Origin of the sequence: Wolbachia endosymbiont of Leptopilina clavipes, assembly GCF_006334525.1 — a bacterium.
In the GTDB taxonomy this organism is placed as follows: domain Bacteria; phylum Pseudomonadota; class Alphaproteobacteria; order Rickettsiales; family Anaplasmataceae; genus Wolbachia.
Genome location: NZ_QJHA01000044.1, coordinates 1 through 57,010 on the forward strand (window position 1 = coordinate 1; position 57,010 = coordinate 57,010).

Annotated in this window: 62 protein-coding genes, 1 tRNA gene and 6 pseudogenes (1 of these 69 cut by a window edge); 49 read left to right on the top strand and 20 right to left on the bottom strand. The window is 33.8% G+C overall.

Annotated features, from left to right (window positions below):
* Positions 1–970: IS481 family transposase (locus tag OUY_RS05215; protein WP_139686882.1), on the top strand; the 970-nt coding region annotated here is incomplete at its 5' end.
* Positions 971–1,351: 381 nt separating this feature from the next.
* On the opposite strand, the gene OUY_RS05220 is transcribed toward OUY_RS05215, so the two are convergent.
* Positions 1,352–2,122: a response regulator transcription factor gene (locus tag OUY_RS05220; protein ID WP_139686883.1), complete on the bottom strand. Its 771-nt coding sequence runs from the start codon at positions 2,120–2,122 to the stop codon at positions 1,352–1,354.
* Positions 2,123–2,444: 322 nt separating this feature from the next.
* Between OUY_RS05220 and OUY_RS05225 the strand changes: the two genes are divergently transcribed.
* From OUY_RS05225 to OUY_RS05240, 4 genes and pseudogenes are all read left to right on the top strand, one after another.
* Positions 2,445–3,422 (top strand): NAD(P)H-dependent glycerol-3-phosphate dehydrogenase, encoded by a 978-nt coding sequence (locus OUY_RS05225; protein WP_139686884.1) that lies wholly within the window; start codon positions 2,445–2,447, stop codon positions 3,420–3,422.
* 19 nt (positions 3,423–3,441) lie between these two features.
* Positions 3,442–3,923, top strand: a pseudogene (locus tag OUY_RS05230) (phosphatidylglycerophosphatase A family protein).
* Positions 3,913–4,704 carry a GNAT family N-acetyltransferase gene (locus OUY_RS05235; RefSeq protein ID WP_139686885.1) on the top strand — a complete coding sequence of 264 codons (792 nt, stop codon included), beginning with the start codon at positions 3,913–3,915 and terminating at the stop codon, positions 4,702–4,704. The pseudogene OUY_RS05230 and the gene OUY_RS05235 overlap by 11 nt, the downstream one beginning before the upstream one ends.
* Positions 4,705–4,739: 35 nt before the next feature.
* Positions 4,740–5,876, top strand: a complete 1,137-nt coding sequence (locus OUY_RS05240; protein ID WP_139686886.1) for a hypothetical protein — start codon at positions 4,740–4,742, stop codon at positions 5,874–5,876.
* Between the two features lie 3 nt (positions 5,877–5,879).
* Here OUY_RS05240 and OUY_RS05245 read toward each other — a convergent pair whose 3' ends face one another.
* The 6 genes and pseudogenes from OUY_RS05245 to OUY_RS05275 all read right to left on the bottom strand — a co-directional run bounded on the left by OUY_RS05245 (position 5,880) and on the right by OUY_RS05275 (position 11,451).
* Positions 5,880–6,668: a succinate dehydrogenase iron-sulfur subunit gene (locus OUY_RS05245; protein ID WP_139686887.1), complete on the bottom strand. Its 789-nt coding sequence runs from the start codon at positions 6,666–6,668 to the stop codon at positions 5,880–5,882.
* 54 nt (positions 6,669–6,722) lie between these two features.
* A complete protein-coding gene (ybeY, locus tag OUY_RS05250; protein ID WP_010406869.1) occupies positions 6,723–7,181 on the bottom strand; it encodes an rRNA maturation RNase YbeY in 459 nt (152 codons plus the stop codon).
* Between the two features lie 339 nt (positions 7,182–7,520).
* A complete protein-coding gene (locus OUY_RS05260; RefSeq protein WP_010406865.1) occupies positions 7,521–7,919 on the bottom strand; it encodes an EVE domain-containing protein in 399 nt (132 codons plus the stop codon).
* The gene (ftsZ, locus tag OUY_RS05265; protein ID WP_010406864.1) at positions 7,919–9,103 is read right to left on the bottom strand and encodes a cell division protein FtsZ; all 1,185 of its coding nucleotides are present in this window, start codon (positions 9,101–9,103) and stop codon (positions 7,919–7,921) included. The genes OUY_RS05260 and ftsZ overlap by 1 nt, the downstream gene beginning before the upstream one ends.
* 234 nt (positions 9,104–9,337) lie before the next feature.
* Positions 9,338–9,859 (bottom strand): hypothetical protein, encoded by a 522-nt coding sequence (locus OUY_RS05270; protein WP_139686889.1) that lies wholly within the window; start codon positions 9,857–9,859, stop codon positions 9,338–9,340.
* Between the two features lie 78 nt (positions 9,860–9,937).
* Positions 9,938–11,451, bottom strand: a pseudogene (locus OUY_RS05275) (YifB family Mg chelatase-like AAA ATPase).
* A 120-nt stretch (positions 11,452–11,571) separates the two neighbouring features.
* On the opposite strand from OUY_RS05275, the pseudogene OUY_RS05280 reads away from it, so the two are divergent.
* Positions 11,572–12,398: pseudogene (locus OUY_RS05280) on the top strand (polysaccharide deacetylase family protein).
* Positions 12,353–13,909 (top strand): penicillin-binding transpeptidase domain-containing protein, encoded by a 1,557-nt coding sequence (locus OUY_RS05285; RefSeq protein WP_139686890.1) that lies wholly within the window; start codon positions 12,353–12,355, stop codon positions 13,907–13,909. Before OUY_RS05280 ends, OUY_RS05285 begins: the two are co-directional and overlap by 46 nt.
* A 99-nt stretch (positions 13,910–14,008) precedes the next feature.
* Here the strand turns inward: OUY_RS05285 and lon are convergent, their stop codons facing one another.
* The 5 genes from lon to OUY_RS05310 all read right to left on the bottom strand — a co-directional run bounded on the left by lon (position 14,009) and on the right by OUY_RS05310 (position 19,976).
* Complete coding sequence (lon, locus tag OUY_RS05290) at positions 14,009–16,465, bottom strand: endopeptidase La (protein WP_139686891.1); 2,457 nt, start codon at positions 16,463–16,465, stop codon at positions 14,009–14,011.
* A gap of 15 nt (positions 16,466–16,480) precedes the next feature.
* Positions 16,481–17,758, bottom strand: a complete 1,278-nt coding sequence (gene clpX / locus OUY_RS05295) for an ATP-dependent Clp protease ATP-binding subunit ClpX (RefSeq protein ID WP_139686892.1) — start codon at positions 17,756–17,758, stop codon at positions 16,481–16,483.
* Positions 17,758–18,384, bottom strand: coding sequence for an ATP-dependent Clp endopeptidase proteolytic subunit ClpP (gene clpP, locus OUY_RS05300; protein ID WP_139686893.1), 627 nt, complete (start codon positions 18,382–18,384; stop codon positions 17,758–17,760). The genes clpX and clpP overlap by 1 nt, the downstream gene beginning before the upstream one ends.
* Positions 18,385–18,395: 11 nt before the next feature.
* On the bottom strand, positions 18,396–19,739 hold the full coding sequence (gene tig / locus OUY_RS05305) for a trigger factor (protein ID WP_139686894.1): 1,344 nt from the start codon (positions 19,737–19,739) through the stop codon (positions 18,396–18,398).
* Between the two features lie 155 nt (positions 19,740–19,894).
* Positions 19,895–19,976 (bottom strand) — tRNA-Leu (locus tag OUY_RS05310).
* Between the two features lie 256 nt (positions 19,977–20,232).
* Between OUY_RS05310 and OUY_RS05315 the strand changes: the two genes are divergently transcribed.
* Complete coding sequence (locus tag OUY_RS05315; protein WP_139686895.1) at positions 20,233–20,832, top strand: BON domain-containing protein; 600 nt, start codon at positions 20,233–20,235, stop codon at positions 20,830–20,832.
* A gap of 211 nt (positions 20,833–21,043) precedes the next feature.
* On the opposite strand, the pseudogene OUY_RS06820 reads toward OUY_RS05315, so the two are convergent.
* Positions 21,044–21,467: pseudogene (locus OUY_RS06820) on the bottom strand (transposase); the annotation flags it as partial.
* Positions 21,468–21,548: 81 nt separating this feature from the next.
* A complete protein-coding gene (gene prmC, locus OUY_RS05330) occupies positions 21,549–22,400 on the bottom strand; it encodes a peptide chain release factor N(5)-glutamine methyltransferase (protein ID WP_139686898.1) in 852 nt (283 codons plus the stop codon).
* 433 nt (positions 22,401–22,833) lie between these two features.
* Here prmC and rpsL point away from each other — a divergent pair, with 433 nt between their 5' ends.
* The 36 genes from rpsL (at position 22,834) to OUY_RS05510 (ending at position 45,188) form a co-directional block, all read left to right on the top strand.
* Entirely contained in the window at positions 22,834–23,208 is a 375-nt protein-coding gene (gene rpsL, locus OUY_RS05335) for a 30S ribosomal protein S12 (RefSeq protein WP_010406837.1), read from the top strand.
* 5 nt (positions 23,209–23,213) lie between these two features.
* On the top strand, positions 23,214–23,690 hold the full coding sequence (gene rpsG, locus OUY_RS05340; protein WP_139686899.1) for a 30S ribosomal protein S7: 477 nt from the start codon (positions 23,214–23,216) through the stop codon (positions 23,688–23,690).
* Positions 23,691–23,711: 21 nt separating this feature from the next.
* A complete protein-coding gene (fusA, locus tag OUY_RS05345) occupies positions 23,712–25,787 on the top strand; it encodes an elongation factor G (RefSeq protein ID WP_139686900.1) in 2,076 nt (691 codons plus the stop codon).
* A gap of 12 nt (positions 25,788–25,799) precedes the next feature.
* Entirely contained in the window at positions 25,800–26,972 is a 1,173-nt protein-coding gene (gene tuf / locus OUY_RS05350; RefSeq protein WP_010406834.1) for an elongation factor Tu, read from the top strand.
* 14 nt (positions 26,973–26,986) lie between these two features.
* Positions 26,987–27,307 carry a 30S ribosomal protein S10 gene (rpsJ, locus tag OUY_RS05355; protein ID WP_139686915.1) on the top strand — a complete coding sequence of 107 codons (321 nt, stop codon included), beginning with the start codon at positions 26,987–26,989 and terminating at the stop codon, positions 27,305–27,307.
* Between the two features lie 9 nt (positions 27,308–27,316).
* Positions 27,317–28,039 carry a 50S ribosomal protein L3 gene (rplC, locus tag OUY_RS05360; RefSeq protein WP_029237662.1) on the top strand — a complete coding sequence of 241 codons (723 nt, stop codon included), beginning with the start codon at positions 27,317–27,319 and terminating at the stop codon, positions 28,037–28,039.
* Between the two features lie 2 nt (positions 28,040–28,041).
* Positions 28,042–28,656: a 50S ribosomal protein L4 gene (gene rplD / locus OUY_RS05365; RefSeq protein ID WP_006012216.1), complete on the top strand. Its 615-nt coding sequence runs from the start codon at positions 28,042–28,044 to the stop codon at positions 28,654–28,656.
* Positions 28,653–28,940 (top strand): 50S ribosomal protein L23, encoded by a 288-nt coding sequence (locus tag OUY_RS05370; RefSeq protein ID WP_010404680.1) that lies wholly within the window; start codon positions 28,653–28,655, stop codon positions 28,938–28,940. Before rplD ends, OUY_RS05370 begins: the two co-directional genes overlap by 4 nt.
* Before the next feature lies 1 nt (position 28,941).
* Positions 28,942–29,766, top strand: coding sequence for a 50S ribosomal protein L2 (gene rplB / locus OUY_RS05375; RefSeq protein WP_139686901.1), 825 nt, complete (start codon positions 28,942–28,944; stop codon positions 29,764–29,766).
* Between the two features lie 3 nt (positions 29,767–29,769).
* On the top strand, positions 29,770–30,054 hold the full coding sequence (gene rpsS / locus OUY_RS05380; protein WP_010404687.1) for a 30S ribosomal protein S19: 285 nt from the start codon (positions 29,770–29,772) through the stop codon (positions 30,052–30,054).
* A gap of 9 nt (positions 30,055–30,063) precedes the next feature.
* A complete protein-coding gene (rplV, locus tag OUY_RS05385) occupies positions 30,064–30,414 on the top strand; it encodes a 50S ribosomal protein L22 (RefSeq protein ID WP_139686902.1) in 351 nt (116 codons plus the stop codon).
* A gap of 39 nt (positions 30,415–30,453) precedes the next feature.
* Positions 30,454–31,074 (top strand): 30S ribosomal protein S3, encoded by a 621-nt coding sequence (gene rpsC, locus OUY_RS05390; protein WP_007302538.1) that lies wholly within the window; start codon positions 30,454–30,456, stop codon positions 31,072–31,074.
* An 11-nt stretch (positions 31,075–31,085) separates the two neighbouring features.
* A complete protein-coding gene (rplP, locus tag OUY_RS05395) occupies positions 31,086–31,499 on the top strand; it encodes a 50S ribosomal protein L16 (protein ID WP_006012233.1) in 414 nt (137 codons plus the stop codon).
* A gap of 11 nt (positions 31,500–31,510) precedes the next feature.
* A complete protein-coding gene (rpmC, locus tag OUY_RS05400; protein ID WP_007302540.1) occupies positions 31,511–31,714 on the top strand; it encodes a 50S ribosomal protein L29 in 204 nt (67 codons plus the stop codon).
* Positions 31,707–31,937: a 30S ribosomal protein S17 gene (gene rpsQ / locus OUY_RS05405; protein ID WP_010404696.1), complete on the top strand. Its 231-nt coding sequence runs from the start codon at positions 31,707–31,709 to the stop codon at positions 31,935–31,937. Before rpmC ends, rpsQ begins: the two co-directional genes overlap by 8 nt.
* Before the next feature lie 18 nt (positions 31,938–31,955).
* The gene (rplN, locus tag OUY_RS05410; RefSeq protein ID WP_007302542.1) at positions 31,956–32,315 is read left to right on the top strand and encodes a 50S ribosomal protein L14; all 360 of its coding nucleotides are present in this window, start codon (positions 31,956–31,958) and stop codon (positions 32,313–32,315) included.
* Positions 32,315–32,632, top strand: coding sequence for a 50S ribosomal protein L24 (gene rplX, locus OUY_RS05415; protein ID WP_015588352.1), 318 nt, complete (start codon positions 32,315–32,317; stop codon positions 32,630–32,632). The genes rplN and rplX overlap by 1 nt, the downstream gene beginning before the upstream one ends.
* A gap of 6 nt (positions 32,633–32,638) precedes the next feature.
* Positions 32,639–33,175, top strand: coding sequence for a 50S ribosomal protein L5 (gene rplE / locus OUY_RS05420; RefSeq protein WP_010404703.1), 537 nt, complete (start codon positions 32,639–32,641; stop codon positions 33,173–33,175).
* 12 nt (positions 33,176–33,187) lie between these two features.
* On the top strand, positions 33,188–33,496 hold the full coding sequence (gene rpsN / locus OUY_RS05425; protein WP_007302545.1) for a 30S ribosomal protein S14: 309 nt from the start codon (positions 33,188–33,190) through the stop codon (positions 33,494–33,496).
* A gap of 22 nt (positions 33,497–33,518) precedes the next feature.
* Positions 33,519–33,914, top strand: a complete 396-nt coding sequence (gene rpsH, locus OUY_RS05430; protein ID WP_007302546.1) for a 30S ribosomal protein S8 — start codon at positions 33,519–33,521, stop codon at positions 33,912–33,914.
* A gap of 16 nt (positions 33,915–33,930) precedes the next feature.
* The gene (gene rplF / locus OUY_RS05435) at positions 33,931–34,476 is read left to right on the top strand and encodes a 50S ribosomal protein L6 (protein WP_010404706.1); all 546 of its coding nucleotides are present in this window, start codon (positions 33,931–33,933) and stop codon (positions 34,474–34,476) included.
* Between the two features lie 5 nt (positions 34,477–34,481).
* Positions 34,482–34,853, top strand: a complete 372-nt coding sequence (gene rplR, locus OUY_RS05440) for a 50S ribosomal protein L18 (protein WP_029237663.1) — start codon at positions 34,482–34,484, stop codon at positions 34,851–34,853.
* 12 nt (positions 34,854–34,865) lie between these two features.
* Complete coding sequence (gene rpsE, locus OUY_RS05445; protein ID WP_010404712.1) at positions 34,866–35,378, top strand: 30S ribosomal protein S5; 513 nt, start codon at positions 34,866–34,868, stop codon at positions 35,376–35,378.
* A 3-nt stretch (positions 35,379–35,381) separates the two neighbouring features.
* Entirely contained in the window at positions 35,382–35,852 is a 471-nt protein-coding gene (gene rplO / locus OUY_RS05450; protein ID WP_006012263.1) for a 50S ribosomal protein L15, read from the top strand.
* A gap of 3 nt (positions 35,853–35,855) precedes the next feature.
* Positions 35,856–37,184 carry a preprotein translocase subunit SecY gene (gene secY, locus OUY_RS05455; RefSeq protein ID WP_139686903.1) on the top strand — a complete coding sequence of 443 codons (1,329 nt, stop codon included), beginning with the start codon at positions 35,856–35,858 and terminating at the stop codon, positions 37,182–37,184.
* Complete coding sequence (locus OUY_RS05460; RefSeq protein ID WP_052265056.1) at positions 37,181–37,822, top strand: adenylate kinase family protein; 642 nt, start codon at positions 37,181–37,183, stop codon at positions 37,820–37,822. The genes secY and OUY_RS05460 overlap by 4 nt, the downstream gene beginning before the upstream one ends.
* Positions 37,823–37,881: 59 nt before the next feature.
* Complete coding sequence (gene rpsM, locus OUY_RS05465) at positions 37,882–38,250, top strand: 30S ribosomal protein S13 (RefSeq protein ID WP_010404723.1); 369 nt, start codon at positions 37,882–37,884, stop codon at positions 38,248–38,250.
* 24 nt (positions 38,251–38,274) lie between these two features.
* Positions 38,275–38,661, top strand: a complete 387-nt coding sequence (rpsK, locus tag OUY_RS05470; protein WP_139686904.1) for a 30S ribosomal protein S11 — start codon at positions 38,275–38,277, stop codon at positions 38,659–38,661.
* Between the two features lie 20 nt (positions 38,662–38,681).
* On the top strand, positions 38,682–39,749 hold the full coding sequence (locus tag OUY_RS05475; RefSeq protein ID WP_139686905.1) for a DNA-directed RNA polymerase subunit alpha: 1,068 nt from the start codon (positions 38,682–38,684) through the stop codon (positions 39,747–39,749).
* Positions 39,750–39,756: 7 nt separating this feature from the next.
* Positions 39,757–40,185 (top strand): 50S ribosomal protein L17, encoded by a 429-nt coding sequence (gene rplQ, locus OUY_RS05480; RefSeq protein WP_010404731.1) that lies wholly within the window; start codon positions 39,757–39,759, stop codon positions 40,183–40,185.
* A gap of 11 nt (positions 40,186–40,196) precedes the next feature.
* Complete coding sequence (locus tag OUY_RS05485; RefSeq protein WP_010404733.1) at positions 40,197–40,550, top strand: YraN family protein; 354 nt, start codon at positions 40,197–40,199, stop codon at positions 40,548–40,550.
* A 38-nt stretch (positions 40,551–40,588) separates the two neighbouring features.
* Positions 40,589–41,137: an ATP synthase F1 subunit delta gene (atpH, locus tag OUY_RS05490; protein WP_007302557.1), complete on the top strand. Its 549-nt coding sequence runs from the start codon at positions 40,589–40,591 to the stop codon at positions 41,135–41,137.
* Positions 41,134–42,675 (top strand): F0F1 ATP synthase subunit alpha, encoded by a 1,542-nt coding sequence (gene atpA, locus OUY_RS05495; RefSeq protein WP_139686906.1) that lies wholly within the window; start codon positions 41,134–41,136, stop codon positions 42,673–42,675. The genes atpH and atpA overlap by 4 nt, the downstream gene beginning before the upstream one ends.
* Positions 42,676–42,684: 9 nt before the next feature.
* Complete coding sequence (gene greA / locus OUY_RS05500) at positions 42,685–43,179, top strand: transcription elongation factor GreA (protein WP_007302559.1); 495 nt, start codon at positions 42,685–42,687, stop codon at positions 43,177–43,179.
* A 3-nt stretch (positions 43,180–43,182) separates the two neighbouring features.
* Positions 43,183–43,827, top strand: a complete 645-nt coding sequence (gene ribB / locus OUY_RS05505) for a 3,4-dihydroxy-2-butanone-4-phosphate synthase (RefSeq protein WP_139686907.1) — start codon at positions 43,183–43,185, stop codon at positions 43,825–43,827.
* A 71-nt stretch (positions 43,828–43,898) separates the two neighbouring features.
* Positions 43,899–45,188, top strand: a complete 1,290-nt coding sequence (locus OUY_RS05510; RefSeq protein ID WP_139686908.1) for a M48 family metalloprotease — start codon at positions 43,899–43,901, stop codon at positions 45,186–45,188.
* 1 nt (position 45,189) lies between these two features.
* Here the strand turns inward: OUY_RS05510 and OUY_RS05515 are convergent, their stop codons facing one another.
* Positions 45,190–45,525, bottom strand: coding sequence for a TrbC/VirB2 family protein (locus tag OUY_RS05515; RefSeq protein ID WP_007302562.1), 336 nt, complete (start codon positions 45,523–45,525; stop codon positions 45,190–45,192).
* Between the two features lie 95 nt (positions 45,526–45,620).
* Entirely contained in the window at positions 45,621–46,355 is a 735-nt protein-coding gene (fabG, locus tag OUY_RS05520; protein ID WP_010404744.1) for a 3-oxoacyl-[acyl-carrier-protein] reductase, read from the bottom strand.
* Between the two features lie 548 nt (positions 46,356–46,903).
* Between fabG and ppdK the strand changes: the two genes are divergently transcribed.
* The 3 genes from ppdK (at position 46,904) to OUY_RS05535 (ending at position 52,406) form a co-directional block, all read left to right on the top strand.
* On the top strand, positions 46,904–49,558 hold the full coding sequence (gene ppdK, locus OUY_RS05525) for a pyruvate, phosphate dikinase (RefSeq protein ID WP_139686909.1): 2,655 nt from the start codon (positions 46,904–46,906) through the stop codon (positions 49,556–49,558).
* A 185-nt stretch (positions 49,559–49,743) separates the two neighbouring features.
* Positions 49,744–51,114 (top strand): hypothetical protein, encoded by a 1,371-nt coding sequence (locus OUY_RS05530; RefSeq protein WP_139686910.1) that lies wholly within the window; start codon positions 49,744–49,746, stop codon positions 51,112–51,114.
* 257 nt (positions 51,115–51,371) lie between these two features.
* Positions 51,372–52,406, top strand: a complete 1,035-nt coding sequence (locus OUY_RS05535; protein WP_246038758.1) for an efflux RND transporter periplasmic adaptor subunit — start codon at positions 51,372–51,374, stop codon at positions 52,404–52,406.
* 217 nt (positions 52,407–52,623) lie between these two features.
* Here the strand turns inward: OUY_RS05535 and OUY_RS05540 are convergent.
* A pseudogene (locus OUY_RS05540) lies at positions 52,624–53,749 on the bottom strand (IS256 family transposase).
* Positions 53,750–53,828: 79 nt separating this feature from the next.
* Entirely contained in the window at positions 53,829–54,206 is a 378-nt protein-coding gene (locus tag OUY_RS05545) for a TraR/DksA family transcriptional regulator (protein WP_007302671.1), read from the bottom strand.
* A gap of 108 nt (positions 54,207–54,314) precedes the next feature.
* Between OUY_RS05545 and OUY_RS05550 the strand changes: the two genes are divergently transcribed.
* Positions 54,315–54,962, top strand: coding sequence for a heme exporter protein CcmB (locus OUY_RS05550; protein ID WP_007302672.1), 648 nt, complete (start codon positions 54,315–54,317; stop codon positions 54,960–54,962).
* A gap of 176 nt (positions 54,963–55,138) precedes the next feature.
* Here OUY_RS05550 and OUY_RS05555 read toward each other — a convergent pair whose 3' ends face one another.
* On the bottom strand, positions 55,139–55,849 hold the full coding sequence (locus OUY_RS05555) for a class II aldolase/adducin family protein (RefSeq protein ID WP_139686912.1): 711 nt from the start codon (positions 55,847–55,849) through the stop codon (positions 55,139–55,141).
* A 234-nt stretch (positions 55,850–56,083) separates the two neighbouring features.
* Here OUY_RS05555 and OUY_RS05560 point away from each other — a divergent pair.
* Positions 56,084–56,667, top strand: a pseudogene (locus tag OUY_RS05560) (adenylate kinase family protein).
* Here OUY_RS05560 and tsaB read toward each other — a convergent pair.
* A protein-coding gene (gene tsaB / locus OUY_RS05565) for a tRNA (adenosine(37)-N6)-threonylcarbamoyltransferase complex dimerization subunit type 1 TsaB (protein WP_007302675.1) crosses the window boundary here: on the bottom strand, positions 56,637–57,010 show its 3' portion. 232 nt of this gene lie beyond the right edge of the window; the window shows 374 of its 606 coding nt (coding positions 233–606); its start codon lies beyond the right edge, outside the window; its stop codon occupies positions 56,637–56,639. The pseudogene OUY_RS05560 and the gene tsaB sit on opposite strands and share 31 nt — an antisense overlap.

The following is a 57,010-nucleotide window of genomic DNA, read 5'->3' on the forward strand; positions in this document are numbered from 1 at the left end:
CCGCTTCAAAGAACTGTATGAAACAGGAGGAGAAGAGGCTTTACACGAGATAAGCAAAAGCAAGCCATTGTATGCAAATAGAGTGTCGGAGGATATAGAAAAAGCAGTAGTTGAAATAGCAATAGAGTTTCCAGCATACGGACAAGAAAGAGCAGCAAACGAACTGAAAAAGAGAGGAATTCTCATCTCTGCAAGTGGAATAAGATCAGTGTGGCAAAGAAACGATCTTGAAAATTTTAAAAAGAGGTTAAAGGCATTAGAAGCAAAAGTAGCTCAGGATGGTATCATTTTAACAGAAGAACAGATAACAGCTCTAGAAAAGGCTAAGGAAGAAAAAGAGGCCCATGGAGAAATTGAAACAGAGCATCCAGGATACTTAGGTAGCCAAGACAGTTATTATGTTGGTAATATCAAAGGTATTGGACGAATTTACCAGCAAACCTTTGTTGATACCTATTCCAGAGTTGCTTTTGCTAAGCTTTACACAGAAAGGACTGCTATCACAGCTGCAGATCTTCTTAATGATAGGGTAGTACCGTTCTTTGATGAACAGAAAGTATCATTGCTACGTGTTTTGACGGATCGTGGTACAGAGTATTGTGGCAGACCTGAAAATCACGCTTACCAGCTATATTTAGGGGTAGAAAATATTGATCATTCTCGAACCAAAGCTCGTTCTCCACAGACTAATGGCATATGTGAAAGGTTCCACAGAACTATGCAAGATGAATGTTACAATATTATCTTTAGAAAGAAAATTTACACCTCTTTGGCAGAACTTCAGTTAGACGTAGACCATTGGGTGCATTCTTACAATAGATCTAGACCGCATTCAGGTAAATATTGCTATGGTAAGACTCCTATGCAAACCTTTTTTGATAGTATGCATATTGCTTATCAGAAAAATATTGATAGCATTAAACAGGATGCTGATTTTGGTTTTGACTTTGTTAATTCTTCTGTCAGTTAATTCATGCTTGTCAGATTAAGTCTAGACTATTACACCTAGGCAATACATGAATGTCAGCCGTACTATGTAAATGTATCAAACATTTCACATATCCTGTACGCTCAATTTGACCACCTATATTCCTTTTACTTCTTGGCTTATCTCTTTTTGTATTTCCTTTTGAACTTAACAAAGCTTTTCCTTTAACTCATCATCCTCTATTTCTAAAACCTTATTTTCTTACCTATAACTTTTTAGCTTAGCTTCCAACTTTTCTATTTTTTGCTGCAAGTCTTTGTAAAGTTCTAAAAGACTAACCATGTTACCTCACTTTTACGATTGGTTTTTATCTTATTTCATCTACCTATTTTGTTGCTTCAATGAATGGGTGAATAAAGCATTTCATGCGTTGTCCTTCACTTGTTCTGCTTGATAGTCACTACTGCTTTCGCTTATATTAACACTAGAGTATTCTTCATCGTCAACATACTCTTTTAGAACATATCCTCTACCCCAAACGGTTTCTATGTGGCTTATTCCATCATTTGCACTTTCAAGTTTTTTACGTAATTTACACATAAAAACATCAACTATTTTGTTGTCTGAAGGTTCGTCCAAGCCATTGTAAAGATGGTTTAAAAACATTTCTTTTGTCAACACTGCTCCTTTACGCAATGCCAGCAATTCTATCATGGAATACTCTTTGTTAGTAAGGTGAACTGTTTTGCCTTTTACCTCAACAATCCTGTGATCAAAATTGATATTCATATTACCAATCTTTATCACTGATTCGGGATGGCCTTTAGTACGTCGGACTATGGCCTTAATTCGAGCTAATAATTCGCTCTTGTGAAATGGCTTGGTTAAGTAATCGTCGGCACCATACCCAAGTCCTTTAGCTTTATGGTTGGCAGCGGAGATACACGAAAGTATTAAAACAGGAACTTTGATTTTTGCACTTCTTAATCTTAACAGTATATCATATCCATCAATATCACCAGGCAGGTGTATATCTAGAATAACTAGATCGTAACAGTCTCCACCCGAGGAAACCATATTATTGTTATAATCTTGTGCAGAAGTAACAACGTTGCAAAAATGTCCATCAGAAGTTAAGGCATTAACTACAGTCCTTGCACTTACTTGATCATCTTCAATTAATAATATACGCATATTTTACACCCCATAAATAATTTATAATTTTAGTAATATATATAACCAAGGAAAGTAACAAATCAAATTTTTATTAATGAATAATAGAAATTACACTTATTAATTAATAGTTAATGTGTCGTTCCAAAATTATACAAATAGATCTAAAATACAATAGATATACTATAATAATACTATTTTTAGTAAATATTGAATAGAAGCTATTTTTATTAAAAGAATACTTAGGTTAATAGATATTAAACTATTTTATACTTTTATGTTATATTTTTAATTTACTTATTCTACAGTTTTAAATTATAAGTAATACTTTCAGGAATATTGAGTGGTAATATCAGTTTTAGGTGCTGGCGCATGGGGTACAGCAATTGCGATTTCATTAAGTAGTAAGAAAAATGTAATTTTGTGGACTCGCAATAAGGCCATATTTGAATCAATTAAAGAGAAAAGAGAAAGTGACAAGCTACCTGATTGTCCAATTTCTGATAATGTATCAGTAAAATTAGCTATTGAAGATGCAGTTAATGCTTCAGTAATAATTCTAGCTGTTCCCACTCAGTCTCTAAGGGAGATATGTCATCAATTGAATGATTGTAACCTAAAAAAAAATGTAGCAATAATTTTGGCTTGTAAGGGAATAGAAAAATCTACATTAAAATTACCTAGTGAAGTAGTCAATGAAGTTTTACCTAATAATCCTCTTGCTGTTTTTTCTGGTCCTAGCTTTGCTATAGAAGTTGCAAGAAAATTACCATATTCGATGGTTCTTGCATGTCAAAATGAAGTATTAGGTTCAAAATTAGTATCAGAGCTACAGCAAGAAAATATTAAATTGTACCTTAGTAGCGATGTTATAGGAATACAAGTTTGTGCAGCGTTAAAGAATGTTTTTGCTATAGCATGTGGGGTTGTTCTAGGTAGGTTTGGGTTTAATGCTCATGCAGCATTAATTACGAAAAGTATGAGTGAAATTAAGGCTTTATACTCAGCAAAAGTTGGTGACGGCAATGTAGATATAAATACACTACTTGGACCAGCATGCTTAGGCGATTTGGTTGTGACATGCACATCATTAAATTCAAGAAATCTATCTTTTGGATCTAAAGTAGCTAATAGTAATGGTTCTAGTGCTCAGCAGATTTTATCAGAAGGTAAGTCGGTAATTGAAGGTTTTAACACTGCTAAGTCTGCATTTGATTTAGCAGAAAAGCTAAAGATAAAAATGCCCATATGTGAAGCGATCTATAGATTGCTATATGAAAATACTTCTATAGAAGATACTATTTCTGTTCTTGTAAATTAGTTTTATATTTCGGTATATTGTGAAATTTTTATATAAATTAATATCAACATGGTGGCTATCTGGCACGGTAAAACACATGCCAGGTACTATAGGCAGCTTGGCTGCTTACCCAATTGTTCCTATATTACTCAATGACAGAATTTTAGGTACAGCAATTTTTTTTTTTTATTCTTAGTTGGATTATGGTCTACAGGCAATTATATACAACATTACAAAGCTCCGCATGATCCAAAAGAGGTAGTAATTGATGAAGTAGTTGGTCAATTGCTGACAGTACTTCTAGTTTCAATATTATTAGAACAAGAAATGAATAGCTCTGTATTGTTGGTGTGCTTTTTCTCCTTTAGGTTTTTTGATATAATAAAAGTGTGGCCTATAAATTTGATTGATAAAAATACAAAAGGTCCTTTAGGTATTATGCTAGATGATGTTGTAGCTGCAATTTTAGCCTTTGTTTTTATAGGAGCCTTTTATTGTTTATTGTTGGTTTATGCAGAATAAAAAAATTTGTTATTCAAGCTTAATTATTCAGAACCTAAAGGATTATATACTTTATGCAACGAATTTGTCCAAGTGGGAAATACATGACGAATTTGATAATGTTATATTTACAGTAAATGGTACCAGAGAATCGTTATTTAATTTTGTGTTTTGTGAAGATCAATGTACTGAGCTTTCCATATGCAGAACTCTAGATTATCTCAAAGCACGAAATATAGAAGCAACATGGATAATAAGTCCAAGTATAAAAATAGGGGGTATTTTAGAAAAATGCGAAATAAAACACGTTAGCACACCAAAAAAAGTTTTACTCAATATAAAAGATTATTTTTTGCCTGATGATGCTGTTCCAAATTTGAAGTTCAATGTTGTAAATAGTAGTGAGCTCTTAGAGCAATTAGATTTACACACTTCTAAAATTTTTTATCATAGAATTAGTATTGTTAACACATTTTTTCGCCAATTATCGAATTATGATGATAAGAGCTCAAGGTTAAGATTTTTTCTTGTAATGCTAAATAACGAAATTGTTGGAACATGCGGTCTTTATATTCAAGACAGCATAGCTGGTTTTTATAGCGATGGAGTTTTACCAATTTACAGGGGTCGTGGAATAGGAACTCAAATGGTTCTAGAAAGAATAAAGATAGCTAGGCAATTTGAGTGCAAATACATAGTAGCACATTGCATGAAACCTTCTGTAAACCTTTATAAGAGATTAGGCTTTAGGGTATTGGGCAATCTTCACTTATATACCTCTTCAGTACAATCTCTTTGCTGAGAGGTTACAAATTTTTATATTTGTTTTAGAATGCTATGTTTTTTTTGTATGAAATAGTTTTACTACTAATTCTAGTATTCTTCTTTTTCTCATATTCTAAATTAAAAATTAGTAATAAAATTAAGGACTTACAACATCAAAATGTTATCATAAATAATTTAATAGATACTGTGAATGATGGATTTTATATTTGGGACGCAAAAAAACGTATAGAAAAATTTTCTCCCAATTTACTAATTTTGCTTAATACTGTTTTTTATTCATTTAATGAATTTGTAAATTTTTTTGAGCAATCAGAAAGCTTAATTAAAAGTTTTGCTGAGGCAAAGGAAATAAATAAATCTTTTACTCTAGATTTAAAGTCAAAAGACAGTGAGGTTTATTGCACATGTTATGGTAAAAGCATAATAGATTATTCTAATAATGTGATTGGTGTGTTGTTATGGATAAGGAATATCTCCGATTATAAGATAAAAGCTAATGAACTTGAGTTAGAAAATAGTAAGCTTATGCGAGAATTGGAGAACTATAAAAAAATTTTTGACTCTTTACCATTTCCAATACTGAAGTACAATAAGAATAAAAAAGTAAGGTTTTATAACTTATTTTATGATAAATATATAGGCAGCTCTAAAAAATTTACTGTTGCAAGTGGCTCCTATAACGTAAAACCAGGAGAGTGTGTAATAACTTACAAGAACGAACCTAAGGTTTTTAATTTTGTTGAAGTTCCAGTGCAAAATTCTAATAGCATAGTAATGTATGGAAAAGATATTAGTGATGAAAAAAAATTACATACTGAGCTAAGCAATTGTTTAGCTGCACAAGAAAGTTTGCTTGAGAAGCTATCGATTGCTGTAGCGATATATAGTAAGAATCAAAAGCTAAAATTTTATAATAATGCTTTTATAAAAACTTTTCAGTTTGATCCAAAATTTTTGGAGTCTTATCCAACTTATCACGAGATTATGCTTCACCTATTTGAATCTAAAAAGCTTTTAGGAAAAAAGGATTTTCAAACTATTAATAATCAAAGACATGAGTTGTTTAAAAGATTACTGGAATCATATGGTGAAACAATACATTTCATGAATGGAAGAACGTTTAGAGTATTAACAATACCCTGTGCTTCAGAGGGTCTACTATTTTCTTACGAAGAGTGCCAGAAATAACACTCAAATTCCTTCTCTCTCTACCATAAGCTGTTTTACTTTCGCTATCGCTTTTGCTGGGTTAAGCCCTTTCGGGCAGGTTTTTGTACAATTCATTATTGTATGACAATGATACAACTTAAATGGGTCGTTTAAAGAAGCAAGTCTTTCTTCTTTCTTATTATCACGACTGTCAGCAATCCATCTATAAGCTTGCAGTAATACCGCTGGCCCTAAAAATTTATCACCATTCCACCAATAGCTTGGGCAACCAGTCGAACAGCAAGCACATAGTATACAATCAGACAGACCATCCAATTTTTTTCTATCTTCAGGAGATTGAAAGTATTCTTTATTTTGTAAGGCAGATTTATCTGTTTGTAACCAAGGTTTAATCGATTTGTATTGCTCATAAAATTGGCTTAGATCTGGAACTAGATCCTTTACTATATACATATGAGGTAGTGGATATATTTTTACTTCACCTTTTATATCATGTATAGATTTAGTGCATGCAAGAGTGTTGGTACCATCAATATTCATTGCACAAGATCCGCATATTCCTTCTCTGCAAGAGCGTCTAAAAGTTAAGGTTGAATCTATTTCATCCTTTATTTTTATTAATACATCAAGTACCATAGGGCCACAATTATCCATATCGATAAAAAATGTGTCTATTCTTGGATTTTTATCATCATCAGCAGACCAACGATAAATTTGAAATCTTCTAATATTTTTTGCTCCAGTAGGAGTAGGATAAACCTTGCCCTTTTTATTAACTTTAGAATTTTTTGGTAAAGAAAACTGAACCATATTGCTTACCTTTTACAGCTAAAAACCCTTTTTTGTAAATAACATATTTTGGTATTATCTACCATACTTTTCCTTTTCAAATTCAAACAAAGCTAAAATCTTGCTCTCTAAACTTTTCATTATAATTTCTTCATCTTCTTTTTGATGATCATAGCCAAGTAAATGCAGCAATCCATGAACTAACATGTGTGCAGTGTGAGTGAGGATAGATATACAGTACTCATGAGACTCTCTTTCTATTGTATCTACTGCAATTGCTATGTCTCCTAGATCACATTCACTAGATAACTGTTCGCATGGAAATGATAGTACATTAGTTGGCTTATCTATTTCTCTAAACTTAAGATTAAGTTGATGTAGCAAGTTATCATCAGCGAGAGCTATTGATATATTTGGTTTATAATGATCTATTTTTAATTCTTTTAGAGAAGCGTTAATAATATTTAATACAAAACTCTGTGGGTCCTTCGTAATACTATGCCACCTCTTATCAAGAATATTTACTTCTAACATGAATAAAGCACCAGAAAGGACATTATCCCATCACTTGACATTGGAACCCAAAAAAGAAGAATTATAGACCATCGTATCATACACACAACTATACGAATATTGTACACTAGAAGTATGTCATCCCAGTGCTCCGACATTGGGATCCAGGAATTCTGATTAGACATTAGGTGAGTGAATATAAAAGCTATATTAAAACACAACATTTTTAATGTGGTTGCATTACAGCTGGATTCCAGTGTCAAGCACTGCTTTGTGTTTGATGAAAAATTTGCTACTTCGAAACAAACACTCATACAGCTGTATGTTGTGTGCTGAGGTAATATTGTTTGGCAACAGGTATTACACATCACTCATCCTTATTATTTCATTCCATTCAGCCTCTAAAACCGGAGAAACTGATAAACGTGATTGTTTTAATATAACCATATTTTTCAAAAGTGGGTTTTGTTTTATACTGTTTAACGTCACTTGGTTACTTAAAGGTTTCAAAAGTTTTACATTCACTAGTCCAAATTTGGAATTATAAACATGATAATACTCCTTTAATACTTCAACTATTCCAAGTATAACTCTCTCTTTACCCGTATGATAAAAAAATGCAAGATCGCCTAATTTCATAGCTCTCATGTAATTTTGAGCTTGATAATTGCATACACCATTCCACTGCGTCACCTGCTCCTTTCCCATTTTTTGCCACGAGTATTCGCTTGGCTCTGACTTGAGTAGCCAAAATTGCATTATTTTTTTCTTCTTAAATAAGCTGGTATATCATAAACATTGCTACCCCACTTAACTCTTTCGTTTGTTTGCTCAGTTGAAGCATATTCTTTTGTTTCTAATATTGGAATTTGATTATAAGGCCATTTAAAATTTTTTTCCTCTGCTGGGATCTTGTTTTGATTAACAGATGAATTGTTGTTACAGCTATCAATGCCAGTTGCAAGAACAGAAACTCTAACTCTTCCCTCCATCGCCTGATCAAAAGTGGCACCAAATATTATATTTGCATTTTCATCCACTTCTTCACGCACTCTATTGGCTGCAGCATCAACTTCAAATAGAGTCATATCTCCACCACCAGTAATATTAATCAATATTCCTTGCGCACCTTTCATTGATACATTATCAAGCAATGGATTAGATATCGCAGCCTCTGCAGCACTAATTGCCCTATCTTCTCCTTCTGCCTCTCCAGTACCAATCATTGCTTTACCCATCTCACTCATTACTGTTTCTATATCAGCAAAATCAAGATTAATCAGTCCTGGCATGATCATCAAATCAGTTACTCCTCTTATGCCAATATGCAGAACATTATCGGCGAGTTGAAATGCGTCAGCAAATGTAGTTTTCTCGTTAGCAATTCTAAATAAATTTTGATTGGGAATGACAATAAGTGTATCTACGTATTTTTGCAACTCTTCAAGTCCAAGCTCTGCAATGCGCATACGTCGCACACCTTCAAAACCGAACGGCTTAGTTACAACTCCAACAGTCAGTATCTTTTTTTCTTTTGCTCCTTTATCTTTAACTACCGCTCTTGCTTCTCTGGCTGCTTTTGCAATTACCGGTGCAGCACCTGTTCCAGTACCACCACCCATCCCTGCTGTGATAAAGAGCATATGGCTATCCTTTATATGCTCCATAATTTCATCAATTGATTCTTCTGCTGCACCTTTACCAACATCAGGTAAAGCACCAGCACCAAGACCCTTAGTTAAGTTGATACCAAGTTGAATTTTTTTATCACACAATGACTTCTCTAACGCTTGAGCATCGGTATTTGCTACGACAAAATTTACCCCTTGCAAATTGGATTGGATCATGTTGTTTACAGCATTTCCGCCAGCACCACCCACTCCCACAACGGTAATCCTTGGGTGCAATACAGGTAGCTCTGGTAAACTAAGGTCGATTGACATTTAAATTTTACTCAAATATTAGTGAATCCACTTGATAACAAGTTACTGCTTTTTTAACAATATGCAAACATTTTTCATTTTGACATACGCAAACAGTAAACAAGATTTACTTATTCTTAACATTGTTAATCAGTAGGTATAATAATTGCAGGCTTTCAAACAGCACTACTTAGAATGCAAAAAAAAATTGTGAAAAAGGGATAGAAGCCTATCCCTTTGCTTTGTCAAAGTTACTTAGAGAATGCTTTTTGCTCCCCCAACTGCTGAGACAACAGTATCAAAGAATGTTGTACGGACATTTTCATCATTACTAAATTTCAGCTCACTACCATCAAATTTATAGTTATTACTTTCTTTTTCACAAGCATTACGTATACCTTGCTTTACTTTCTCAATTTGACCCGCCTTACTACTGTTCATATATACATACACAGGTGCAGTTATTAAAGCTGCTACTGCAGCAAGAACTACCAAACTAGCAACAAGTGGATGAGCAAATGCAAATTTAGACATTGCAGTAATCGCAGGATTAACAAGTGTTTCAGCTTTTGTTCCAACTGTACCAACAAAGGTTGCATAAGCTGGACTTAAAAAATAAGCAGCTATAAGTGAAGTTACTAGTGCAATTTCTGCAAAAGTAACAGTTGTTTTATAATTTTCTTTTACAAGGTCCCGACCTTGCACAGGAACTTCTTTAGCTGCTGACAAAAGTCCTTCATCTCTATATTTATCTTTTATTGCTTCAATTTTATTCATAATTTTACTCCAAAAATATTAAAATTTCACTAATGATAGTATATGGCAAAAAAAAAGTTGTCTGTCAAGTCAATTAACTTATTTATATATTCTTATTCTGTAATTCAGCGCTTCTGCGATGTGTGCTCTTTTTATTTCCTCACTTTTCGCAAGATCTGCAATGGTTCTTGCGACTCTTAATACACGTGTATAGCCTCGATTGGAAATGTAATTTTCTTTCAGTACGTATTTTAGCAATTCTAACCCTTCCTGATCTGGTTCAGTGAATTTATTTAATGCTTCACCACTGACTTCTGCATTGCAACGAATATTAAATTTACTATAACGCTCAGTTTGAATTTTTCTCGCTGCTATCACCCTTCCTCTTATAACCTCGGTACTTTCTCCCTCCACAGAGATTTCAGGAGAAAGTATGCTAACGTTTGGCATTTCAATGCATATGTCTATTCTATCAAGCAATGGTCCTGATATTTTGTTTTTGTAATCTGTGCCACACTTTGGAGCTTTGTTGCACGATCTACTTGCATCACCTAAATAACCGCACCTGCAGAGATTCATTGCAGCTATAAGTTGAAAATTAGCTGGATAAGTAATGTGAGCATTTGCACGTGCAATAGTAACTTTTCTATCTTCAAGTGGTTGACGTAGAGAATCAAGTACAAGCCTTGGAAATTCAGGTAGCTCATCAAGAAATAACACACCATTGTGAGCCATGGTGATTTCCCCAGGCTTTGCCATTTTTCCCTCCCCCTATCATCGCTGACATCGAGCATGAGTGATGAGGTTCACGAAAGGGACGAGTTACTTTAAATGTTTCGTTACCGGCTTTTGTTATGCTAGAGATGATATTAACATCAATCATCTCTTGTTCAGTCAAATCGGGTAATAGCCCTATAAATCGCTTAGCAAGCATTGACTTTCCAGTACCAGGAGGTCCAACAAGAAGCATATTGTGTCCACCTGCTGCTGCAATTTCAGCTGCTCTTTTTGCAACAACTTGACCTTTAATATCCTTTATATCTGGAACTGAATTTTTTTCTTTGGGTGCAGCGCTATAGTTAAAAGTTACCGGCTGAATTAACTGCTCACCCTTAAAATGTCTGATAATATCGGTTAATTTCTCTATAGCTAGAATAGAAACATTCTTTACCCATGAAGCTTCTACTCCATTTCCCCTTGGGCAAATTACTCCTTTATTTGCCTGTTTTGCATTGATTGCTGTTGGAAGTACTCCTGAGATTGGTATGACTCTGCTGTCTAGTGCAAGCTCGCCCATAATTATATAAGACTGAACTTTTTCAACTGGTATCACATTCATTACAACAAGTAATCCAACAGCAATAGCTAAGTCATAATGACTACCTTCTTTAAGCAAATCCGCAGGGGGAAAGATTAACTGTGATTCTTTTTGGAGGTAACAGAAGATTGATTGAATTTAACGTTGCTCTGATACGCTCTCTGGATTCTGCAACAGTTTTATCCGGCAGTCCAACAATATTAAAAGCTGGAATACCATTTGCCATGTGAATTTGTGCATTAACATTTACTGTGCTGGTTCCCTGAAGTGCAACGGTATTTATATTTGCAATCATACTATATTATATAAAGTTATTAATATAATATATTGACAAAGTAACGAAGTAAACAGTAGCTGTTAAAGGTGGTTTAATTTAGCAAAAAAGTGTAGTACTCTAGCACTTTGCTGATTATATATGTTTATAAGAATAATCGCTTTTCTTTTGCTATATTCAAGCGCAGTTTTCTGTAGTGATTGTAACTTTAACTTACCGTATCGTGGGCTCAATTGTGATTTGGATCTATCATATAAAAATTTAAGTAATATAAAGAAATTAACGATAAGTTCGTTGCGCTTACGTTTGATGATGGTCCATCTTATAATAGATCGGGAGATATTATTAATATTCTGGAGAGCAATAAAACAAAAGCGACATTTTTTTTGCTTGGTGAACGCATAAATAAAAAAACATCTAAAATAGTAGAAAAGATCCATCAAGCAGGTCATGAATTAGGTAATCATTCTTGGTCGCATAGGAAGTTGACATCACTTTCAAGTGAGGAGCAATTGCAAGAACTGGAAAAGACAAATGTGGCAATTAAAAATGCAACAGAACAGAATGTAAAATGGTTTCGCCCACCATATGGATGTCATAACGATAATTTGATCAAAAATACTAATCGATTAAATATGTATTCCATATTATGGACAGTCGATTCTCTGGATTGGCAAGGTGATAAATCAGAGATTTTGGTTGAAAGAGTTTTAAGCAATGTACATAATGGAGCGATTATATTGTTCCATGATCGCGATAACAAATCAAATACAGTTGAAGCTTTACCTCAGATTATTGAAATACTAAAAAAATCGGGTTATGAGCTTGTTACCTTAAGTGATTGGGAAAAGAGGATTTGTGATGTGGTGAAAGCTAGAAATATGCCAATAAAAGGAGAAGGAGTGCGTTCTAAAGGAATTCTATGTGGACAAAAAACAAGGTCTTCAACCGTAGGTCATTCATATTAGGTGGTATTCAGCTTACTATTTCTGCTATTTTTAGTTATAGGTTGTATACTTTACAAGTACGAGATAGACAAAAATATGAAGTGCTATCCAATAATAATAGGATAAAAGTTGTTACTATTGTGCCTAAACGAGGCAGGATTTTGGATAGGAATAGCGTTGAACTCGCAGTAAACAAAATTTCGTATATTGTTTTGTTTGATGGGCAAAAAAACTTTACTAGGGAAGTTGACTTGCAGATGTTATCGGAAATTAAACCTGATGCGATAAAATCATCAGAAAGAAGAATAACTGCTCTTTATAAACGTTACTACCCATTTGGTTCGATATGTTCTCATATAATCGGATACACGAAAAGACAGCAAGGCATAAACGAGGCAGGGGTTAGTGGCATTGAATATACATATGATGATATATTAAAAGGCAGGACAGGCAAGTCTGAGCAGGAAATAAATTCTAAGAAGCGTATCATGAGAGAGTTGTCTAGCATACCTCAACAAGACGGACAAGATGTACAGCTGACAATTGATGTTGATTTACAGAAAAAAATCGCAGAGATATTTAAAGACCACCAAGGTTCCACAGTGGTAATTGATGTAAATAACGGAGAAATTTTAGCATTGTATAACTCACCTTCTTACGATAATAATCTTTTCACTAGCAGATTATCAAATGAAACTTGGGAAAGTTTAAATATTCCTTCGTTACCGCTTGTAAACCGTGCATTATCATATCAAATTCCACCTGGTTCAATATTTAAAATAATAGATGCGCTTGCGGGTTTAAAAGATGGAATAATAACACCAGAAGAAAAGTTCTCGTGTAGGGGCTATATGAAAATAGGTGAACGAAAATTTCGTTGCCTAAAAAGCAAAGTCCATGGATATGTATCTTTAAACGAGGCAATGGCCTTCTCATGCAACACTTACTTTTATAATATAGGAAAAAAAATAAATGTAGATTCTCTACTAGAAATGGCTAGCAAATTTGGTATAGGAAGTGGACCATTAATTGGAATGTTTAAGGAAGAAGCTCCGGGATTGTTGCCTGACATGAATTGGCGTGCACGCAAGCTATATTCAGAGTGGTATTTAGGTGATACCATTAACTTAGTTATAGGACAAGGGTATTTACTTACAACGCCATTACAGCTTGCGGTTCTTGCAGCGAGGGTTGCAACAGGAAAGGAGGTAATTCCCCACATTGAGATGAGTAAATCAGGGCAAGACTTTCTTGATATTGATGTGAATCATGAGCATCTTAGTGTGGTTCGAAAAGCTATGTTTGACGTGGTGAATTCGAACTATAGAAAAGGACTAGGCAGTATACAAATTGCTGGCAAAACCGGTACACCAGAGATAAACTCTAAAGGTGAAAGTCATAAATTGTTTATCGCTTATGGCCCCTACCATGATCCGCGCTATGCAATCTCAGTGTTTATAGAACATGGTAAAACTCCACGCCAAGATGTTGCAATTGCTAGTGAGATATTGCAATATATGCTTGAAAAATGAACTTATGAAATTGCCATATATGTTACTTGTAATTTATATATTCAAATCAGAGCTTTGAGGTTAAAAAAAAGAAACGAAAATTGCATAAACCTTTTCAATTTAGTGCTTTAATGTTTCTGATGAAGGGAAGGTATTATCCTTATTTTCTATGGAGCTAGACACACTAATTTCGTTATTATCATCAATTGAAGTAATAGGGTGCATCAAAGCAACTTTTATAACTTCATCAATATTCTCAGCAAAAATTACATTGATTTCTTCTTTTATATTTGCAGGAATCTCTTGCATATCTTTCTCATTTTCACTTGGTATAATCACAGTTTTGATTGATCCTCTTAGCGCAGCAAGCAATTTTTCTCTCAAACCCCCAATAGCCAACACTCTACCACGCAATGTTACTTCACCTGTCATAGCAACACTTTTGTTAACTGGTATATTTGTCATAAGAGAAACAATAGATGTACATACTGCACTGCCAGCAGAGGGACCATCTTTTGGCACAGCACCCTCAGGTAAATGCAAATGTATATCATTATTTTGAAATTTTTCGGGTTTTATACCGAAAAATAAACAATTTGATCGCACATAACTATACGCAGCTTTTATAGACTCTTGCATAACCTCTCCAAGCTTTCCTGTGTATTTTATTTCCCCCTTGCCCGGAATTAGGACTGACTCTATCATTAAAATATCACCACCTGTTTCAGTATAGGCGAGACCAGTTACTACCCCTACCAAACTCTCATTTTCTGCAATGCCAAAGGTATACTTACGTACCCCTAGGTAATCTTGTAAATTACCAACCTCTACGGATATTTTCTTATTTTTATCAGTTAATATTGCTTTAACTGCTTTTCTCATGAGCTTTGCAAGTTCCCTTTCCATGCTTCGCACGCCGCTCTCACGTGTATATAAACGTATCAACTCGTATAATGCTTCATTAGTTATTTTCCACTCCTTCTGATGCAAACCATGCTCTTTTTTTAATTTTGGAATAAGGTGATGCGTAGCAATACTGATCTTCTCATCTTCGCTATATCCAGATAATTGTATAATTTCCATCCTATCACGCAAAGGATGTGGCAAATTTAAGCTGTTTGCCGTAGCTACAAACATTACACTTGAAAGATCAAATTCAACTTCCAAGTAATGATCCGTAAAGTGTTTATTGTGCTCAGTATCCAAAACCTCAAGTAATGCAGATGCAGGATCACCACGCGAATCAGAACCCATCTTATCTATTTCATCAAGCAGAAAAAGCGGGTTGCATGAATTAGCTTTTTTCATGTGTTGAATGATTTTACCAGGCATTGAGCCAATATAAGTTTTTCTGTGTCCTCGTATTTCAGACTCATCACGTATACCACCAAGAGATATGCGAACAAAATCTCTTCCTACTGCTTTTGCCATAGACTTAGCTAAAGAAGTTTTACCAACACCAGGTGGTCCAACTAAGCAAAGTATAGGACCCTTTATCTCTTTTACTCTCTTTAATACTGCTAAAAATTCTATTATTCTATCTTTTACTTTCTCTATGCCATAATGATTTTCATCTAAGATTTTTTTAGCCGCATTTAAGTTAATTTTTGCATCTTTGTACTTTCCCCATGGCAAATCAAGCAACCAATGCAAGTAACTAGATATAACTGTTGCTTCAGGAGAAATGGGATTCATTTTCTTATATCTCTTTAAGTCAGTTATGGCTTTCTTTTTTGCTTCCTCAGAAAGCTTTGTTTCATTTATCTTTTTTTCAAATTCATTGAGTATATTCCCTTCATCTCCATTTTCAAACTCACCTAATTCTTTCTGTATAGCTTTTAATTGCTCATTAAGGTAGTAAACTTTTTGAGTACTTTCAACCTGTGATTTAATTGTCTTATACAAGCGGTTTTGTGCACTCAAAATACTTATTTCTCTCTCAATAAGAGCAAAAACTTTTTTTAAACGCTCTTTTGGGTTATAAACTTCAAGTATGTTTTGCTTATCTGATACCTTTATATTTAAGTGCGAAGCTATCATATCTACAATTTGATTAACCTCTTTAACTTGATCAATGGGGTCAATAATAATCTCGGGTCGACTTTTCTTGCTTAGTTTACACCAATTGTCGAATGCATCTATAACAGAACGCCTTAAAGCTTCTAAATCAATATTATCTTCATTTTCTCCATACTCATAATGACCATCTAACGCTACTCTGGCCTGTAACAAAGTGTGAGAGCTAATATATTCTATAACTCTTCCCCTTCTTACCCCATGAATCATGACTTTTACTGCATTGTCAGGCAGTTTTATTAATGGTTGTATAATGTTTGCTAACACGCCTACTTCATAAAGATTCTCTGGCTCTGGATTATCAATAGAACCATCTTTTTGTGCTATGAGAAAAATCTCGTTTTGGTGACTACTGCTACTTATTGCATACTCTAGTGCATGAACAGATTTTTCTCTACCTACGAATAAAGGCAACATTATATTTGGAAAAATTACTACATCTCTTAGAGGTAATACTGGTAATACAGTAGAATTAAAGTTTACAGCACGTCCAATACTCATAATATATGCCTCAAATTAATCATTAACCGTTATAACACTACCCTTATTATTATGATTAATCGTCGCTTTGCCTAATTCTACCATTTTCTTAGTAACCGTTATAGTGCTACCTTCAAAACCTCCGTTGCCGGATATATACATAACATCAAGCAAAAGTGACTCTAAGATAGCACGTAACATCCTTGCACCTGTTTTATAGCTTATAGCTTTTTTAGCAATAGCTGATATTGCTTCATCTGAAAACTCAAGGTTTACTTTACTAAATGCAAGCAATGCTTTATATTGTTTTACTAGCGCATTTCTTGGCTCTGTCAACACATGTATTAAATCCTCGTGATCCAGCTCATCTAGAACAGCAGTTATTGGAACCCGTCCTACAAATTCGGGTATCAAACCGAATTTGATTAAGTCCTCAGGTTGAGCATCGCGTAAAGCATTTTTTTTCTTTTGTGCTTTAGACTGACTTATATCTGCTCCAAAGCCAACTGATGTTCCCTTTTTTCTTGCCTCAATAATTTTATTTAGGCCTTCAAAAGCTCCTCCACAAATAAATAGTATGTTACTAGTGTCTACTTGTATAAACTCTTGTTGCGGGTGTTTTCGCCCTCCTTGTGGAGGAACATAAGCAACCGTACCTTCCATGATTTTTAGTAGAGCTTGTTGGACCCCTTCACCTGAAACATCACGGGTTATTGAAGCGCTTTCAGACTTTCTTGTGATCTTGTCTATTTCATCGATAAACACTATACCATGCTGTGCCTTTGCAACATCATAATTTGCAGCTTGTAATAGACGTGACAACACGCTTTCTACATCATCACCTACATAACCTGCCTCAGTCAAAGTTGTCGCATCGGCCATAGCAAATGGCACATCTGAAACTTTAGCAAGTGTTTTTGCTAGCAAAGTCTTACCAGAACCAGTAGGGCCAATAAGCATTATATTTGACTTCTCAATTTCAATATCACTTATAGAATGAAGTTGCACCATGGATTGACAATGGTTATACATAGCCACAGATAAAACGTGTTGCGCATGTTCCTGACCTACAACATGCTTACTAAGAAAATTTTTTATATCTTCAGGTTTCTTTAGCAATAGCTTCATATCAGATATATAATCTGAATTAAAAGCTCTCTCTTTCTTTTGACTTATTGCTTTATGGGATAACTCTATGCATTCATTACAAATGAACACCTTTAAACCATCTGAAGAGTTAGTAATCAATTTATCTACTTCGTTTTGTGCCTTGTTACAAAAAGAACAGTAGTGTAAATCATTATTGTTATCCATTAAACTACCTTTTGTTTAACCTTAATATTTTCAATCTTCATATCTTTACGCTCAGCTATTACTTTATCAATCAAGCCAAGTTTCATTGCTTCTATAGGATCCAAAAATTTATCTCTTTCCATCATTCCTTCAATCTTCTTGAGTGAATGCCCAGTATGTTTTTCATAAATTTGATTTAGCTTTTTCTTAATTCGCAAAATTTCCTTAGCATGTATTTCTATATCAGTTGCTTGACCTTGATAACCACCAGATGGTTGATGTATCATAATTCTTGAATGAGGTAGAGAGTGGCGCTTACCTTTCGCACCAGCTGCAAGCAACAAAGAACCCATAGATGCAGCTTGACCTATACATAAAGTTGAAACGTCTGGACTTATGTACTGCATTGTATCGTAGATTGATAAACCAGCAGTTACAACACCGCCTGGCGAATTAATATACATATGAATGTCTTTATCAGGATTTTCCGATTCTAAAAATAAAAGCTGTGCTACTATTACGCTGGCCATGTTGTCTTCAATAGGGCCAGTTACGAAAATTATTCTTTCTTTTACTAGCCTTGAATATATGTCATAAGCCCGCTCACCGCGACTAGTTTGTTCAACTACAATTGGTATAAGAGTCATACCTTTTCCTATCAAATATTATCAAATAATTCCTTTAATTCTTTCACAGAAACAATCTGTTCTTCTTTACTAGCTTTTTCTATCATATAATCTGTCACTTTATACTCAAGCGCTTGCCCTCTAACTAATTCCTGAAATTGTCCGTCTGATTTAAAATGTTTAAATACTCTGTCAAATGATACATCTTTACTGACATATTGATTTACAATAACATTCATAATATCACTTTGAGTTAATGATATTTCATGTTCTTTACTGAACTCCATAAATAGCATTGCAAGCTTTACACGTCTTTCAGCTTCTTTACAAGAATCATCTTTAGCATTCAACTCTCTTTCCACTCTCTGCTGTTCCTGTTTTACTACTTCTATAGGCAAATCAAAACTATAACTAGCATCCAAACAATCAAATAGCTCTTTCTTAATTAAGAGATCTCCCATTTCTTTACACTGATTATCAATTACTTCTTTTACATGATTTATTAGCGAAGAATGATCTTCAAAACCAATTCTCCTAGCTATTTCATTATCACTTTGCAAATCTTCGGCAATCTGAATATCATTAACTCGAACAGAAAAAGCAGCCTCCTGCCCCGCAAGGGAAATTACCTGGTAATCTTCAGGAAATCTCAACTTAAAGCTTTTTGTTTCCCCTTTTTTCATGCCAATTAATTGATCTTCAAAACCATTTATAAATGTTCCAGATCCTAAATTAACAGTAAAATTTTTGCCACTTCCACCTTGAAAGAGCTTATTTCTAATTCGCCCTTCAAAGTCAATTATCAGTTTATCCTCGTTTTTTGCTTGATAAGAAGCATCATCAACAGAGACAAAGTTAGGAAATTTTGTTTTTATAGAATCAATAAATTCTTTTATGTCTCCCTCTTTGATTTTTGCCTTAACTTTCTTCAAATTTATTTTATCAAGATCTATTACTGGCACTTTTGGCATCGATTCAAAAGATAATTTGTACAGAAAGTCGCCTTTTTCATCCTTTTTATCCAGGTTTGGTAATGACATAATATCAACCTTAGGATGGATGTGAGACTTAACTTCGATTTTTTTCATTAAATCACTTGAGCAATAGTCAATCGTATCTTTTATCACATATTCCAAAGCTTCGTTTTTATAATTTGTAACAACAAGATCGTAAGGCATCTTTCCGGATCTAAATCCAGGCAATTTTGCATCCTTCGCTATTTCTTGTAATCTAGAGTTTATCTTTTGTTCTATATAATCACTACTAACTGTGATTTCATACTCATACTTTAGTTTATCTACACTAAGTTCCTTATAGGTATATATATTACTTAATGTATCTGCTTCGACTGCATTTTGAGTTATATTACTAGACATTACAACCTGTTATCAATATTTTATTTATGTTTTAATAAAGCCATTTTACCAGAATTTAAGTTAAATACAATCCTTAAGAACAGGTTCTTATACAAACAAAAGTGTACTTAGTGATTATAAATTTTCTCTTAAAACCTGAGTTACATGACTTTAAGTGCGGATAGAGGGACTTGAACCCCCACGAGCAAGCTCACCAGGACCTAAACCTGGCACGTCTACCAATTTCGCCATATCCGCAAGAACCCTTCATTAACTTATAGATAACCACTTCTGTCATCTTATGCAATTTAAAGATTAGATTTTAGTACCACAGACTGAACTTATAATACTGGTTAACTCCACTATGAATCTAAGCCTGAATTACTTTAACTAACATTATTGAGATAAGTACTGTCTTAGAAATATTCAAGGCTTATTCAATTTATAGTATTTACACAATAAAAAAAGCTTATTAATATTCTTTAATTAAAGCTCTAAACTCTGGAAATTAATAATGAGATTAATAGCAAGCTTCTTACTCGCAATTTTTCTGATTACACAGAGTGGCTGTACGACTCTTGTGGGTGGTATAGTGGTAACAGCAACTGCAGCGGCTACAGCAATAACAATGCAAGATAAATCCTTGGGAAACATTATTGATGATACAACTATAGTAATAAGAATCAATAAGGGACTCTTAAAACACGGACTGTTCTCATCTATAAAAGTTAAAGTGAGTGAAGGAAGAGTATTACTCATTGGAAATGTTGATAATCATGAAAAGCAACTCACAGCAGAGAAAATAGCTTGGCAGCAAAAAGAGATTAAAGAAGTGATAAATGAAATAAGAGTCACACCAATTAAAATGGCTTCTATGCTAGATGTTACTGTAGATGGTATGATAACAGCAGAGATAAGCACGAGGCTTCTGGGAAAAAGAAATATTAAATCAATTAATTATAGCGTTAATACAGTTGATAGAGTCGTTTATTTGATGGGTATAGCTCAAAATAAGGCGGAATTAAAAGCTGTAATGGCAATTGCAAGAAAAGTAAAAGGAGTAAAGCAAGTTGTAAGCTATGTGAGATATAGACATAGCAAATTGCGTCATTGATGAAAATTTACTTGAGTGTTAGTACCATGTAGCTAAGCCATAAAACTCCTTTACAAATTTCGTCAGTTCACTCTTATGGTATGTATAACAATGTTACAAAAAATAATATCATAGAATTCAATAGAATAATTCCTAGAAAATCTCTACATACTAAAAAAAGTAAAATGCTATTTAACACTCCCAAGCTTAAGAATAAATAGCAAACATCTATATCTCGTGCGATATGGCGTTTTATTCCTGAGATTTTTTTACCAGCGTCATAGCCTTTTTCTTCATCAATGTCTGCGTTCTTTACACTCTGAGTGTCAATTATGCAAAAGCTGATTTTTTCTTTCCAAACATTGTTTTGTCGGACCACACTAACTATTTTTTTTAACATGCACTCCAAAATACTTTTTTTTATTTCCTTTTACTTTTTCACTCCATTTTTGAAATAATCATAACAATTGCGCCATTTTGGAAACTCTTTTGGTAGCATCCTCCACTGATAACCACTTTTTAGGGCGCACAACACTTCGCAAAATATATCATACAAATCAAGTTTTCTTGGTTTTGTTTTTTCCACAAGACTCCAGATCTGGTGAAATAATCTCAAACTTCTCTCGACTTATGTCACTTGGGTATACACTCCTCATATATCCTAATTTATACACTCTATTTCTTACTTTATGCCTTTCTTGAGATTATGAACAGGTTCTTAGAAAGCTAGCGTTCTACTAGTCATGTTCTTTATCTTGCTTTACAACAATGCATCTTTTCATTCCAGCCAAGTCGTATACGTATTCCTGAAAAGCCAGTCCATATAAGGGTATTATTTTGTCAATATTGCTTTGATCTTCGCCTATTTCCAATATCGCAAACCCATCTTTTTTAAGGCACTTTTTCAATATTGGAAAAATACTCAGGTAACAGCTCAATCCATCGATACCGCCATCAAGAGCAATTCTTGGCTCTTTTTGCACTTCAGCTTGCAGATCTTTTAACTTACTTCTTTTAATATATGGAGGATTGCTTATTATGAGATCAAATAAATCTCTGCATTCTGTCCACGAATTTGGAAATATTTTAGCTCTGTTGAGAAGATTATGTTTCTTTGTGTTCTGGCAGGTAATTTTGTATGCTTCCAGGCTTTTTTCAAAACCAACTCCAATAGCATATTCATACTCACTAAGTACGGAGATCAACAAACAGCCTGTGCCTGTGCCAAAATCTGCAATTTTTATTTTTTGCTTCTTATTTTGGTAATATTTTAACACTGTTGAAATTACTGTCTCACTATCTGGTCTTGGATCTAGAACATGTTGGTTAACTATAAAATTTTTACTCCAGAATTCACGATTACCTATTATTTGCGATATTGGATATCTTTCTGCTCTTTTTTTTGTTAATTTCCAGAATAGAAGTTCTTTGTTTCTTGGTACCTGATTGATGTGATTCATGATTGTGAATGATCTTTCTACTCCAAGTACGTACTGCATGATGATTTCACAATCCAAATGTGGTGATTCAATTCTATGTGATGATAGTAGCTTTGACCCTTCTTTAATTAAAGCGCTGATTGTTTTCATTATTCTAAAAACGTGTTCCTTGTATGCAAGAACAGCAAAATTGAGTATAGAATTTTGAACTTAGGGTAGCTGCATTAAATCTAAGTGTCAAGGGTGGGATTGTAAAAATCATCCGGCTTTACTGGTAATTCGGTTGGTATTTTTGCATTAATGTTAGAAGCTCTTGGCTCTATTATAAGCATTATTTTCTGTATATTCTTTGATAGCCATCACAGTATATTACTTGTTCCATATCTATATTAATTAGACCACAGCAAGTGATAATTTCTTAATATTAAAACCAATATGCGCTTTAGCATATAATTATCAGTAGCTTTCAAAGCAATTAGGCTGAGATTATTAGAGTAGTAATGTTTATTTTTATATTGACTATTGAGGTTTATTATTTTATAACTAAGACTTAGTTATTTTTAGAGTTTTAAGTTTACAGTATATGCCTACGATAAATCAATTAATATGTAAAGGTAGATCAGGGTTAACTCGCAAGAAGAAGGTGCCAGCTTTGGGAAAATGCAATCCTCAAAGAAGGGGTGTTTGCACTAAGGTATATACTACAACTCCTAGAAAGCCTAATTCAGCACTACGTAAGGTAGCTAGAGTAAAGATTAGTGGATACGGTGAAGTGACGGCTTATATACCTGGCGAAGGTCATAATTTACAAGAGCATTCTGTTGTTTTAATACGTGGTGGGCGAGTTAAGGATTTGCCGGGTGTACGTTATCACATAATAAGAGGTGCTCTTGATCTACGTGGTGTGCAAAATCGAAAGAAAGCTCGTTCAAAATATGGTGTAAAGAAATCTGGTTAAAATTTATGGCACGTCGTAATAAAGCAAAAAAAAGAACAAGCCCTGACTCTCGTTATGGTAGTGTCTTGCTTATGCGTTTTATTAATATAATTATGAAATGTGGTAAAAAATCTATTGCAGAAAAGATTGCTTATAGTGCTTTGTCCTTAGCTGAAAAGAAAATAGGCAAAGATGCCTTATCAATTTTTGAAACAGCAGTAGAAAATGTTACCCCTTCTATAGAAGTACGCTCTCGGCGTATTGGTGGTGCAACTTATCAAGTCCCTGTTGAAATTCGTCAAGATAGAGCAATTTCTTTGGCATTAAGGTGGATTGCTAGAGCAACTTCTGCTGCTCGAAAAAAGGGCGGTAGAACTGCTGTTTATTGTTTGCAGTCTGAAATATTAGATGCTTATAATAAATGTGGTGGTGCATTTAAGATGTGTGAAGAAAAGTATAAAATGGCTGAAGCTAATAAGGCATTTTCTCATCTTCGTTTTTAATATTAGCTGATTGATTGTGGTATGGAAGTTTTAATATCTAGGTATAGAAATATAGGAATAATGGCTCATATAGATGCTGGCAAGACCACCACAACAGAGCGTATTTTATTTTATACTGGCAAACAAAATAGGATTGGTGAAGTGCACGATGGTGCAGCTTCTATGGATTGGATGGAGCAAGAGAAGGAGCGTGGCATTACAATTACCTCTGCTGCAACAACATGTTTTTGGAATGATCATAGGATTAATATAATAGATACTCCTGGTCATGTTGACTTCACTATTGAAGTTGAGAGATCTTTGAGGGTTTTGGATGGTGCGGTTGCTGTATTTGATGGAGTTGCTGGAGTTGAGCCTCAGTCTGAGACAGTTTGGCGTCAAGCTGATAAATATAACGTTCCTCGTATCTGCTTTGTTAATAAAATGGATAGAATCGGGGCAAATTTTTATCGATGTGTCGATATGATAAAAACGAAGCTTGGCGCATCACCTTTAGTTATTCAGTTGCCAATAGGAAGTGAGAAGGATTTTAAAGGCATAATCGATCTTATTTCTATGAAAGCTGTTATATGGCAAGAAGAAACATTAGGCGCTAAATTTTCTTATGAAGATATTCCTTCTGATTTGCTTGATAAGGCTCAAGAGTATCGAAATCTTTTATTAGATGCTGCAGCTGAAATGGATGATGAGGCGATAAATACTTACTTTGAATCTAACGATCTGCCAATTGATTTGTTGAAAAAGTGTGTGAGAAGCGGGACCATTAAAGGAAAATTTGTCCCTGTATTATGTGGGTCAGCTTTTAAAAACAAAGGCGTGCAATCACTTTTAGATGGTGTGGTTGATTTTTTACCCTCTCCTATTGATGTTGATGTAATTATTGGAACTGATCCTAAAGATTCAGAAAAGAAAATTGAGATCAAACCTTCAGAAAAAGAGAAATTCGTTGCTCTTGCGTTTAAAGTGATGACGGATAAATTTGTAGGTAGCTTGACGTTTATTCGTATTTATTCCGGTAAGTTAAAATCTAAATCTGCTGTGTTAAATGCTGGAAAGAATGAGACTGAAGGAATTGGTAGAATGTTGCTTATGCATGCAAATAACAGAGAAGATATAAACGAAGCTAAAGTTGGTGATATAGTTGCCTTAGTTGGATTAAAGAAAACAATTACTGGTGATACTTTATGTTCATCTGATTTTCCTATACTATTAGAGCGTATGGAATTTCCTGATCCTGTTATTGAAATTGCTATAGAACCGAAAACCACCTCAGATCAGGAAAAATTAGGTGTTGCTTTGAATAGATTGGTTGCAGAAGATCCTTCTTTAAGGATGTCAGTAAATGCAGAGAGTGGGCAGACTATATTGAAAGGTATGGGTGAGCTGCATCTTGAGATTATTATTGATAGAATGAAGCGCGAGTTTAATGTTGAAGCTAACGTTGGTGCGCCTCAAGTTGCATATCGTGAAACTATCACTAAATCTGTTGAAATTGATTACACTCATAAAAAACAATCAGGTGGTGCTGGTCAGTTTGCTAAAGTTAAAATAAAATTCGAACCTCTTGAGCCTGGTTTTGGCTTTCAGTTTGAAAGTAAAATTGTAGGCGGTGCTATTCCAAAAGAGTATATACCTGGAGTGCAAAATGGCTTAGAGTTGATAAAAGAAGGTGGTATAATTTCCGGCTTTCCATTGATTGATTTTAAGGCTACTCTTCTTGATGGTGCTTTTCATGATGTTGATTCTAGTCCTTTGGCTTTTGAACTTGCTGCTAAAGGTGCTTTTAAGGAAATGGCAAATAAAGCTGGTCCAAAAATGCTAGAACCTATAATGAAAGTGGAAATCATTACTCCTGAAGAATATATGGGTGATGTTATGGGTGATATAAATAGTAGAAGAGGCAGTGTTGTTGATATGCTGGATTTAGGTAATAATAGCAAAATAATTACTGCTTCGGTTCCTCTTGCAAATATGTTTGGTTATATAAATGTTTTGCGTTCTATATCTCAGGGAAGAGCTCAGTATAGTATGCATTTTTCTTGTTATGAACAAGTGCCACAATATGTGGTTGATGAGTTAAAGTTAAAGTATAATTAAAGGTTAGTAATTATGACAGCGATAGTAGAAGCATTTGGAAAGCCGCATGTAAACGTGGGAACGATAGGACATGTGGATCATGGGAAGACAACGTTAACAGCGGCGATAACAAAGCATTATGGTAATTTTGTAGCATATGATCAAATAGATAAAGCGCCAGAAGAAAGAAAGAGAGGTATAACAATAGCAACAGCACATGTTGAATATCAAACAGAAAAGAGACACTATGCACACGTTGATTGCCCTGGACATGCTGATTATGTAAAGAATATGATAGTAGGTGCAGCACAGATGGATGCAGCGATATTGGTAGTGTCGGGGGTTGATGGGCCGATGCCACAAACGAGAGAGCATATATTGCTGGCAAAACAGGTGGGTGTTGGATATATCGTGGTATATATAAATAAAGCTGATGTTGCTGATGCTGATATGATAGATTTGGTAGAAATGGAAGTGAGAGAGTTGCTGAGTAAGTATGGATTTCCAGGTGATGAAGTGCCTGTGATAGTTGGGTCTGCGTTAAAAGCATTAGAGGATGATAGTAGTGAGTATGGAAAGAAATCAATAGATAAATTGATGGAGAAGTTAGATGAGTATGTGGCAGTACCTCCAAGGCCTGTAGATTTGCCGTTTTTGTTGCCAATAGAAGATGTATTTTCAATATCGGGCCGAGGGACGGTAGTAACAGGAAGAATAGAGAAGGGGGAGATAAAGGCAGGGGATGAGATAGAGATAATAGGTCTGAAAGCGACGCAAAAGACGATATGTACTGGTGTTGAGATGTTTAAGAAGTTGCTAGATAAGGGAAGTGCAGGACTCAATGTAGGAATACTACTAAGAGGAACAAAGAGAGAAGAAGTGGAGAGAGGGCAAGTATTGGCAAAACCAGGGACAATAACCCCGCATAAGAAATTTAATGCGGAGGTGTATATATTGAAGAAAGAAGAAGGAGGAAGGCATACACCATTTTTTGGAAATTATCAGCCACAGTTTTATTTAAGGACAACGGATGTAACTGGGAGCATAAAATTGCTAGATGGAAAGGAGATGGTAATGCCAGGGGACAATGTAAGTATAGAAGTGGAGTTGCAAGTACCAATAGCAATGGATAAAGGATTACGTTTTGCGATAAGAGAAGGTGGTAGAACTGTTGGTTCTGGCGTTGTTTCGGAAATTTTAGAATGAGTATAATAACTAAGATGAAGCAAGATATATATATTAGAATCAAAGCTTTCGATTGTTCTTTGTTGGAAAAGTGTATTCGCGAGTTTATTGATCGATTAAAGCAGTTTAATGCAGATTTATCTGGTCCGATTGCGTTGCCAAGAAAAGATTCTAAATTTACTGTTAATAGGTCTCCTCATGTTGATAAAAAATCTCGTGAGCAATTTGAAATGAGAATTTCTAAGCGGTTAATTATTGTACATAATCCTACTTCTACTATGATGAAGATGCTTGCAGATTTATCTTTTTCTGCTGGTGTAGAAGTGGATTTAAAGGTTAAGGAAGTTAATATTTAGGAAAAGGAAATGAAGAGAATAAATTCGCTTAGGAGGATTGGTTTGTTAATGACGAATGTTGGCCATACTGCTATGTATTTTGATAATAGTCGCATGGCTGTAACCTTATTGCATCTCAGCGAAACTTATATTATCGATATAAAAGGACAAGATAAATGTGGCTACAATTCAGTCATTTTAGGCACAGGAGATTTAAAAAAAATAGCAAAACCTCAGTTGGAATATTTAAAGAAAAAGGGTATAAATAGTAAATGTAAATTATACGAAAGTAGATTAACTGATCTATTCGGAATAGAATGTGGTAAAAAGGTGGGGGTTAATCATTTTGTAGTTGGTCAATATCTTGACATTACGGGTTATTCTTTAGGTAAAGGGTTTGCTGGTGTGATGAAGCGGCATAACTTCAGTGGGCTTAGGGCATCTCATGGCGTTTCTATTGCTCATAGATCACAAGGTTCTACTGGTCAATGTCAAGATCCTGGTAGAGTATTCAAGGGGAAGAAAATGGCTGGTCATTTAGGTAATAGCAGAGTAACTGTACAGAATATGAAAATATTATCCATTGATTATGAAAATAGCATAATTGCTGTAAAGGGTAATAATGTTCCTGGGTTTAAAAACTCTTATGTTTTTGTGAGAGATGCGGTTAAAAAGCCTTTACATAAAGATGTTCCTTTTCCAGCAGGTCTGCTGTTGAATATGAGTGATGATGCTAATAATTTGGTGAGTTAGTTATGGAATGTGAATTAGTTGATCTATCTAATAATAATGTAGGTAGTGTTGAGCTTAATCCCTTGATATTTTCTGCCAAGCAAAAATTGAGTATTTTGCATGATATAGTGAGATGGCAATTAGCAAAGAGAAGAGTTGGTGCTCATAAAACAAAGGGTATCAGTGATGTTTCTGGTACAACAGCTAAGCCGTATGGTCAAAAACGTACCGGTAGGGCGAGACAGGGGAGCTTGCGATCTCCTCAGTTTAGAGGTGGTGGAATTATTTTTGGTCCTGTTGTGAGGAGTCATGCTTATTCTCTTAATAAAAAAGTACGTAAATTTGGTTTGAAAATTGCTTTATCTCTAAAATATTTAAATAATCAAGTTATTGTTCTTGATAGTTTAAATGTTGATGTGAAGAAAACATCTAAAATGTGTGAATATATTAAAAATTTTAAATTTTCTTCTTTTTTAATAGTTGGTGATTATGGAGATGATTTGTTACGTGCTGCTAAAAATTTGCATTATGTAGATTTAATCAAACCTATTGGGTTAAATGTTTTTGATATATTGAATCATGAATGCGTGATGTTAACAAAAGACACTTTAAAGCATCTTGAAGGTAGATTGTTATGATTAAATATAATAATATAATAAAATCTCCTGTAATCACAGAAAAGGCTTCTCTTTTAAGAGAGAAGTTTAATAAATACTCTTTGTATGTTTTTGTAAATGTAAATAAGCGTCAAATAAAATCGGCAATAGAGTCTTTATTTAATGTCAGAATTTCTTCTATAAATGTTATTAGAGTTAAACCTAAATATAGACGTTTCAGGGGTGTGGTTGGTTGTAAAAAACAGAGAAAAAAGGTTTATTTTTCTTTGATAGATGGTCAAAAATTAGATATAATGAGCGTTTAATATGGGTATGAAATTTTTTAATCCTGTTACTCCGTCTTCTCGTGGGACTATATTAATAAGTAAAATTGGTTTATCAAAAGATAAGCCGGAGAAGTCTCTTGTATTTGGTAAGAAATCCAGTGGTGGAAGAAATAATCATGGTAGAATTACAACTCGTCACAGGGGTGGTGGTCACAAGAAGAAGTATAGAGTTATAGATTTTAAACGTAACAGAAGTGATCAAGGTATAGTTGAGAAAATAGAGTATGATCCAAATAGAAGTGGGTTTTTAGCATTAATATCATATAAGGAAGATGATATTAAATCTTATATATTAGCTCCTCAAGGTATGAAGCCTGGTGATGTTGTGACAGCTGGAGATGATGCTGATATTTTGCCAGGGAATTGTTTACTACTCAAGCATATACCTGTTGGTTCTTTCGTTCATAATGTTGAGCTGAAGCCAGGTAATGGTGCTGCGATTGCTAGAGCTGCTGGTTGTTATGCACAAATCGTTGGTCGTGATGGCCAATATGTTTTATTACGACTCAGGTCTGGTCAAATTAGGTTGATTTTATCTTCTTGCAAGGCTACTATTGGTGTAGTATCTAACCCTGACCATAAGAATAGAAAGTTGGGTAAAGCTGGGAGGAGTAGGTGGCTTGGGATTAGACCTACTGTACGTGGAGTTGCAATGAATCCGGTTGACCATCCTCATGGAGGTGGAGAGGGAAAAACTTCTGGCGGTCGTCATCCTGTTACTCCTTGGGGTGTTGCAACAAAAGGAAACAAAACTAGGAAAAAAAATAAATCTAGTGATAAGTATATAAAAAAATTGAAAGGTTAATTTATGAGTAGATCTGTATGGAAACCACCTTTTTTACACCCATCTGTACTAAGATTAGTTCAGAGAGCTTTAAAAGAGGGTTCTATTAATAAGGTGATAAAAATTCATTCCAGGGCTTCTGTAATTCTTCCTAATTGTTTGGGTTTAAAATTTGCTGTTTATAATGGTAAAGATTACATTCCTGTTAGTGTTGATAATCAGAATATGATAGGTCATAAATTCGGTGAATTTTCACCTACTCGTAAATTTACTGGGCATGGTGGTGATAAAAAGGCAACAAGAAGGTAGGCAATTGATATGAAAAATAGGGATATAATAGTTGAGGCTGGTTCTAAGGTTTTAAGATCAACTCCTCGCAAATTAAATTTGGTTGCTGATTTAGTGCGTAATAAAAAAGTTTCTTTTGCTAATGTACAATTAAGATTTTGTGAAAAAAAGGCTGCCGGTTTTATAATGAAGGTGTTGAATTCTGCAATTGCTAATGCTCAAAATAATTATGGATTGAACGTTGATAATTTATATATAAAGGAAATTTTAATAGGTAAGTCACTTACTTTGCGTAGAGTATATCCAAAAGCTATGGGTAAGGCTAATAGAATGAGCAAATTTTATAGTAATATAACTATAAAATTGAAAGAAATTGTATGATTTATAGAAATGGAAAATTAATAAGGAAAGTGTAAAAATATGGGACAGAAGGTTAATCCTAAAGTATTTAGATTGCAAATAAATAGTAATACCTGGGATTCTGTTTGGTGTGCTACGGACGATTATAAACAGAAATTGCATCAAGATCTATTTATTCGCAGTTATATAAATGAATCCTTTAAGCATGCTGGTATTTCTAAAGTAACTGTAGAGCGTACAGTTACTTTAGTGTCTGTAATAATACATTCTTCTAAACCTGGGGTTATAATAGGTAAGAAAGGTTTGGATGTTGAGAAGATAAAGCAAAAAATAGCTAAAAAAGTAGAAAGTAGTGTTGAAGTGAATGTAGTAGGAGTTAAAAAGTCTGAAATAGATGCAGTTTTAATATCAAGGAGTATTACACATCAGCTAGAAAAAAGGATTTCATGTAGAAGAGCGATGAAAAAAGCTATTCAAAATTGTTTGAAGATGGGTGCTGAGGGTATTAAAGTAAGTTGCTCTGGGCGTCTTGGCGGAGCTGAAATAGCTCGTACTGAATGGTACAAAGAAGGTCGTTTGCCTTTACACACTTTGCGTGCTAATATAGATTATGCTTTTTGTGAAGCGAAGACTATATGTGGTATTATAGGAGTTAAAGTTTGGGTTTATGTTGGTAGTTAAGGTATATTGAAATGTTTGTTCCCAAAAAGAGTAAATATAAAAAGGTATTTAAGGGGAGAATCAAGGGTAATGCTAAGGGTGGTAGCACGCTGTCTTTTGGAGATTATGGATTAAAAGCTATGGAAGTAGGTAAGGTTCAGTCTAAGCATATTGAAACTGCAAGGCGCGTAATATCTAGAACGTTAAAACGCTCTGGTAAAGTGTGGATAAGAATTTTTCCTGATACCCCGGTTAGTAAAAAGCCAGCAGATGTACGTATGGGTAAAGGGAAAGGTAGTGTTGAATTTTGGGTATTTAAAGCTAAGCCCGGTAGGGTTTTGTTTGAAATTAGTAGTGATGTTCCCATGCATTTAGCAAGATTGGCGCTTGAAAAAGCGACTGCTAAGCTTCCTATGAAGTGTAAATTTATATCTAATCATAATTGAATGGAGTTGCAATGGATATAGTTAAATTTGAATCAGAATCTTCACAAGGATTACATGAACTTCTTGTGAATTTGAGGAAAGAATTTGTTAATTTGGCTTTTCAAAAAAAGCTGGGCCAGTGCAACAATTTTTCGCGTTTTAGCTTAATAAGAAAGAGCATAGCTCGTAGTCTAACTGTATTAAATAGAAGAAAGAGAGAGGGAAAAAATGCCTAAGAAGGTTTTTTGTGGTGTCGTAACTAATGCTGAGTCTGATAAGACTGTAAAGGTTTCGGTGTTACAAGTGTATAAGGATAGGCTGTATAAAAAAGTTATTAAAAAATACAAGAAGTATACAGCGCATGATGAGAATAATAGTTGCAAAAAGGGAGATAGGGTTTTAATACAGGAGCATAAGCCTATTTCTGTTACTAAAAAATGGGTTGTTATCAATAGCTAAAAAGGAATAGGTATTTATATGATTCAAAAAAATACATTGTTAGAAGTAGCTGATAATTCTGGTGCGCGTGCAGTGCTTTGTATTGGCTTGTTAGGTGGTAGGAAATCTGCATCTGTAGGTGATACGATTATTATATCTACTAAGTCTATTAACCCAAAAGGTAAAGTTGAAAAAGGAAAAGTATATAAAGCAGTTGTTGTTAGAGTAAAAAATAGTGTTAAGAAATCTGATGGTTCTGTAATTCGTTTTTCTAGCAATGCTGTGGTTTTAATTAATGATCAAGGTGAACCACTTGGCACTCGGGTGTTTGGTCCAGTAAAAAAGTTGTTATCTGGTTCTTTTATGAAAATAATGTCATTAGCTGATGAGGTTTTATAATGAGTGCTAAAATAAAAAGTGGTGATGATATTATAGTTTTAACTGGTAAAGATAAGAGAAAAATTGGTAAGGTAATCAAAGTTATAATACGTGATGCTAAAAAGAAAGTAGTTGTTTCTGGCGTAAATGTGTGTAAGAGACATACTAAACCAAGAGCTGGTAGTGGTGGTGGTATATTGAATAAAGAGTTAGCTGTTGATGTATCCAATGTTGCAATATTGGATCCTAAGTGTAAAACTCCAACTAAAGTAGGATTTAAGATTATAGATGGTAGAAAAGTGCGTTTTGCAAAAGTTTCTGGAGAAGTGATAGATTAGGTTGATATGTTTAAACAATTGTATAAAGATAATATAGTAAAATCCTTAAAGGATAAGTTTAATTACAGCAATGTAATGCAAGTGCCTAAACTTGTCAAGGTGTGTATCAATATGGGCGTTGGAGATGCTGCTACGGACAATAAAGCGATAAATGAGCCATTTGATAATCTACATTTGATTGCTGGGCAAAAGCCTGTGTTAACCTTTGCAAAAAAATCTATTTCTGGTTTCAAAATTAGAAAAGGTGCAACTGTAGGTTGTAAAGTGACTTTGCGTAGAAATAAAATGTATGAATTCTTAGAAAGATTAATATATATTGCTTTGCCAAGGGAAAAAGATTTTAGAGGGTTTAGTGTGAAGCAATTTGATGGTCATGGTAATTTTTCCCTTGGTATCAAGGAGCATATATCATTTTTAGAAATAGACTATGATAAAATAAGTAAAATTAGAGGTATGGATATTAATATTATAACAAGTGCAGTTAGTGATAAGGAAGCAAAGGAATTATTACTGGCTCTTAAATTCCCTTTTTTTGATAATTGAGAGAAAATATATATGGCAAAAAAATCCATGATACAGAAGAATCTTCGTAGAATAAAGTTATGCGATCAATATAGGGAGAGAAGGGAGGAATTAAAATCTATAATGAATAATAAGGATTTATCTATTGCAAAAAGGTTTGCAGCTCAAAGTAAGCTGATTAAAAAATTGCCTAGAGATTCTTCTAAAATCAGAATTAGGAATAGATGCGCTTTAACTGGTAGGCCGAGAGGAGTATATAGAAAATTTGGTTTATGTAGGATTGTTTTACGTGATTTGTGTTCTTTTGGACAAGTTCCAGGGGTTACAAAATCTAGTTGGTAAATGTGATATAAGGAGTGTAATAGTGTCGTTATCTGATGGTATTGGTGATTTTTTAACAAGAATACGTAATGCTCAATTGGCAATGCATAGGGAAACAAGAGTCCTATTCTCTAAAGTGAATTCTTCTATATTGAAGATCTTAAAAGAGGAAGGGTATATTCTTAATTATGAAAAGCAAGAGAGTGATAGTATCCCTTCGCTTGTTGTGCAGTTGAAGTATTATGATAAATCACCTGTGATTAATGATATAGCTAGGGTATCAAAGCCCGGTTGTCGTTATTATTCTAAGTGTAAGGACATTTCTAAAGCATATAATGGTCTTGGAATTTTTATTATATCTACGCCGAAAGGAGTGATGACCGATTATAATGCACGTAGATTAAAAGTTGGTGGAGAAGTTTTGTGTCGTGTATTTTAAATGATAGGAGAAATGTATGTCTCGTATAGGTGCCGCACCTATCAATATTCCTGCTGATCTTTCAGTTGAATATAATGATGGTAGGGTATTAATAAGAAGTGTTAGGGCAGAAAAAGAGCTGAACTTGTGTAGTGGCATTCTGTGTCAGATAGTTGATAATCAATTGTTACTTTCTGTTGATCAAGGCAGGGATGATTATGATAAAATAAAATCTATATGGGGCACTTATAGAAGTAATATTAATAACATGATTAACGGTATGGTTAATGATTTTTCTGTTGATCTTGAGATTAATGGTGTGGGGTATAAAGCAGAATGTGATGATAAGTATTTGACTTTATATCTTGGTTATAGTCATAATATTAAGTATAAAGTGCCTAAAGACGTTGAGATTAAGTGTATAAAGCCAACTCATTTAGTGATTCGCGGTATGGATAAGCAAAAAGTCTATATGGTGGCTTCTGATATATGCAAAATTAGAAAATATGATCCTTATAAAGGTAAGGGTATTGTAATAAAAGGCAAATTTATGCTGCGTAAGGTTGTAAATAAAAAGAAGTAATTAAAATGAAAAGATTGTATAATTTTTTAAGTAGCTATGAAAAAAGGAAACTTCGTAATAGAGCGAAGCTCGATAAGAGCGCTGGACGTTTACGTGTATCCGTATTTAAGTCTAATAAACATTTTTACGTTCAGTTGATTAACGATGCAAAAGGAATAACCCTAGCTTCTGCTTCTACTTTGGATGATAAAATTAGGAATGTATGTAAAGGTAGGGTCAATGCTGAAACTATAAAACAGGTTTCTTCTTTATTGATTGAGCGTCTGCCTAGTACAAAATTGCAGCAGCGGTTCGTCTTTGATCGGGGAGCATATAAGTATACAGGATTGATTTCTCAATTTGCTGAGGCTTTAAGAAGCTCTGGATTTAAATTTTAGAAGGTTTTAAATATGGCTGTAAAGAATTTACAAAATAATAATGATTTATCAGAACTTTTGGTTTCAGTGCGAAGGGTAACAACGGTTACTAAAGGTGGTAGAAGATTTTCATTTTCAACTTTGGTTGTTGTTGGTGATGGTAAGGGTAGGGTAGGATGTGGAATAGGTAAACACGCAGAGGTTGCTGAAGCAAGAGTGAAAGCTGTAAATGCTGCAAAGAAGTCGATGATTAGGGTGTACTTACGTGAAGGTAGAACTTTACATCATGATATTAAAGCTAAATTTTGTTCTGGTGAGATAGTTTTAAGAGCTGCAAGAACTGGAACAGGTATTATTGCTGGTGGAGCAATGAGGTCGGTTTTTGAGGTATTAGGTATAAAGGATGTGGTAGCTAAGTCTACTAGATCAAATGATCCCCATAATATTATATGTGCAGTATTTAAGGCTTTTGATGTTATGTTATCTCCTCGCCAAGTGGCAGGTAAGAGGGGTAAAAAGATTAGTGAGATAGTTGGAAATAGGTAAAGTATGAATGATGCTGTAAAATTAAATTCTGTGTTTACCAAATTATCTAAGAAAAAGAAGCCTAAATTATTAGGTAGAGGTATTGGTTGTGGTAAAGGTAAAACATCTGGTAGGGGGCATAAAGGGCAAAAAGCGAGAAGTGGCGTTTCTATAAATGGTTTTGAAGGTGGACAGCAGTCTATATATACTCGTTTACCTAAAAGAGGTTTTAAGCCTATACGCAAAAACTTATACTCTATATTTAATGTTGGTGATGTACAGTGCTTAATGGAAGCTAAAAAAATAGTCAAGGATTCTATCATAGATAAGGAGCTACTGCATAAATTAGGTTTTATCAGATCTGTTAAAAGTAAAATCAAACTTCTTAATAAGGGTAAATTAAGCGAAAAATTTGTGTTTCATGTTGATTTTGCATCAGAAGCTGCAAAAAGATCTGTAGCTTCAGTTGGTGGTAGTGTAGAAATACTATCGTAAATCATGAGCAGTAAATTTGCATTTAATAGTTTGGATTCTACGTTGTTATATAAAAGTGATTTACTAAAGCGTATATTTTTTACGCTAATGGCTTTAGTTTGTTATCGTTTAGGCACTTATGTTCCTATTCCTGGAGTTAATCTTGATATAATCAATGATATATTTCTAAAAGAGAGTTCTGGTGTTTTTGGAGTATTTAATTTATTTTCTGGTGGCGCTTTAGCTAGAATGACGATCTTGGCGTTAAACGTTATGCCATACATAGTTGCATCCATAGTTATGCAATTATTATCTTCTGCCGTTAAAGGAATCAATGAAATTAAAAATGAAGGAGAGTTAGGACGTCGAAAGATGAACTCTTATATACGCTATATGACTATAATGTTTTGTATCTTTCAATCAATTACGATCTTAATAGGGTTAGAAAGAATGAATAGGGAAGGGGTATTAGTTGTAGTTGAACCTGGTATTATGTTTCGTACTATAGGTGTCTTTAGCCTTTTAGGTGGAACTATATTTTTAATATGGCTTGGTGAGCGGATCAGTGTGAGCGGTATAGGTAATGGTATCTCATTAATCATTTTTACTGGCATAACATCTGAATTACATAATGCTTTATCATCTCTGCTAACATTAAATAAAAATGGTAGTATGTCGTTTTTCATTACCCTTTTTGTTATAGCATTGTTTTTTTTACTGCTCCTTTTAGTCATTTTTACAGAATCTTCTTATAGAAAGGTAATTGTTCAATATCCCAAAAAACAGTTTAAAAAATTACATAATGATGATTTTACTTATATTCCATTGAAGATCAATTTATCTGGTGTAATACCAACTATTTTTGCTAACGCAATTCTATTAACACCTATTTCAATTGCAAATTTCTATAAAGGTCATGCCATTGCTGATTTTATTTTAAACTACTTTATGGCAAATAAAGTGATGTACATTATAACTTACTTAATACTCATAGTACTTTTTAATTTTTTCTATACCAGTTTTATATTTAATCCAGAGGAAAATGCTGATTTTCTTAGGAAAAATGGTGGTTTTATTCCTGGTAGAGGGCCTGGAAAACATACTTCTGATTATCTTCAAGATATAGTTTTTAAATTAACATTTATTGGGTCTGCGTATTTGGTGGTAATATGTACTATACCTGAAATTATGAGGTATCATTATGATATACCATTTATTTTTGGTGGGACGAGCTTGCTGATTATAGTTAACGTTATTACTGATACTATTATGCAAGTACAATCTTATGTTTTTTCAAATAGGTACGATAGTTGGATAAAGAAATATGAGTCTAAAACAAGGAGACTAAAGTGATTATTACAATTTTTGGTCCTCCTGGCTCTGGTAAGGGTACTCAGTCCAGTTTGTTAATAGCAAAGTATAATTTTAAATTAGTTTCAGTAGGAGATTTATTAAGGAATATTATATCTAGTGGGAGTAAATTAGGTAAAGGAATAAAGGATACTGTTGAATCTGGTAATTTAATTCAAGATGAAGTTATATGTAAATTATTGTGTGACCAGCTTGCATTAATAGATGGTGATTTTTTGTTAGATGGTTTTCCAAGAAATTTAAATCAAGCTCATTTTTTAACTCAAGTTTTGCAAAAAAGATGCAATAGGGATGTTGATCTTGTAATTGAGTTGCAGCTTGACGATAATATTGCAATTGATAGATTAAAAGATCGTCTTACTTGTTTGGATTGTAAAAGTATATATAGTATATCTTCTTTTAAGAATACTACTTGTGCTAAATGTAAAAGTACGAGATTGGAGAAGAGAATTGATGATGCTAATATGCTTGCAATTAATAAGAGGATAAGAGAATATCATTCTCAGATAGAGGGTTTGCGCGAGTATTATAAGGACAAGTTGTTAACAATTAACGCTAATTTGAGTGTTGATAGAGTAATGCAAGAGATTGAAAGTAAAATTTCTTGTAATTTGATTTGACTATAAGTTGTTTTATGGTATAAATTAAGAGTTATTATTAATAAAGTATCGAGGTATCAGTGGCACGTATTGCAGGCATAAATGTTCCGGTGAAGAAGTGTATTCCTTTTGCATTAACTTATATACATGGTATAGGTATTACTACTGCGAATATAATTTGTCGTAGCTGTAAAATTGATGAGCGTAAGCGTGTTTCAGAATTACAAGATGAAGATATAGAGAAAATTAGTAGTTTTATTAGGCAAAAATATGTCATAGAGGGTGAGCTCAGAAAAAAAGTGGCTATGGATATAAAATCTTTAATAGAAATCGGTTGCTATAGAGGATTAAGGCATAGAAAAGGTTTGCCTGTGAGGGGACAAAGAACCCATACTAATGCTAAAACTCGTAAAGGCAGATCTAAATTGCCTATTGCTGGAAAAAAATAAAATTTGTTATTATCGTGAGTTTTTATGAAAAAAGTTAAAACGGTTGGTAAGAATACAAAAAGGTTTATTATTGGTATTGTCCATGTTCGTGCAACTTTTAATAATACTTTTGTAAATGTGACTGATGTTTGTGGTAATACGCTTTACCAGACTTCTGTTGGTGCATGTGGTTTTTCTGGTTCGAGAAAATCCACACCTTATGCTGCAGGTAAGGTTGCCGATTCTGCTGCGAAGAAAGTAATAGAGAGATTTGGTATGAAGGTTGTTTCTGTAATAATTCGTGGTCCTGGTTTTGGTGCAGAAGCTGCAGTTAAAGCACTTCGGAATTGTGGATTGACTGTCACTTCAATTGCAGATAAAACGGCGATACCTCATAATGGGTGTAGACTAAGGAAAAAAAGAAGAGTATAGGGTATTTGGAAGGTTTTTGTATGTATTATAGTGATAATGTCTCTTTCTGTGGAAATTTAGATAGATTAACTAAGCCTAATGCGATTAAGGTAATATTAGGTGATTCAAGTAAAAAAAGTGATATAGTTCTAGAACCTTTGGAAAGTGGTTTTGCTTTAACGTTGGGTCATGCATTAAGGCGTGTAATGTTGTCTTCTCTTCGCGGTAGTGCTGTTTATGGAATAAAAATTGAAGGCGTGAATCATGAATTTACTTCGATCCAGGGAGTTAGGGAAGACATAACTGATATAGCATTAAATATGGGCATGTTGAGATGTAAGTTAAATAACACGTCTAATAAGTGCTTAAATTTGAGCGCTAAAGGGCCTTGTCAAGTATTAGCTGGAATGATAGAAACTGATGACCAATGCTCTATTGTTAATAAAGATTTGGTGATATGTACACTAGGTCAAGATGTGGAGCTTAACATTACTATATATGTTACTAGCGGAAAAGGTTATCTTCCTGTAAATAAATATAAAGAAAATGAATTTTTAAAGCTTATGAATGAACAAGATTTAATTGGTTTTATTCCAGTTAATGCTTTATATAGTCCTGTCGAGAGGGTTTCGTATAGAGTAGAGAATAGTCGTGTTGGTCAAGTTACTGATAAAGATAAGCTAATATTGTCAATTGAAACTGATGGTACAATCTCTCCAAGTCAAGCTGTTGACTATGCTGCAAGAATATTACAGGAGCAATTTCAGCCTTTTATTAGTTCTGATATGAGTTATAAAAAATCGCAGGTTTCTTTGTCTAGTGGTGCTAAAGATTTGGGCTATGATCCTGTTCTATTGCGTAAGGTAGATGAAATGGAATTATCTGTTAGATCTCATAACTGTCTGAAAAATGAAAATATCACTTATATAGGTGATCTTGTGCAAAAGACGGAAGTTGAAATGTTAAGAACTGCTAATTTTGGCCGAAAGTCTTTGAATGAAATCAAGGCAATTTTAAATAATTTAGGTTTGTTTTTGGGTATGAATATACCAAATTGGCCGCCTAAGGATATAGATGAACTGGCTAAACAACATACTGATGAGGATTAGGTAGTATATGAAACATGGAATAAAGAAAAATAAACTGTCTCGTTGTACCGAGCATAGGTTATCAATGTTAAAGAATCTATCTATCTCGTTAATTAATCATGAGCAGATTGTAACTACTTTACCAAAGGCTAAAGCACTTCGTCCATATGTGGAAAAGTTTATTACAATTGCTAAGAATAACGATTCTTTACATGGTAGAAGGCTTTTGCTTTCACGTCTTCATAATAGTAAGTTAGTAGTTGATAAATTATTAAGCGTTCTAGCTAATCGTTATCAAGACCGTAAAGGTGGATATTCTAGAATAATAAAATTTGGTACTCGAAAGGGTGATTGCGCTCCAATGGCAGTGATAGAGCTAGTTGATAGAGATATTTCAGCAAAAGGTGAGATTTATAGTAAAAATAAAAAAGGAAGCAAAGTAGTTACACAAAGCTAATTATTCTTTTTATGGTAAGTAGGTTACGCTATTTTGTAGGTTACTTTGGAGAATTGTTAGTTTCGATATATTTAAAGCTGAAATTCTATAATGTTATAAAACGTCGCTTCCGTTGTAAGTTGGGTGAAATTGACTTAATTGTATCTAAAAAAAGGGAGCTGATTTTTATAGAAGTTAAAACAAGTTTATTTGGAAAAGAAGTACCGATATCTCATTTTCAGTGTCAGTCTATTATAAATTCTTCTAAATATTTCTTAAGTAAAAATCTTGATTTTTTAGATTATTCAGTCAGATATGATTTATGTTTTCTTTCCTTAAGGAGAAGACCTATTTATATAAAAAATGCTTGGATTGAACAATGGTAGCTAAAATAATTTAGATTTACTAGAACGGGTAATTGAATATGAAAAACAATAATTTAGTTTCATCTTATGCTAGAGCACTGTTTCATGTCTCAGGAAGCAGATTAGGTATTATAAGAAAAGAAGTAGAATTTTTGTTAGCTTTTTTTAAAGATCAAGATGTTTTTGTGTATCTATCTCATCCTATGGTTTCTCTTTTGCACAAAAAAGAAGCGATACTTTCTATAAAGGAGAACTTGAGTGAAAACTTAGTCAAATTTATTATGGTTACACTTGCAAACAAGCGCTCCCGTTTATTAATCCTTATATTAGAAAAATTCTTAAATCTTGTAAGGGAAAGTGAAAATGAATTGGAAATTACTATAAAATCAGCAGAGATTTTAAAGAAACCTGATATAAAAATAATTACTGAATCTTTGAACTTTCTTGGTAAAATAATAAAAGTCAGTCATGTGGTTGATCCTTCTATACTAGGTGGCTTTGTAGTTAGGTATGGTTTTAACGTGATTGATGCTTCACTTAAGAGTTATTTGGATAGATTGGTTGATTTGAGTAAAATGGAAATGTTGAAAATAAGGAATTGTATATGAAGAATAGCATAAATGCCTCTGAAGTAGTAAACATAATAAAAGAGAAGGTTGAGACATTTGATAATCCTATAAAACGAGAAAATATAGGTGAAGTAATTTCAGTAACGGATGGTATCACATTGGTCTATGGGCTGGAAAAAGCAAAGTTTGGTGAAAGGGTATCTTTTGCAAGCGGTGTAGAAGGAATAGTTCTTGATTTAGATCATGATACAGCTGGAATAGTTGTGCTTGGCAATGACCGTGATGTAAAAGAAGGGGACGTTGTAAAATGTAGTGGTGATGTTGTACAGGTGCCTGTAGGTCATGAATTATTAGGGAGAGTTGTAAATGCATTAGGCGATCCTATAGACGATGGCGGAGAAATTAGAGCCAAGAACAAAATGTATATAGAATCTAGAGCGCCAGGTATTATTGACCGTAAATCTGTGCATGAACCTCTGCAGACAGGAATTAAAATTATAGATTTGTTGATTCCTATAGGTAGAGGGCAACGTGAATTAATTATTGGCGATAGACAAATTGGTAAAACCACTATTGCGATTGATACTATTATCAATCAGAAGAAGATTAATGATGAGGTAAACAAAAATCAAAAAATTTACTGTGTTTATGTTGCTATTGGACAAAAAATTTCGACAGTAGCAAAAGTGGTGAATAAGCTAAAAGAAAGTGGAGCATTAGAGTATACAACTGTAGTTGTGGCTAGCGCATCTGACTGCGCGCCTATGCAATTTTTAGCACCTTATACCGGTTGCACTATTGGAGAATTTTTCCGTGATAATGGAATGCATTGCTTGGTGGTATATGATGATTTATCTAAGCATGCTGTGGCATATAGGCAGATGTCCTTATTGCTCAGACGTCCTCCTGGTCGTGAAGCTTATCCTGGAGATATATTCTATGTACACTCTCGCTTGCTTGAAAGAGCTGCCAAAATGTCTGATGAAAAAGGACGGGGATCTTTGACTGCTTTGCCGATTATTGAGACTCAGGCTGGTGATGTATCTGCATATGTTTCAACTAATGTGATTTCAATTACCGATGGACAAATTTTTCTTGAGTCTGAATTGTTTCACAAAGGATTTCGCCCTGCAGTGAATATAGGTTTATCGGTTTCTCGGGTTGGCTCTGCTGCACAATTGAAATCTGTGAAAAAAGTTGCTGGTTCTATAAAGCTGAGTTTGGCCCAATATAGAGAACTGGAAGACTTTGCTAAATTTGGTTCTGATCTTGATGCTACTGTTCAATTGTCCTTAAACAAAGGTAAATACCTTATTGAATTATTAAAGCAAAAACAGTATTCACCTATGCAAATAGAAGAGCAAGTATTGCTTATGTATATCTTTTCTAATCTGTATGGTCAATTAAATAAGGTACAGGTGAGCAACATCAATAGGTTCGAGTGTGATCTTATCAATTATTTTCAAACTGTTCACCCTGGAGTTTTAAAAAAGTTGTCAGGTGACATGAATGATGATATAAAAGATGATATTCTTGGTATTGTGAGTGATTTTGTCACTCAATTTAATTGCGTTTAGGCGGTGATTATGACTTCATCCATTGTTAACAAGTTTCCTATTACAAGGGAAGGTTTTGAGAGTATGCAAGTAGAACTTGAGAAATTAAAGGAAGAAAAACCTTCTATCATACAGGCTATTTCTGATGCTCGTGATCAAGGCGATTTATCTGAAAATGCAGAATATCATGCAGCACGGGAAAGATTAAGTTTTATTGAAGGCCGCATAATTGAGGTAGAGAGTAAACTTTCACATGCAGAAGTGATAGAAGTAAAAAATTTGTCTGGTGATACAGTAATGTTTGGTGCAACTGTTACGGTAAGCATGCTCGGTGATGATAACAGTGAAATAGAATATGTTTATAAGATTGTAGGTGGGTATGAAGCTGATGCTTCAAAGCAGTTGATCTCTACGGATTCACCACTCGGTAGTGCTTTAATTGGCAAAAAAGTTGGTGAGTATGTGGAAGTGATAGTGCCAAATGGAGAGAAATTGTATAAAATAGTTAAGATTGAGTTTAAGTAAATCATGGTACAAGTAACTTATCCTTCAATTAGTCTACCCGGTATTTCTTCTGTGGAAGATGTATTGAGGGATGCTAGTTCTGGTAAATTATTCATTTTAGTTGACGATGAAAACAGAGAGAATGAAGGTGATCTGATTGTATTAGCTGAGAAATTAGAGCCAGAACATGTGGCTTTTATGGTTAGATACGGTACAGGGATTGTTTGTTTAGCAATGACTAAAGTTCACATGAAAAGGTTAGGCCTTAGTTTCATGGAAAAAAAAAATGTTGGTGAAAATCATACTGCTTTTACTACATCAATTGATGCACGTTATGGTATTACTACGGGTGTTTCAGCTGAGGATAGAACAAAAACTATACATGTTGCTATTGATAAAAATAGAACTCAGGGTGACATTATAACTCCCGGTCATATTTTTCCTGTCATTGCACATGAGGGTGGAGTAGAGCAACGTGCTGGTCATACTGAAGCAAGTGTTGAGATAGCTAAGTTAGTGGGATGTAATCATTCTGCAGTTATTTGTGAATTAGTGAATGATGATGGCTCTATGATGCGCTTACCCCAGTTGCTTGAATTTGCTGAACAACATAATATTAAGTTAACTACCATTGATAAACTTATCAGTTACGTTCAAAATTTAAACTAGCGTTTATAGATTCGTATAGTTTAAGTGTTAAAATATAAAATTCCTCAAAGTTATACAAACAAGGAATTTCCATGTCTAAGCTTTTTGTTTTACTATTTTTTTTCGTATACTGTAATAGCGCTTACTCTGTTAGTATTATTAGAGATAGTGAAGTGGAAGCGGTAGTTAAGGATCTAGCGCAACCTTTATTTTCTGCTGCGGGTATTGATAATGATAAAATAAAAGTTTTTATAGTTGATGATAGATCGATTAATGCTTTTGTAATTAACAATAATAGCATTTTCATTCATTTAGGGCTTTTACAATATTCGACTGAATCTTATGTCTTACTTAGTATATTAGCACATGAAATTGCTCATATATCTGCTGGTCATGTATTACAAATGAGTAGTGCTGTAGGTTATTTTCAATCAATAGCAATGGTTAGTTATATGGTAGGATTAGTTTCTAGTATTGTCATTAACCCTCAGGTTGCGAGTGCAATCTTGCTTAGTGGTGTAACGCTTAGTTCAAGGTTGTTTTTTAACTATTCTCAAGAGCAAGAGAGTGTAGCAGATAGCTATGCTTTAAGATACCTAGATGAATCTGGCTATGATAATTTGGGTATGAAAGAGATTTTTGACTATTTTAAGAGTATTGAGCATGAAAACACTGAAGAGTATTTCCGCACTCACCCACTTAGTGATAAGCGTATATTTGCTGTACAGAATTATAAGGTTAAAAACAATATAAAACCAATCCTTGCAGATAAATTGCTGAAGTTTGAGCGTATGGTTGCAAAGCTAGACTCTTTCTTTGCTCCTATTCATGTGTTATCTAATAAATATGAAGGTAGTTCTAAGTATGTAAATGCTGTAATTCACTATAGGCAAGGAAAGATCGAAGAGGCTATTACTAAAGTTAATTCATTGATTCAAGAGTCACGCAATGATCCTTATTTATATGAATTAAAAGCGGAGATGTTATACAAAGCTGGAAATTTAAGTGAAGCAATAAAAATGTATGAAGAATCACTTAGATATTTATCTGAGAAGAATAACTATTTAGTGAAACTTGCGTTATCTCATACTTTATTATTACACGGTGAAATAGAGAAGGCAATTTTTTACCTAGAGCAGGTTGCAAACGTAGAAACAAATAACGCCTTTGTCTGGAAGTATTTAAGTATTGCATATAAACGTAGCGCTGATATGGCAATGTATTATTTTGCTTTGACGAAAAAGGCTTGTATTGAAGGTAATTTAGAGAAATTTATGAAATACGCTGAGTTAGCTATTAAAACTTTACCGAAAGACAGTCATTATTTGTTACAGATTGAAGACATGAAGGAACAATACACACAAAAACATCCTGATTTTTAAGTTATTTTTCCCCACACTTGCTCAACATACTATCTTGTTTAATGCTATCGGGTATAATTTTCATTATAATCGCTTTGGCACCAAAAAATACACCACAAAACATACCTAGGGCAAAGAGAGCTGGCCATGGCATTCTACCAAATATTGCAAGCAAAGCTGCACCTATTATGACTACAGTCATAAGTGGCCCACCTATTCCCCAAATATAACCAATAATATTGCATATTACTTGGGCAGTTGTATCATCTATATCAGTAGCAGCATTTGCGTAATCTGAAAAAGAGAGAAACAGGACTATACATAAAGCATTAAAAAATTTTTTTATTATATAGCTCATTCTTTTGCCTCCAAGTAATAAACTAGTGTGAATCTAAATTTATATATATATTTATTTTAGGGTAAAACTCATAGTTTGTCCATAAATAAGTGTTGCTACATAAATAGCCCACCATTGATGTTAAGCACATGCCCCGTTATATATCTTGCTTCGTCGCTTGCTAAAAACAATACTCCTGCTGCTATTTCTTTCCCTGTTCCCATTCTTTTCATTGGAATGTTATCTAATATTTTTTCTTTTTGTTTTTCATTTAAAACTTCAGTCATTTTAGTATCTATAAATCCAGGAGCAATGCAATTTACTGTTACACCGCGACTTGCAACTTCTTTTGCTATAGATTTGCTCATAGCTATCATTCCAGCTTTAGAAGCTGCATAATTTGCCTGCCCAGCATTGCCTGTTAAACTTACTATTGAGGAAATATTTATAATTCTCCCCCAATTATTTTTAATCAGTTTCCTGCATGCTTCTCTATTTAACTTAAACGTGGAGTTCAAATTAATGTCAATCACCTTTTGCCATGCTTCATCTGTCATTCTCAGCAATAAACTGTCTTGTGTAATGCCTGCATTGCATATGAGCCCATCAAAGCCTTTCATCGACTCACCTGCTTCATTTATTAGTTGATTTACCTCCTCAGCATTTGATAAGTCACAAGGGAGTACATGAATGTTTTTTTCATATTTTTTAGCAACTTCTTCTAGTACTTCTTTTTTTGTGCCAGAGATACATAAAGTTGCTCCGGCTTTATGCATAACCTCTACAATTGCCTGCCCTATTCCGCCTGATGCACCAGTAATCAGAAATTTCCTGTCTTCTAATCCGAACATGATAATTTTTATATTATCCCAGCTCTTAACAGAATATTAAAAGACTTGCAATAGATTTTTTTCATAACTTTCATTTAATAGAAGATTCTTGACAAATCTTGTGTTTATTGGCGAAATTATGGCGGCTGCATACCTTTTTTTATTTTTTTCTATTCAGCCTAAACACGCTTCGTTTAAGCGTTAGCACATTATCAATTACAGTAATAAAATCAGCACCATGTGGATTTTTTTGCCTTTTTTTGATTGGTAAATTTCTTAACACTTATAGCTAAAGTAATTTAAGAGAGCCAGCGCGTGACTAGTTCTTATTACTTGATCAGTCTTCTGGATCCCAGTGTCTGGGCACTGGGATGACAGGAGTGTGAGATAAGGCTACATTCATACTCCAACAGGAATGACATCATAGAGGTCATTGAGATGACAGGAAAGAATACTTGAATGACAATAGGGACACTAGAATGAAAGGAAAAGAGGCTATTTAATTGTGCTGAATTTTACAAAAATTTATTACTCCTGCCTGACAAATTTATTAGAATAGTATGTATAGTATGTTTATTAGTGAAAATCCGAAAAAAATGCAAGAAAAGTTAATATATTACTTTAGCCAAAGCAACTGTGAAGGTAATGCAGCAATGAGAAATCTACTAGGAGGGAAGGGAGCAAATCTGGCAGAGATGTGTAACATTGGCATTCCTGTTCCACCTGGTTTTACAATTTCCACTGCTGTTTGTCAGGTCTATTGTCAAGATAATGAATTGTCTTGTGATCTACGTAACGAGATAAAAAACTACATGGCGATGCTCGAAAGTGACATCGGTTGTAAATTCGGGGATTCAAATAATCCTTTATTAGTTTCCATACGCTCTGGTAGTGTGAATTCAATGCCGGGCATGCTTGATACTATTTTAAATGTTGGTCTAAATGATGAAACCGTTGTTGGGCTTGCAAAAAAAAGTGGCGAACGTTTTGCTTACGATAGCTACTGCCGTTTCATCATGATGTACTCCAATGTTGTACTACAGCTTGATCATCACCTATTTCAAGATGTTATTGATAATGAGCAGCAAAAGAGAGGAGCAAAAAGCTTAGCTGATCTTGATGTTAATGTTTTAAAGAAAATTGTTAATGATTTTAAAGAGATAGTATGTGAGAAAATAGGAAAAAATTTCCCGCAGAACGTTGAAGAGCAATTGTTAAACTCAGTTAATGCAGTATTTGCCTCTTGGAAAAATGATAGGGCTGTTTCCTATAGAAGAATACATAATATTCCTGAAAACCTTGGAACAGCGGTCAACGTGCAAGCAATGGTTTTTGGTAATTTAAATGATAATTCTGCAACCGGCGTGATATTTACACGTAATCCTTCAACTGGAGAAAAAAAGCTTTTTGGTGAGTTTTTAGTTAATGCTCAGGGTGAGGATGTGGTTTCTGGTGTTTATACTCCTATGCCAATTGACGGGGAGCAAGAAAGTACCATGGAGAAGTTGCTACCAAGTGTCTACCGAGAATTATGCGCGGTATGTGAAAAACTTGAAAGTCATAATAAGGACATGCAGGATATCGAATTTACTGTACAGGACGGTAAGTTATGGATTTTGCAGACTAGGTCTGGCAAGCGCACAGCCGAAGCTGCTATTCGCATAATAGTTGATATGGTAAACGAAGGAGTGATTACAAAAGAGGAAGGAATATTGAGAATTGATCCAAAAACTTTTGACAATTTATTGCATCCAGTTCTTGATGTTAAAATCGATCAAGAAGTAATAGGCAAAGGACTGCCAGCTTCTCCAGGTGTTGCTTCTGGATATGTAGTATTCAGTGCAAGTGATGTTGAAAAAGCTGCAGAGCAGGGTAAAAAAGTAATTTTGGTAAGATCAGAGACGAGCCCTGAAGATATTAATGGAATGAATGCTGCAAGTGGAATAGTAACAGCGCGAGGAGGTATGACCTCGCATGCCGCTGTTGTAACTCGTGGAATGGGTAAACCATGCATTTGTAGTCTAAATGGACTTTATATTGATAAAGATGAAAAATTTCTTTCTATGGGGGATATAAAAGTAAATAAAGGTGAATCAATCACCATCAATGGAGGAACAGGAGAGGTTATGCTTGGTATTCTTCCTACAATTTTGCCTGAATTATCTCAAGAATTCAAAACGATAATTAACTGGGTAGATGAAATCAAAACAGTGAAGGTGAGAGCGAATGCTGATACTCCAAAAGATGCAAAAATTGCAAAAGAATTCGGTTCAGAAGGTATAGGATTATGTCGCACAGAACATATGTTTTTTGCTAGTGATAGAATCGAATTCATTCAAAAGTTGATAATAGCTGATGATGAAAATGAAAGGACAAATGCATTAAATAAACTCGAAGAAATGCAAAAGTCTGATTTCAAAGAAATATTTTCTATTATGGAGGGCAGGGAGGTTACTATACGTTTACTTGATCCACCTCTACATGAGTTTTTGCCCCACAATCAATCTATTATAGAGAAAATTGCCAAATCACTGAATAAGTCAGTTGAATCAGTAAAAAATAAAATAGCACAGTTATCAGAAAAAAATCCAATGCTTGGCCATCGAGGTTGTAGACTTGCTATTTCTCATCCTGAAATATATGGCATGCAAATTAGGGCAATACTCAGTGCTGCAAGTGAATTAAGGAAAGAAAAGAAGATAGAAGTGAAACCTGAAATCATGATTCCTTTTATCATGAGTGAGAAAGAGTTTATTCTGATATGCAAGTTAATAAAGAAAGAAGCCAAAAATTTCGATGTGAACTATTCAATTGGAACGATGATAGAACTGCCAAGAGCAGCACTTATTGCTGACAAACTCGCAAAACACGCAGAATTTTTTAGTTTTGGCACTAATGATTTAACACAAACAACTATGGGACTTTCACGAGATGATTCAGTTAATTTCCTCGATTCTTATAAGGAAAGCAACATATTCAAAAACGATCCCTTTGAGGTGCTAGATGTCGAAGGGGTAGGGGAATTAATCAGAATAGCTATCGAAAGGGGCAAAAAAACCAGAAAAGAAATTAAACTTGGTATATGTGGAGAGCATGGAGCGAATCCACAGTCCATAGAGTTTTTCATCAAATCAGGGGTTGATTATGTGTCATGCTCGCCTTATAGAGTACTGGTTGCAAAATTAGTGGCAGCACAGCTTAGCATAAGTTTGTTGGGTAAATAGCGATAACTAACTGTGCGAACATAGATTCCGCTAACAAGTAGCGGAATGATGATTTTTCAAATTGTCGATAAATCTAAGTCAGTTTAGCTATTTTGCTGCTGCTTTTTCTTTTCTTAGTATCTTAAGAAAGATTGACTTTTTGTCTAAAATAATATAGGATAAAATAATAGATGAGTGAGGTAAAAATGTCAATATCAAAAGAACGTAAGGAATATTTACTAGAAAAGTTTAAATATGCTGCCAAAGAATTTGGCAAGTCTGGTACAAAGTCCAATCATCTAGCAGTACCAAAGGAACAGCAACTCTCTATTGATTTAGGTAATAGAAAAGTTTTTGGTATCATAAATAAGATTCTGTATTGGATAGAGAATAATTTTACTTATTTTTTTCCACGATATAATTTGTTTCCAGAAGTTGGAGTTGAAGGAAGAAAAATTCCTGGAACTAATACAAGGGTTAAGTATTTTAACTCTGATGAACAATTTGATCAAAGAAAATTTATTGGCGAGCAAGATGGGGAACTTAAGTTATACAACTTAGAGGGCAAATTATATGATACAACTGATAAAATTAGTAAGGGTAAAAAAGGTTGTGTAGCTTATGTTATCACGCTTGATGGAAAATTAGTAACTCATGAACATATTAATGTTAACAAAAGCGAATGGGCTTATCGTCATTCAACTCTTGCAGGCGGTAAGCCGATTTTATGTTCTGGTTTAATGAAAGTGGTAAATGGTAAAATAACTTATATAGACAATAATAGCGGGCATTATAAACCAGAATCAGCAAACTTATACAATGCAGTGAAAAAGTTAGAAGGTCTATTTTCGAAAGATGCGAAAGTTGTTTGCTTACCATATTGGATTAGCTTGAAAAAACAAATTCCGCTTACACGCAAAATTAATCTAGCCAAACGAGAGCCAGTAGAGGAATTCTTGAAAAGGATGGAGAAAAAAGGGAAAGATGGATTGACTCAATATGAAAGATATTTTGAAAAGATAAAGAAATTTAATGAGCAATATGAACAAAAATTGCTTCTTGCAAACTATAAGTCACCTACAAATGAACTGTCCTATAAACCAACTATACATAAAAAACACAGATTGAAATACTCTGAATATATTAACTTATACCTTAATTTTTTGAAAGAGTTTGATAAAAGTCCTGAAGTGCAAAAAATAGCAATAGAACATTCAATAAGAAGGGTTATTGGAGCAAATTATGGCCATAAGCCTACAGTTGCGCTTGCTAAGGCACAGGTAATAGATAAAGATGGAAAGCTGCAAGAAACGGACGAAATAGTAGGTATAAATATTGCTTTTCACCATGAGAATGATCGTGATGGCTTTGCTAAACTTCTAGATTTTAAAAAGTATAGCTATATTTGCAAATCTCATTTGCAAGATAAAAAAAATAGAGCAGATATGGAAAAATTAATGCCCAATAAACATACAGTTTTTATGAGTACAGACCAGGCTAATAAATTTATAAAGGGCACTTTACAAATTAAAATTGATAGTGTTGAGCAATTGGGTGTTGGTTTAGTGATGGGCTAAAGCTCTGTTTAAATATATATTTAGTTTTGTTACAATATTCTTATTTTCATCATATAATATGATGGAAATTTTATGCACAACTTTTTTATTTGATTAAAAATTGCATTTTTGCAATAAAAACTTATTTATTGTAAGAAAACTTGCTCATATAAAACTATTTATAGAGTGACAATAGCTGTGTTATACTTACACTTCTGATTCGAAAACTTATGCAGTTATTTCTAACAAGATTGGTCAATAAATTTTACTGTTTAAGGATGAGAAACAAAGTAATCATCGTTTCTGGTATTGCTCTTATTCTACTGTTTTTTATCAACAGTACATTTTTAAAAAAAGATCAGGCGGTTCATAGTGATAATCCAATTAGTAGTTTTTCAGTAAAAACTCAGGATTATACTCCACAAAATCGCACTGTATATTTAAATTTTTCTGGTACGGTAAATCCCTTGCATAGGGTCAGCCTTGTCTCAAGAACAAGTGGTCAAGTTATTGCTATTTATTTGTCTGATGGTGAAAAAGTAAAAAGAGGCGATGTAATTTTAAAGATAGAAGATTATGACAGGGTTGCACAAGTTGAGAAAGCCAAAGTTTTATTAAATCAGCGTGAAATTGAGTATGATTCCTCTCGAAAATTGAATAAAAAAGGCTATGGAGCACAGATAAGAGTGGAATCAGCTTTTACTGCATTGCAGAGTGCAAAAGCTGACCTAAAAAGGCTAGAATTGGATTTAGAAAACACTGCGATTAAATCTCCTATTGATGGTTATATAGATAAGATCAACGTAAATGAAGGGGATTTTGTTAATCTTGGACATAAGATAACTGACATAGTTAATTTTGATCAGGTTCTTGTAGTGTTGTATGTTTCAGAAAATGAAGTAAATAAAATAAAACTGGGTAGTGCAGCGCAAATTAATTTGCTAGACGGAAGGGAATTAGTAGGTGAAGTGAGTTTTATTAGTAAAATTGCTGAGCCTAAAACTGGATCTTATAGAGTGGAGGTAAAGGTAACTGATAATGAGATTATATCTTTGCAAGGACTGACTGCTAGTGTAAGTCTCCCTTCAGGTGAAAGATTTGCATATAAAATTCCTTCTTCGGCCTTAAGCTTAAGTGACGATGGTGTTCTTGGAATAAAGATTGTTGATGACAATAATTATGTAGTATTTACACCAATAGAAATTGTTGATCATGAAAACGATGGTGTTTGGGTGGTGGTAAATAACGAAGATAAGCCTATAAAGTTAATAACATTGGGCCATCTATTTGTTAAGCCTGGTGATGAGGTTTAAGACATAACTTCAGTGTCAGTTACTTGAATGACACCGAAGGGGCTACTCGAATGACATTATGAAAGCTGGGATGACAAGAAAGGAAGCACTGGTTTCACATGCACCTAAACAGATACAGTTGAACAGGTTTCATTTACTGCTGTGGAGCTACGTTTGGAATTTTGCTATCATCTTATATGATTTGGGAGTGTTAAATAAACTGTGTCAAATCGCATTTTTAGTTCAACTCGATTTTTAACCTACCAGGAAAAAAGATATCAAGTTGAGAGATAGTTAAAGCCCAATCATGTATAGGCATAGTCCATTTCTCTCCTGCCTTCTTTATAGCACAATATACCTGTTTATACAAGGCATTTGTGCTAGTAAATGAGCCCTTGGTTTTAGTAAATTTTCTGATCTGTCTATGTAGTCCCTCAATAGGATTTGTGGTATAAATTAACTTTCTTACAGGGCCAGAATATTTTAAATAACTAGACAAATTTTCCCAATTATTCTCCCAAAACTAAAGTATATTTTTCTCCTCATTTTTCCTCTAGCTCAAGCAAATAATTTTCGGCTATTTCTCTACTTTTTGTATTTTATTTTTTTTTCAAATCATTCATGAAAACTTTTGCTCGATACATATTTCAGTGAATTTCTTATCTGATTACTATACATTTCTGCTTTAGGAAATACGCTATTTATAGCTGTAGGAAAGCTTTTTAACACAAGCTATCAGAATATCATCTACTCCTCTCTCCTTTAGGTCATTTAGTACTCCCAACCAGAACTTCACTTTCAGCCAAATAAAAACCCAAAACTTCTTTTCTGCCATTTTGCTAATATGTTATACATACATTTGCTTACACAATGCCCGTCCTCCTTGACCTTAAAAAACCATGAACACTATTGGATATACAGATTGCAGTGGACGACTGCGCCATTCGTTGATTACCGGTAACAATTTGTCAGTAATACTTGATATCTCTGCTGCAGATATTTTATATTTCTTCTACATGCGATGCTATATCCCATGCCACTGGCATATGTACTTAAAACCTTTGCTTCAAGTTCGGTTGTTTGCCTTTTTCTGACTACTTGTAGCTCGAAACTTCCTTCTCTATCTCTTGGTGTCAATAGTTCAAATACTTGTCCGTAAAGTCTTTGAATTTCTTCGGTTGTTTTCTTCGCTTTCAGCCGACAAATGGTTTTCTATCTCGCCTTCCCTCTAGCAGTTTTTTTATAAATGGTGTTAATGCTCCATCTCTTCCTGTCAATGGTCTTCCTTCTCGTATAGATGATAAGATATTTGTTTCTAATTCTTTATAGTCTACCAAACCGGTAGTTGTGTTTGCTTGACTCATTGTCAAACCTCCATTTTTTTATCAATTTATTACTTTACTTCTCGATTTGACACAGTTTATTTAACACTCCCGACAAGTTCTAATCATTAATGTTATACACGTTCTTTTCTTTTTCTATTCTCTCTTGTTCTTCAATACAATACATAGCAAGCGGATTAGCTTTAAGTCTTTCGACTCCTATTTCTTCTCCCGTTCCATCGCAGTAACCATAAATGCCTAATTTTATTTTTTCCAACGCCTCCTTAATTTTTTCTTTTCTATCTTTTCGGCGCTTAATTAATTCTCCATTTTCACTATCAGAATAAATACTACTATCTTCTAGATCTTGTTTCTCCAGTTCAGAGAGTATTGATTGTAACTTTAAGCTAAAGTATTCCAGTTGTTTTACGTTCATATATTCTTCATTTTCTGAAGGAACGTAATCTTCCGGTAACTTTATTTTTATTAATTTTTCCATAGCATTATCAATAAAATATATTAAAACTTATATAACTTGTAAACACAAAAAATTATACTACCCTCAAAGTAAACACTATAATTTATAATAAACATTTAAAATCCTGGTATGATTAGTTTGGTAAAAAAATTAGTAATAAATGATAATAATCTTACTTATATAGTATGTATTTTTATTATAATGTTAAGTTTATCTTCATATACACTTGAAAACAACAGTAAACAAGAAGTCATATTAACATTAACATGGATATGTGCTACATTTGTTTTGCAGATCTCTACAAATAATTTATTTACATCTGATTATCATGATGGAATATTAGAGCAAATCTTTTTACAGCCACTCTCTTCTAGGCTGATAGTTGCTTATAAAATCTTCGCTCACTGGTTGTTATTTGGGTTACCGATTTCAGTGATTTCTTTCATGTTCAGCTTTGCAATTCTAGGCAATAATATTGAACATTCAATAGCAGTTGGAGTGTCTTTATTATTTAATACGCTGATAATCATTAATATTTCAGCTACTGGAAATGCATTGATGATTGGTCGAAATAACTTAGCATCAGGAGTGTCGCAAATTCTTGTTTTGCCAATGATAATGCCAACTTTTGTATATTTCAAATTGCTAACTCAATTTGAAAATTTATCCTTGAATATTTATACACTACTAATCACCATCTTAGTTTTTGTCATTTTAATTGTTAACAGCACTATAACTACTCACATAGCATTAAAATTTGCTGTGGAGCAGGATTGAAAAAACTTACTAGTTATTTACTTGTATCTGCTTAGTTAAGGGTGTTAACTTAAGTAGAGATGGAGACATTAGACTTCTTACATGAATTGAAGAGTTACAGCGTGTGAAACCATTATTGGATTTCAGACTGGCTGGTTATGCAAGAAATCTAATATCTATCGAAGAGTCAGAAACTTTTATAACTTACCTTTAATCAACCTAACCCATGCGTGCCAATCTCTCTCACCAAGATTGCTTTCGAAAGACAGAAGATCCTTTACGGCTTTTGAGCAAATTTCTTCACTTGGAATTGACAACTCCCTATTCATTGCTAGCGTCAGGCATTGAGTTTTACAAGCTTGTTCTAAGTGATACGTATAAAACATTGCTTCTTGTATAGTCTGACCACATGTTATAGATCCATGATTGCGCATTAACATCACAAAATTTTCTTTCAAATCAGCTATTAATCTTTTTCCTTCTGTATCATCAAGTGCCAGGGAATTATAATCATGGTAAGATACCTTATTATAAAAGTGCAGCGCCCACTGACTTATTGGGAGTAATCCATCCTTGAGAGAAGAAACTGCTACAATAGAAGGTGTATGTAGATGAAAAATTGCTTGAATATCTTTCCTTGCTTGATAAATGAAGCCATGGATTACATAGCCAGTTTTATTATATTGATATTCTTTGCCTTCAATTATATTCCCATCAAACGATACTTTCATCAATGAACTTTCATCTACTTCATAAAAACGTATACCAAACGGATAAACATAAAATGACTTTTTATCTTCAGAACGTACAGAGAGATGAGTATACGTATGATCATCTAATTTAAGATAAGATAAAATTTGATAGGCGTTAACTAGGTCTCTTTTCAACTCACTATTTGTTAATAACATAGCTCTTGACTAAAATTTTCTAAAGATTTATACGTAAAAAAAAGTTTATTACAAACTAAAAGGTGAACCTACGTTAAAATACTAAGCACTTTTACTTGCCTTAGGTGATTAGAGTTTACATTTCTAGATTACATAGTATTTTAACTATAAAAACGACTTTTTATGTAATATTTCATATGTTTTAAAGCCTTGTTTTATGTTATTATAATTGTAGGTTTTAATATTAAAAATAATATGATAAACGTTGACATAAAAAAACAGCTAACAAAATTTTCATATATATCACTGGTCTTCTAGGAAGTGGTAAACTTTCTACAGCAATAGTATTATCTAGTATGATAAATGCAGTAATTGTAAGTGGACTTGAATATAATCAAACTTCCAAAGAAGCTCGAGATAGAATATATAACACTACACATGTTATGTTTCAGGCAATAGAAGCCTATCCTATTGACTCAAAAAATTATATATTTGTTGATGAATTAATTAAAAATAATGATTACAACATAAGAATATATAACTCAGTAGTAGAACTTAGTAAAAAAATGAGCACAAAAATCCTCCCTATAGTACTTAGGTGCAATCCATTGATATTACAAGAGCGTACTATATCAAAAAAGCAAAGAAAAAATAGGAAGGTTACTAATATAAATAGTATTAAATTTAGGGAGGAAGATTTATTTGTACCACAAAATGCTATAGAGGTAGAAAATTCAAATATGAGTATAAAAGAAGTAGCAGAAGAAATAGTAAGTCAGATGTACAAACTTGGCCAAATTAATAGTGTTTACGCAATAGGCAACGATTTCATATACTGAGGCTCATTTAAATATAGAGCCTCAACTCCATTTAATTTTTGTTTATTTTTTAGTCTATAACGGACTAATAGCCCTGCATGGCTAGCATCCAACTTTGGTAAACTGCAATCCATATATGTAATGCAGTGCGTTTCAGGCTGGAGTTCACTTACTACAGCAGGATTTGATAGCGGTAACAAATTGAAATCAAATAACTGCGTATAAAACTTTTGATCATCTTCGATTATAGCTTTAATATTTTTTTTGCTATTTGTACAAAGTAGCGATATTGCATATGCTTGAGCTTCCAGGGCACTAACCCCATATAACGGCTTATTTGTAGCAAGATTTATACCTTGTGCAG

What these genes read in the sequence shown, in the direction of transcription:
- OUY_RS05220 (WP_139686883.1), bottom strand. Translation starts at nt 2,122, where the DNA reads ATGCGTATATTATTAATTGAAGATGATCAAGTAAGTGCAAGGACTGTA.
- OUY_RS05235 (WP_139686885.1), top strand. Translation starts at nt 3,913, where the DNA reads ATGCAGAATAAAAAAATTTGTTATTCAAGCTTAATTATTCAGAACCTA.
- OUY_RS05240 (WP_139686886.1), top strand. Translation starts at nt 4,740, where the DNA reads ATGTTTTTTTTGTATGAAATAGTTTTACTACTAATTCTAGTATTCTTC.
- OUY_RS05245 (WP_139686887.1), bottom strand. Translation starts at nt 6,668, where the DNA reads ATGGTTCAGTTTTCTTTACCAAAAAATTCTAAAGTTAATAAAAAGGGC.
- ybeY (WP_010406869.1), bottom strand. Translation starts at nt 7,181, where the DNA reads ATGTTAGAAGTAAATATTCTTGATAAGAGGTGGCATAGTATTACGAAG.
- OUY_RS05260 (WP_010406865.1), bottom strand. Translation starts at nt 7,919, where the DNA reads ATGCAATTTTGGCTACTCAAGTCAGAGCCAAGCGAATACTCGTGGCAA.
- ftsZ (WP_010406864.1), bottom strand. Translation starts at nt 9,103, where the DNA reads ATGTCAATCGACCTTAGTTTACCAGAGCTACCTGTATTGCACCCAAGG.
- OUY_RS05270 (WP_139686889.1), bottom strand. Translation starts at nt 9,859, where the DNA reads ATGAATAAAATTGAAGCAATAAAAGATAAATATAGAGATGAAGGACTT.
- OUY_RS05285 (WP_139686890.1), top strand. Translation starts at nt 12,353, where the DNA reads ATGTGGACAAAAAACAAGGTCTTCAACCGTAGGTCATTCATATTAGGT.
- lon (WP_139686891.1), bottom strand. Translation starts at nt 16,465, where the DNA reads ATGAGTATTGGACGTGCTGTAAACTTTAATTCTACTGTATTACCAGTA.
- clpX (WP_139686892.1), bottom strand. Translation starts at nt 17,758, where the DNA reads ATGGATAACAATAATGATTTACACTACTGTTCTTTTTGTAACAAGGCA.
- clpP (WP_139686893.1), bottom strand. Translation starts at nt 18,384, where the DNA reads ATGACTCTTATACCAATTGTAGTTGAACAAACTAGTCGCGGTGAGCGG.
- tig (WP_139686894.1), bottom strand. Translation starts at nt 19,739, where the DNA reads ATGTCTAGTAATATAACTCAAAATGCAGTCGAAGCAGATACATTAAGT.
- OUY_RS05315 (WP_139686895.1), top strand. Translation starts at nt 20,233, where the DNA reads ATGAGATTAATAGCAAGCTTCTTACTCGCAATTTTTCTGATTACACAG.
- prmC (WP_139686898.1), bottom strand. Translation starts at nt 22,400, where the DNA reads ATGAAAACAATCAGCGCTTTAATTAAAGAAGGGTCAAAGCTACTATCA.
- rpsL (WP_010406837.1), top strand. Translation starts at nt 22,834, where the DNA reads ATGCCTACGATAAATCAATTAATATGTAAAGGTAGATCAGGGTTAACT.
- rpsG (WP_139686899.1), top strand. Translation starts at nt 23,214, where the DNA reads ATGGCACGTCGTAATAAAGCAAAAAAAAGAACAAGCCCTGACTCTCGT.
- fusA (WP_139686900.1), top strand. Translation starts at nt 23,712, where the DNA reads ATGGAAGTTTTAATATCTAGGTATAGAAATATAGGAATAATGGCTCAT.
- tuf (WP_010406834.1), top strand. Translation starts at nt 25,800, where the DNA reads ATGACAGCGATAGTAGAAGCATTTGGAAAGCCGCATGTAAACGTGGGA.
- rpsJ (WP_139686915.1), top strand. Translation starts at nt 26,987, where the DNA reads ATGAAGCAAGATATATATATTAGAATCAAAGCTTTCGATTGTTCTTTG.
- rplC (WP_029237662.1), top strand. Translation starts at nt 27,317, where the DNA reads ATGAAGAGAATAAATTCGCTTAGGAGGATTGGTTTGTTAATGACGAAT.
- rplD (WP_006012216.1), top strand. Translation starts at nt 28,042, where the DNA reads ATGGAATGTGAATTAGTTGATCTATCTAATAATAATGTAGGTAGTGTT.
- OUY_RS05370 (WP_010404680.1), top strand. Translation starts at nt 28,653, where the DNA reads ATGATTAAATATAATAATATAATAAAATCTCCTGTAATCACAGAAAAG.
- rplB (WP_139686901.1), top strand. Translation starts at nt 28,942, where the DNA reads ATGGGTATGAAATTTTTTAATCCTGTTACTCCGTCTTCTCGTGGGACT.
- rpsS (WP_010404687.1), top strand. Translation starts at nt 29,770, where the DNA reads ATGAGTAGATCTGTATGGAAACCACCTTTTTTACACCCATCTGTACTA.
- rplV (WP_139686902.1), top strand. Translation starts at nt 30,064, where the DNA reads ATGAAAAATAGGGATATAATAGTTGAGGCTGGTTCTAAGGTTTTAAGA.
- rpsC (WP_007302538.1), top strand. Translation starts at nt 30,454, where the DNA reads ATGGGACAGAAGGTTAATCCTAAAGTATTTAGATTGCAAATAAATAGT.
- rplP (WP_006012233.1), top strand. Translation starts at nt 31,086, where the DNA reads ATGTTTGTTCCCAAAAAGAGTAAATATAAAAAGGTATTTAAGGGGAGA.
- rpmC (WP_007302540.1), top strand. Translation starts at nt 31,511, where the DNA reads ATGGATATAGTTAAATTTGAATCAGAATCTTCACAAGGATTACATGAA.
- rpsQ (WP_010404696.1), top strand. Translation starts at nt 31,707, where the DNA reads ATGCCTAAGAAGGTTTTTTGTGGTGTCGTAACTAATGCTGAGTCTGAT.
- rplN (WP_007302542.1), top strand. Translation starts at nt 31,956, where the DNA reads ATGATTCAAAAAAATACATTGTTAGAAGTAGCTGATAATTCTGGTGCG.
- rplX (WP_015588352.1), top strand. Translation starts at nt 32,315, where the DNA reads ATGAGTGCTAAAATAAAAAGTGGTGATGATATTATAGTTTTAACTGGT.
- rplE (WP_010404703.1), top strand. Translation starts at nt 32,639, where the DNA reads ATGTTTAAACAATTGTATAAAGATAATATAGTAAAATCCTTAAAGGAT.
- rpsN (WP_007302545.1), top strand. Translation starts at nt 33,188, where the DNA reads ATGGCAAAAAAATCCATGATACAGAAGAATCTTCGTAGAATAAAGTTA.
- rplF (WP_010404706.1), top strand. Translation starts at nt 33,931, where the DNA reads ATGTCTCGTATAGGTGCCGCACCTATCAATATTCCTGCTGATCTTTCA.
- rplR (WP_029237663.1), top strand. Translation starts at nt 34,482, where the DNA reads ATGAAAAGATTGTATAATTTTTTAAGTAGCTATGAAAAAAGGAAACTT.
- rpsE (WP_010404712.1), top strand. Translation starts at nt 34,866, where the DNA reads ATGGCTGTAAAGAATTTACAAAATAATAATGATTTATCAGAACTTTTG.
- rplO (WP_006012263.1), top strand. Translation starts at nt 35,382, where the DNA reads ATGAATGATGCTGTAAAATTAAATTCTGTGTTTACCAAATTATCTAAG.
- secY (WP_139686903.1), top strand. Translation starts at nt 35,856, where the DNA reads ATGAGCAGTAAATTTGCATTTAATAGTTTGGATTCTACGTTGTTATAT.
- rpsK (WP_139686904.1), top strand. Translation starts at nt 38,275, where the DNA reads ATGAAAAAAGTTAAAACGGTTGGTAAGAATACAAAAAGGTTTATTATT.
- OUY_RS05475 (WP_139686905.1), top strand. Translation starts at nt 38,682, where the DNA reads ATGTATTATAGTGATAATGTCTCTTTCTGTGGAAATTTAGATAGATTA.
- rplQ (WP_010404731.1), top strand. Translation starts at nt 39,757, where the DNA reads ATGAAACATGGAATAAAGAAAAATAAACTGTCTCGTTGTACCGAGCAT.
- OUY_RS05485 (WP_010404733.1), top strand. Translation starts at nt 40,197, where the DNA reads ATGGTAAGTAGGTTACGCTATTTTGTAGGTTACTTTGGAGAATTGTTA.
- atpH (WP_007302557.1), top strand. Translation starts at nt 40,589, where the DNA reads ATGAAAAACAATAATTTAGTTTCATCTTATGCTAGAGCACTGTTTCAT.
- atpA (WP_139686906.1), top strand. Translation starts at nt 41,134, where the DNA reads ATGAAGAATAGCATAAATGCCTCTGAAGTAGTAAACATAATAAAAGAG.
- greA (WP_007302559.1), top strand. Translation starts at nt 42,685, where the DNA reads ATGACTTCATCCATTGTTAACAAGTTTCCTATTACAAGGGAAGGTTTT.
- ribB (WP_139686907.1), top strand. Translation starts at nt 43,183, where the DNA reads ATGGTACAAGTAACTTATCCTTCAATTAGTCTACCCGGTATTTCTTCT.
- OUY_RS05510 (WP_139686908.1), top strand. Translation starts at nt 43,899, where the DNA reads ATGTCTAAGCTTTTTGTTTTACTATTTTTTTTCGTATACTGTAATAGC.
- OUY_RS05515 (WP_007302562.1), bottom strand. Translation starts at nt 45,525, where the DNA reads ATGAGCTATATAATAAAAAAATTTTTTAATGCTTTATGTATAGTCCTG.
- fabG (WP_010404744.1), bottom strand. Translation starts at nt 46,355, where the DNA reads ATGTTCGGATTAGAAGACAGGAAATTTCTGATTACTGGTGCATCAGGC.
- ppdK (WP_139686909.1), top strand. Translation starts at nt 46,904, where the DNA reads ATGTTTATTAGTGAAAATCCGAAAAAAATGCAAGAAAAGTTAATATAT.
- OUY_RS05530 (WP_139686910.1), top strand. Translation starts at nt 49,744, where the DNA reads ATGTCAATATCAAAAGAACGTAAGGAATATTTACTAGAAAAGTTTAAA.
- OUY_RS05535 (WP_246038758.1), top strand. Translation starts at nt 51,372, where the DNA reads ATGAGAAACAAAGTAATCATCGTTTCTGGTATTGCTCTTATTCTACTG.
- OUY_RS05545 (WP_007302671.1), bottom strand. Translation starts at nt 54,206, where the DNA reads ATGGAAAAATTAATAAAAATAAAGTTACCGGAAGATTACGTTCCTTCA.
- OUY_RS05550 (WP_007302672.1), top strand. Translation starts at nt 54,315, where the DNA reads ATGATTAGTTTGGTAAAAAAATTAGTAATAAATGATAATAATCTTACT.
- OUY_RS05555 (WP_139686912.1), bottom strand. Translation starts at nt 55,849, where the DNA reads ATGTTATTAACAAATAGTGAGTTGAAAAGAGACCTAGTTAACGCCTAT.